Raw genomic sequence first — 51,815 nt, 5'->3', positions numbered from 1 at the left:
CCGACCCTTGACGCCCGGCTCCAGACCTTAACTACACGGCATTGGGGCTAGAATCCGGCGGCGTGTTACGTGCGCTGCGGATGGCGCTGGCCGTCGCGGTGATCGCGGCGGGCGCCGCCGCGAGCGCCACCGTACCCGGCGAAGGCGTCCTATGCACGTATGCCGGGATGGGCGAGGTCGTCGAGATGTCCTGCGGCGACCCCGAGACGGAAGCCGCCCTGGCGGCGCGGATGCTCAGCCCCGGCCAGGCCCGCGCGGCCGGCTGCACGCCCGTCGTCGTCGGCGAGGACCGCCGGGTCATGGCCACCCCGAGCCCGATGATCCAGCACTCGGACGAGCCGGCGCCCGCCCCCACGCCCAGGACGCCGGATCCGGCGCTCGCCTCCCGCGTGGGACGGGCGTGGGATCGGATCGAGCGCTGGCTGGGCGCCCACGCCTCCGTCACGCTGCGCAAGCTGCGCCATCCCGTCGACGCGGCGCGCATCACCGGCTGGGAGGAGGACAACGGCAGGCTGCCGGATGATCTGTACGCCTCGCTGCTGCGCCACGACGGAGCCGACGACGGCGCCCTGCTCTTCCCCGGCTACGCGCCCGTCGATCTGATGACGGCGGAGTCGCTGCGGTGGGGCAACTGCCACACCCTCGTGATCGAGGGCTCGATGGCCGAAGCCGACCCCGAGCGCGGCACCTGGCACGGCAGCCTGGTGCCCTTCGCGTCCGACACGCGGGGCCGCGAGCTGTTCGTCAACCCGCGCACGGGCCGGGTCGGCGAGAAAGCGTGGAACGAGCGCGTGCGCTACGACGGGCCGATGGGCTGGCCCTCCTACGTGGCGCTCCTGGAGGCGGTGGCCGGGTCGCTGCAGAGCGGGCAGGCGCTGCGCGGACGGTATCCGGCCGTGACGCCGGGCTGCGAGCTGACCTGGCAGGACGAGCCCGCCCCGGCGCCGCCGCCCGCGACCTGTGCCGGTCCCCCGCGCCCGTCCCCGACCCCGACCCCCACGGAAACCGCGGAGCCCTCGCCGAGCCCGCTGTCGCCGAAGGACGCCCGGGAGATCGGCTGCAAGCCCGCCCGCCGCCCGCCGGTCGTGAAATATCCGGATAAGGCGGTCGCGGCGCAGGTGGACGCCGCCTGGCGGCGCATCGAACGCTGGCTCGCCCGCCACGCCCCCAGGACCCTCCGCTCGCTCCGCCCGCCCGCCTCGCCCTCGGCGATCGCCCGCGCCGAGGCCAGGATGGGCCTGACCTTCCCCGACGACCTGCGCGCCTCGCTGCTGCGCCACGACGGCGGCCGCTTCGGCCCCGGCGGGCTGTGGGACTACGCCCCCGTCCGGGAGATCGCCCGGGAGTGGGCCATGATGTGCGGCCTCTACCTCGACGGCTCGATCGCGCCCGACCCGTGGTGGTGGCACGGGCGGCTGATCCCCTACGCCATGGCCGTGGACGGCGGCCACCTGTTCGTCGACGCCCAGACCGGCAAGACGGGCGAGTACTTCAACGAGGAGGGCCTGCGGCTCGACGGCGACGTCGCCTGGCCCTCCTACCTCGCCCAGCTGGCGGCCGTCGCGGACGCGCTGGAGAGCGGGCGGCCGCTGCGCCGCTGGAAGCCCGTCGTGGCCAGGGGCGAGCTGGACTGGGACCTGGACTGAGACCTGGACTGAGACATCGCCCGCGACTAGCTGCTTGGCGCGGTGGAGCTAGTCCGGGCGCGGGGACGGCTCGGCGGTCACCGAACGCAGCAGCGGACGGCTCAGCGCCCCGGCCCCGATCACCCCGCCGAAGCCCACGGCGACGCAGGCCAGCAGCGTCAGCAGGCCGTTCACGGTCATCGCGCCGATCATGAACGGCACCGCGCAGACCATGCCGGAGGCGATGGCGCCGCCGCCCATGACGGCCAGCGGGATCAGCGTCTCCTTCCTGCGGGCCCGGTCCAGCACCTCCAGCGGCGTGCCCGCCAGGCGCAGCAGCGCGTAGGTCTGGCGCCGGTCCAGCACCGAGGAGGCCGCCGTGATGCCCGCGCTGGTGATCGCCACCAGGAAGGACACCGCGAGCACGACGAGGGTGCCGGTGCCGATGTCGCGCAGCAGCACCATGCCCTCGTAGTCGTCCTCACGCTCCGTGCTGGCCGAGTGGCCCGGCGACAGCCCGTCCAGCGCGGTGCGGGCCCGGTCGAGCGTGGCCGGGCCGGCGCCGGTGCCGAGCGCCGCGACCACCACGTGGCCGCGCGCCTCGACGGTCGCCCGCACGCCGGCCGCGGCCAGCCGTTCCTTCGCCTGCTCGGCCGCCCGCGCCGCCTGGGCCTTGGGGACGGCCAGCCGCAGCTGGTGGCCGTCCGGCGAGCCCAGCAGCGAGGCGCTCGGGCTGAGCAGGCCCAGGAACCCGGCCACGAACCCGGTGAGCGCCACCCCGCTCACCGTGCGCCAGGCCGAGCGGGGATCGTCGACGAGCCGCCGGCCGGCCAGCAGCCCGGCGGGCCGCCTGGCCCTGGCGGCGACGATCCTGCCGATCAGGCCCACCACCCAGGGCCCGGCCAGGTTCACGCAGGCGAAGGCCAGCCCGATCGCCGCCACGACCACGGTGACGCTCGTGGACCTGCTCACCAGCGGCACCGCGACCAGCGCGGCCAGCAGGGCGAGCAGCCGTACGGCGCGCATGGCGGGCGGCGTCTCCCTCTTGGCCACGCCGAGCGGGCTGACCACGACCCGGCGCAGGCCCACCACCGCCGACAGGCCCACCAGCAGCGGCACGGCCACCAGGACGGCGGCGACCACCCACAGGGGCGGCCACACGTCCGCGGCGAACCACGGGCCGCCGCCGATCTCCACCCGCGTCAGCAGCGGCCCGGCCGCCGCGTACAGCGCGACGCCCGCCGCCGCGCCCGCGAACGCGACGATCACCGCCTCGGCCACGGTCATGGCCACCACCTGGCCCGGCGTCGCGCCCACCAGCCGCAGGGCGGCCAGGCGCTGGTCGCGGCGGGCCACCGTGAGCCGGGCCGCCGCCCCGCCGAACACCAGCAGCGGCACCACCATGAGGACGCTGGCGACGAGGGCCAGGATGCGGTAGCCCACCGCCGTGTCGGAGTGCGTGCCGGTGAAGCCGGCGACCTTGGTCGCGGGGGCGCCGGAGCGGCCGGGGTCCGCCAGCGACATGACCGGGTCGCCTGGGTCGTGGCCGAGGACCGCGACGAGCTCCTCCGGGTGGACCAGCGCCTCCTCGCCGAGCACGTGGATCCGGCCCGGGTAGCGCCTCGCCAGCTGGTCGGCCGGCAGCGTCCTGGCCAGCTCGGCCAGCGCGGGCGACAGCCACGCCTCGCCCGGCCGGGGGAACGGTCCATGCCGGGCGGCGCGGGCGGGCCCGCGGTGAGGGCGGCCAGGTCCACCACCGCGATCCGCTCGCCGCGGACGTGGTCGTGCCGCAGCGTCTGCAGGGCCACCGCCCCCTGTTCGGCGGCGACCGGGATGCGCCACGCCTCCCGGTCCGCGCGCGCCTCGAAGGCGAAGTTGGCCGCGACGGCGAACAGCAGCAGGGCGGTGGAGACGGCCACCGCGCCCAGCGTCAGCCAGGCGCCCAGCATGCCGCGGCGGCCGCCGCCGCGCAGCAGCCGCCAGCTCAGGGACACGACGGTCCTCACGCCGGCACCCCCTGCGCCTGACCGGTCAGGCGGCCGTCGCGCACCTCGACGACCCGGTCGCAGAAGCGCGCCACGTTCGGGTCGTGCGTGACCACCACCAGGCCGGCCCCGTTGTGCTTGGTGGCCTCCACCAGCAGGCGCATGGTGTCGTGCCCGGTGGCCTGGTCCAGCGCGCCGGTCGGCTCGTCGGCGAACACCACCGCGGGCCCGCTCACCAGCGCCCTGGCGATCGCCACGCGCTGCGCCTGGCCGCCCGACAGCTCCCCCGGCCGCCGGGCCTCCATGCCGTGCAGGCCGAGGGGGCCGAACCACTCGCGCGCCTGCCGTACCGCCCGGACCCTGTCCACCCCGCCCAGCATCAGCGGCAGGGCCACGTTCTCCTCGGCGGGCAGCTCGGGCAGCAGCTGGCCGAACTGGAAGACGAAGCCGAAGCGGGTGCGCCGCAGCGCGCTGCGCTCCCGCTCGCGCATGGTGTCGATGCGCTGCCCCATCAGCCACACCTCGCCCGAGTCCGGCCTCATGATGCCCGCCAGGCAGTGCAGCAGGGTCGACTTGCCCGAGCCGCTGGGCCCCATGATGGCCACCGCCTCGCCCCGGCGGACCGTGATGTCCACCCCGTCCAGGGCCACCGTGTGGCCGAACCGCTTCGTCAGGGCACGCCCCTGGAGTACGTCGTTCATGGCTCCCGAGCCTGGCGTGCCCGGCCTCGCCGCGGATCGGCCGCGCGACCGGGGGGCGGTCGGCCGAACGGCCGATCTTAAGCTGGGGGCTGTGATTCGCGTTCTCATCGCCGACGACCAGGAGCTGGTCCGCACCGGGTTCCAGATGATCCTGGACGCCCAGCCGGACATCGAGGTGGTCGCCGCCGTGGCCGACGGCGCGGCGGCCGTCGCCGAGGCCCGGCGGCTGCGCCCCGACGTCTGCCTTCTCGACATCCGCATGCCCAAGCTCGACGGCATCGAGGTGACCCGCCTGCTGGCCGGCCCCGGCGTGGAGAACCCGCTGCGGGTGGTGATCGTCACCACGTTCGACCTCGACGAGTACGTCTACGGGGCGCTGCGCTCGGGCGCCACCGGCTTCCTGCTCAAGGACAGCGGCCCGACGCTGCTCATCGAGGCGATCAGGGCGGCGGCGAGCGGCGAGGCGCTGGTGTCGCCGTCGGTGACCGTCCGCCTGCTGCAGCACCTGGCCAAGCCCGCGGCGGCCAAGCCGCTCCCCGAGCCGCTGACCGACCGCGAGATGGACGTCGTACGGCTGGTCGCCCGCGGCAAGACCAACCAGGAGGTGGCCGCCGAGCTGTTCGTCTCCCTGTCCACCGTCAAGACCCATCTCGGGAGCGTCCAGGCCAAGCTCGGCGCCCGCAACCGCGTGGAGATCGCGGCGTGGGCCTGGGAGTCCGGCGTGGTGAGCTGATCAGGGGTGAGCCGATTAACCGCCGTCCCGGCGGGATAAATGACAATCAGCACCTCAGCGCATGGAGCGGGGGGAGAGATTCGTGCGCTTCACGACCCTGGCCGTCTACGTGACCCTCGCCGCCCAGGTGGCCTCGCTGGCCGCGCTCGTCGTCTTCGAGGAGACGCGCGGCAGCCGGCTGGCCGCCCAGATCGCCGCCCTCCAGGGCGCCCCCCACAGCCAGGCCGCCCAGTCGGTCGCCGGCCAGGTGTCCGTCTTCGCGGTGCTGGTGATGCTCGTCGCGGGCACCGCCGTCGCCTCCGCGGTCGCGTACCTCACCTGGCTGGTGCGTGCGCGCCAGGCCAACGACCGGGCGGCCACCGCCGGACCGGTGCTGGCCGCCTGGCTCGTCCCCTTCGTCAACCTCGTCGCCCCGGTCCTCCTCCTGGACGAGGTGTGGAAGGGCTCGCGCCCGCCGTACGACCAGCGTGTCCGCTGGCTGTCGCTCGTCGCCGCGTGGTGGCTCGGCTGGCTCGGCTCGCTGGTGCTCCTCGCCGCCCGGCTGGCCGACGACTCCGAAGGCACGCTGACGGGCATCGGCGCGCGGGAGCTGGCGATCACGGGCATGGCGGCGCTGCTGTGCGCGGCCACCGTCCGCGAGGTGACGCGCCTCCAGACCGCCCGGGGGCGCGCCCGCCTGCGGTACCGCTCGCTCAGCCGCGCCGCCTGACAGGCTGCCGGCACCTTGCCACCATTGGGTGCATGGCCGGAGTCATCTATGTCCGCGATGTCGACGACGACGTCATAGAGACGTTGAAGCAGCGTGCGGCGGAAGCCGGCATGTCCCTGCCGGCCTATGCCGCACAGCGGCTGACGCTCATCGCCAGGCGTCCGGCCAACGCCGAGGTCATGCGGAAAGTGAGGCGGCTGGCGGCGGCGCGGCGGGAGCGCGGTGCGACAATGCCGACGACCGCCGACATCGTGGCCGCCGTGCGCGCCGACCGCGACCCCGTCTTTTGCCGCTAGGCGGGGCGGTCAGGCGGCGGTGGGGCCGGAGCTGCCCGGGCTGGCGTGCCAGAGCCGGCGGGGCGGGGTGACGATCGCCGGGCCGAGGTCGGAGTACGGCGAGAGCAGGAAGCCGTTGGGGTACTCGATCCGGCGGCCGCCCACGCCTCCGGCCTCCTCCGGCTCGCGGTCGAGCAGGGCGCGGACCGCGTCGGCGCCCCGCTCGCGGTACAGCCTGTCGAGGTCTGCCAGGTTCCAGCAGTCCAGGGCCCGCAGGGAGACCGCCCTCGCCCCGGTGCGCCTGATCACGCCGCGCGCGACCAGGAGCCACGAGCCGAACACCGTCGAGGCGCACCGGCCCTGCGCCGACTCGAAGAACGTCAGGTCGACCGGGCCGGTGGAGTCGTCGAGGGTGACGAAGACGACGCGCTGCCCGGAGCGCACGGCCGGCGTCTGGGTGGCCACCTTGACGCCGGCGACCAGCACCCGGGCGCCGTTGCGCCGGGCCGGCAGGTCCCTCGCGCGGACCACGCCGAGGGCGTCGAGCAGCTCGTCGTGGAAGGTGACGACGTGCCGGGTGAGGTCGATGCCGAGGACGTCGAGCTCGGCCTCGACCATCTCCGTCTCGGTCATCTCCGGCAGCTCGCCCGGCTCGATCCGCTCGGCGAAGCCTAAGGGGATCTGGGCCGCCCCCGCGCCGCCCGCCGGCCCCCGGTCCAGCGCCCCCACCCGGGCGAGGAGGTCGCGCCGCGTGAGCCGGCCCGGCCGCCAGCGCGGCCCGCCGTCGCCCGGACGCAGGCCGTGGAGCGCGTCGAAGCCGCCCACCCGCACGATCCGCTCCATGATCGGACGCGACGGCCTGGCCCTGTCCCAGAAGTCGGCCAGCGAGGTGTACGGCCGGCCGGCCACCATCCGGTCCACCTCCGCCTCGCTGATCCCCTTGACGGCCGAGAACGGGACACGCAACGCATACCCGCGCCCCATCTCCTCGGGCCTGAAGGCGCGTCTTTCCGCACCGCGCTCCGGCCCCAGGTCCGACGCCCGGACGCGGACCCGCATCGGCGGCTCGGGCGTGAGCCGTTCGACCTGCCAGTGCCTGCCCGACCTGTTGACGTCCAGCGGAAGGATCACCACGCCGCACCGCCGCGCCTCGTCGACGATCACCCGCTGCGGGTACATGCCGGGCTCGTGGGTCAGCACCCCGGCGAAGAACGCGGCCGTGTGGTGCCGCTTGAGCCAGGCCGACTGGTAGGTGGGCAGCGCGAAGGCCGCCGCGTGCGCCTTGCAGAACCCGAACGCGCCGAAGGCGTCCAGCACCTGCCAGGCCCGCTCCACCTCCTCCCTGCCGAACCCCTGCGCCCGCGCCATCGGCACGAACGTCCTGCGCACCCTCTGCCGCCCCTGCGGCGTCTCGAGGGTACGGCGGAGCTTCTCGGCGAAGGACAGGTCGCGCCCCGTCATCACCTGGATGATCTTGAGCACCTGCTCGTGGAACACCACGACCCCGTGGGTCTCCCTCAGCGCGTCGCGGAGCCGTTCGTGGGGATAGGACGGCATGCGCCAGCCGTGCCTGGCCTCCAGGTACGGCGTGACCATGTCGGAGTTGACCGGCCCCGGCCGGAACAGCGAGATGTCGACGATCAGGTCGTGCATCGTCCGCGGCTCCAGCTTGGCCACCAGCTCGCGCTGGCCGGGCGACTCGATCTGGAAGCAGCCGATGGTACGGCCGGCGCAGATCATGTCGTAGGTCTCCTGGTCGTCGTGCGGCACGTACTGGACGCCGGGGTCGTCGCCGCGCTGGGCGTCCAGCTCGACCGTGACGCCGTCCACCCGCTCGATCTCGCCCAGCGCGTGCGCCATCGCCGACTGCATGCGCACGCCGAGCACGTCCAGCTTGAGCAGCCCGGCCTCCTCGACGTCGTCCTTGTCGAACTGCGACATCGGGAAATCCAGCAGGCTGCGCTCCACCGGGGTGACGTCCCTCAGCCCCGCGTTGCCCACGAGCACGCCGCACGGGTGCAGCGCGATGTGCCTGGGCAGCCCGTCGAGCCGCTCGGCCAGCCGGAACACCCGCTCCAGCCCCGCCTCGCCCAGCCGCGACTCGCGCAGCTCCGGCAGGTCGCGCAGCGAGGCGGTGATCTGGCGGGCCCTGATGTGCGGGAACGCCTTGGCGATCGCGTCGATCTCGTGCGGCGGCAGCCCCATCGCCGCGCCCACGTCGCGGATCGCGCTGCGCGCCCGGTAGGTCTCCATCATCGACACGCAGGCCACGCGGGCCTCGCCGTACCTGTCGAAGACGGCCCTGTAGACCTCCAGCCGGCGGGCCGACTCCACGTCGAGGTCGATGTCGGGCAGGCCGATGCGGCCCTCCGACAGGAAGCGCTCCATCAGCAGGCCGTGGTCGAGCGGGTTCACCTCGCCGATGCGGATCAGGTAGTTGACCAGGCTGCCCGCCCCCGAGCCGCGGATCGCGCACCGGACGCCCATGCCGCGGATCAGGCCGGTGATGCCGGAGACAGCGACGAAGTACCCCGACAGGCGCTTCCCCTCGATGATCCGCAGTTCCTCCTCCAGCCGCCGCCTGGCCTCGGGGTCGCGGTGCAGGCCCCGCCGGCGCAGGCCCTCGTGGCAGCGGTCGCGCAGCAGCGGCACCGGGTCCTCGTCCATCTCGGGCAGGTACAGCCTCCCCGCCCTGAGCGCCAGGACCTTCCGCGGGTCCGTCGCGCACGCCTCGGCCAGGCGCCTGGTGGTGTGCAGCAGGCGGGCGACGCGGTGCTCGTCGGCACCGCAGACCTTGCGGGCGACCTGCCACATCTCCTTGGTGCTCTTGAGGTAGGCGTGGGAGGTGGCGCGGTCCAGGTGCCGGGGGTGCAGAGGGACGAGCCGGCGGGCCGCGTCCAGCACGTCGCCGACCTGGTGGTCGGCGGGGTTGAGGTACCGCACGGCGTTGGTCAGGACCGCGGGGACGCCGAGCTCGTCGGCCAGCGCGAGCATCCGCACGGCCGTCGAGGCGTCGCGGTAGCCGTACTGGTCGACCACCTCGACGACCACGGGGGCGATGGACTTCCAGCGGGCCAGCAGCGCCCTGGCGTGGTGGTCTCGCCTCTCCGCCACCGCCCGGCCGACGTCGGAGCGGGGGCCGAGCATGACCACCAGGCCGTCGTCGTCGCCGAACTCGCCCCGGCCAAGACCTGAGAGGAAGGTGGCGAGCAGGTCCGGGGTGATGCGCGGGGAGCCGCGGCCGGCGGTGAGGTGGGCGGCGGTGACCAGGCGGCACAGGCGGGCCCAGCCGCCCGAGCGGGCCAGGACGGTGACACGGTCGCGGGAGTCCGGGCCGGTGCGCGGGCGGGATGCGGCCGGGCCCGGCGTGCCCGGCCCGAGGCCGGACGTGCCTGACATGAGGCCCGGCGTGTCCAGTCCGAAGCCGGGCGTGCCCGACCCGAAGCCGGATGTGCCCGGCCCGAGGTCGGATGCGTCCAGCGCGAGGTCGACACCGAAGACGGGGCGGATGCCCGCGTCGGCGCAGGCCTGGGCGTGCTTGACGGCGCCGTAGAGGCCGTCGCGGTCGGTCAGCGCGAGGATGTCCATGCCCAGCTCCGCGGCCCGGGCGACCAGGGCGGAGGGGAAGGCGACGCCGTACCGCATCGAGTAGGCGGAGGCCACGTGGAGGTGCGGGAACGCGGTCATCAGTCCCACGCCCTCAGCAGCAGCCAGCCGCCGCCGGCGGTGTCGAACCGGAGCTCGTAGGTGCCGACCTCGCGGCCGGGGCTGGCCTCGACGCGCCAGAACCGGCGTTCGCCCGGGTCGCCCTCGCCGGTCTTCCACCACTCGCGGGTCACCACCCAGTGGTCGAGAATCCGGCGGACGAGGTAGAGCCGATCGCGCCAGACGAACTGGGTCGGTTCCCCGTCTCGGGTCCACACCTCTATCGGATCGCCGTAGAGTCTGCTCAAGGCTCCTTCTCCCCGTGGCTGGTGATCTTGCTACCGGGCCACCCGGGGGAAGACGGGCGCAGTTGGCTCACTACCTTTCGAACATACGTTCTTAATCCCCCAAACGCAAGTCGCCTGCCTGCCGGACGAGCGGGTTGGAGCCGATCGAGTTGCGGATGCTGAAGGTCACGCTTCCGGCGCGGTAGCGGTCGTCCGACCACTCCACCGGCCGCCCCTCGTAGGTGGTGGTGATGCGGCGCTGGCGCAGCAGCGGGCTGCCCCGCCGTACACCGAGCAGACGCGCGTCCGAGGCGCCGGCCGCCACCGCGTCGATGAGGTGCTCGCCGTAGGCGAAGACGAGCCCCACCGAGTCGTACAGCGCCTGGGTGACCGAGTCGCAGTCGGGCGGGAGCGCGGCGACGGCCGGGGCGATCCAGCCGGCGTAGACGGTGCGCTCGATCAGCACCGGCTCGCCCTCCAGCGTGCGCAGCCGCAGCACCTCCAGCACCTCCCCGCACGCCAGCCGCTCCGCCTCGGCGCCACGCGCGGCACGCGGGGTCTGCGAGATCACCCGGCCGCCGACCCGCAGCCCGTTGGCCTTGGCCCACTGCGCGAAGCTGTGCAGCTCGGCGAAGCTCTGGCTGGGCGTGTTGCCGAGCACCACCCGGCGGGCTCCCTGGCGGGAGCCGATCAGGCCTTCCGCGATCAGTACGGCTATCGCCTGCCGTACCGTGCCTCGGGCCGCCGAGTAGCGCGCGGCGAGCTCGGCCTCGGAGGGCAGCTGGGAGCCGACCGGGTAGGCGCCGCCGAGGATGTCGTCGCGCAGCTCAGCGGCGATTCGTTCATAGCGCGCAACCATCCCAGGCGCTCCCGGTTCATGAAATAGCAATCTTCATGCGACTAACTAGGGCTGGCTTGTTTGTACAAGTTCCCATAGGTTTCGAGCCACACCCCGAAGGAGTGGAGGCGACGTGTTCGCACCTCGCGCCGGCGCTGCAGGCGTCATAGCAGCTCTCACCGTTGTCACGGCGGCGTGCGGCGCCGCCCCGTCCACGCAGGGCCAGCCGTCCGCGGCGGGCGGCAAGAGCGCCGCCACCGCCACCTCCGCCGCCGACCTCGGCGGCATGGACAAGCTGGTCGAGGCGGCCAAGAAGGAAGGCACCCTCCACGTCATCGCCCTCCCGCCGGACTGGGCCAACTACGGGGAGATCATCTCAACTTTCGAGAAGAAGTACGGCATCAAGGTCGAAAGCGAGAACCCCGACGCCTCCAGCGCGGATGAGATCAACGCGGTGAAGACCCGCAGGGGCCAGGACCGCGCGCCCGACGTGCTGGACCTGGGCCAGTCCTTCGCCTTCAGCGGCGCCAAGGAGGGCCTGTTCGCCCCCTACAAGGTGCAGGCCTGGGACAAGATCCCCGAAGGCCAGAAGGAGCCGAGCGGCCTGTGGGTCAACGACTACGGCGGCTACGTCTCCATCGGCTGCGACGCCAAGAAGGTCGGCACCTGCCCCAAGACCTTCGCCGACCTGCTCAAACCCGAGTACAAGGGCAAGGTCTCGCTCAACGGCAACCCCAACAAGGCCGGCGCGGCCTTCGCGGGCGTGTGGGCCGCGGCGCTGGCCAACGGCGGCTCGCTCGACGACATCGCGCCCGGCGTGGAGTTCTTCAAGAAGCTCAAGGCGGCGGGCAACTTCAACCCGGTCGAGTCCACCCCGGCGACCGTGGAGAAGGGCGAGACGCCGATCAGCATCGACTGGGACTACCTCAACGCCGGCTACCGCGAGCAGTTCCTCCCCAAGGGCCTGGACTTCCAGGTCGTCGTGCCCGGCGACGGCGTCTACGCGCAGTACTACGCGCAGGCCATCAACAAGGACGCGCCGCACCCGGCCGCCGCGCGGCTGTGGATGGAGTTCCTCTACAGCCCCGAGGGGCAGAACCTGTGGCTCAAGGGCGGCGCCCGCCCGGTGCTGATGCCGGCGATGACCGCCGACGGCACCATCGACAAGGCGCTGGCCGACAAGCTGCCCGCGGTGCCGGGCGAGCCGAAGTTCCCGACCGAGGAGCAGGTCACCAAGGCCAAGGACACGCTGGCCAAGACCTGGGACGCGGCGATCGCGGGCTGATGGCTCGCGCAGCCGGAACCGGCGGCTGGCTCGGCGCCCTGCCGCTGCTCGCCTTCGTCGCGCTGGCCTTCGGCGTCCCGGCCGTGGCCATGGTCGCCGGGGCCTTCACCGTCGACGGCTCCCCCAGCGCCGGCGCCATGGCCCAGACGCTGCAGGGCGGCTACCTGACCGTGCTGGCCAACAGCGTCAAGCTGTCGGCCGTGGTCGCCGTCTGCGGCGCGGTGCTGGGCGCCTTCCTCGCCCAGGCGGTGGTGACCTCCCGTTCCGCCGCGCTGCGCGAGGCCGTGCTGACCGCCTCCGGGGTGCTGGCCAACTTCGGCGGGGTGCCGCTGGCCTTCTTCTGGGTCGCCACGCTCGGCAACTCGGGCGTGGTCAGCGGCCTGCTGGGGCTGCCGTCCGGCGCGCTGTTCAGCTTCTGGGGGCTCGCGCTGGTGTACCTGTACTTCTCGATCCCGCTCATGGTGCTGGTGATCGCCCCCGCGCTGGACGGCCTGCGGCCCCAGTGGCGCGAGGCGGCGCTCAACAACGGCGCGACCACCTGGCAATACTGGCGCTACGTCGCGCTGCCGGTGCTCACCCCCGCCCTGCTGGGCGGCGTGGTGCTGCTGTTCGGCTCGGCGTTCGCCGCCTACGCCACCGCCGCGGCCATGGGCGCGGGCACGGTGCTGCCGCTGGTGACCCTGAAGATCGCCAGCGCGCTGTCGGGCGATGTGCTGACCGGCTACGAGAACATCGGCCTGGCGCTGAGCCTCGACATGGTCCTGGTCGCCGGGCTGGTCATGGCCGTGTACCTGCCGCTGCAGAGGAGGAGCACGCGATGGCTGCGGTGATCGCCGAAGTCGCGCCCGAGCGGGCGGCGCCGCCCCGGCTGTGGCGTGGCGTCGTGCTGGCGCTCGCCGCCGTGTACTTCCTGGTCCCGCTCGGCGCCTCGGTCTGGTTCACCGTCCACAACCCCGTCACCGGCTTCTCACCGGACCCCTATCTGGAGCTGTGGACCGCCGAGGGGTTCGTGCCCAGCCTGCTGCTGTCCCTCGGCCTGGCGCTCGCGACCATCGCGCTGGCGCTGCTGCTCACCCTGCCCGCGATGCTGGCGGTACGGCTGGCCGTACCCCGCCTGCGCCCGGTCCTCGAGGTGATCTGCACGCTGCCGCTGGTCGTGCCGCCGATCACGTTCGTCGCGGGCATCACCAAGTCGCTGGCGACCGGCAACGAGGTGCTCGCGCCCACCCCGTTCTGGGCCACGCTCAACGCGATCCAGGACGACGCCTTCCCGCTGGTGCTGGTGTTCGCCTACGTCGTGCTGGCGTTGCCGTTCGTCTACCGGGCGCTGGACGCGGGCCTGCGCACGCTCGACGTGCGCACGCTCGTGGAGGCGGCGCGCAACCTGGGCGCGTCCTGGCCGCACGTGCTGTTCCGGGTGGTCGTGCCCAACCTGCGCACGGCCCTGGCCGGCGCGGCGTTCCTGACGCTGGCGCTGGTGCTGGGCGAGTACACGGTGGCCGCGATCCTCGGCTACCGGCCGTTCGCCGTCTGGATCGTCACGATCTCCGGATCCAAGGGGCAGCTGTCGGTCGCGGTCTCGGTGCTGAGCCTCGTCCTGACGTGGGTGCTGCTGCTGGCCGTGTCCGGCGTTTCACGAAAGCGAGGGATGTCGAGGTGACCGCCCGACTGGAGTTCCGTGGGCTGCGCCGTACCTTCGGCAGGACGGTGGCTCTCGACGGCCTGGACCTGGTCGTCGAGCCGGGCGAGCTTGTGGCGCTCCTGGGCCCCTCGGGCTGCGGCAAGACCACCGCCCTGCGCTGCGTGGCCGGGTTCGAGCAGCCCGACGAGGGAGCGGTGCTGCTGGACGGCAAGGACATCACGCGGGTGCCCGCCAACAAGCGCGACGCGGGGATGGTCTTCCAGGCCTACTCGCTGTTCCCCAACCTCAACGCGCTGGACAACGTCGGCTTCGGCCTGCGGGTCCGCAAGGTCCCGCGGGCGCGGCGCCACGCCCGCGCCCGGGAGCTGCTGGAGCTCGTCGGCCTGGACTCGCACGCCGAGCGCTTCCCGCACCAGCTGTCGGGCGGGCAGCAGCAGCGCGTCGCGCTGGCGCGGGCGCTGGCCCTCGAACCGCGCGTGCTGCTGCTGGACGAGCCCCTGTCCGCGCTCGACGCCAAGGTCCGCGTCGCGCTGCGCGAGGAGATCCGGCGGCTGCAGCTGGACCTCGGGATCACCACCTTGTTCGTCACGCACGACCAGGAGGAGGCGCTGTCGATCGCGGACCGGGTCGCCGTGCTGCGCGACGGCCGCGTGGAGCAGTGCGGCCCGCCCGCCGAGGTGTACGACCGCCCGGCCACGCCCTTCGTCGCCGAGTTCGTCGGGACCATGAACCACCTGCCGGGACGGGTCACGGGCGAGGAGGTGAGCGTGCTGGGCCAGGTGCTGCCGGTGGACGGCCCGGCCCCCTCCCGTGATGTCGATGTGCTGGTCCGCCCGGAGGCCGTGCAGGTGGCGCCCGACCCGGACGGCTCCGGCCAGATCGTCGCCGCCTCCTTCCGCGGCGCGTCGGTCCGCCTGCGGGTGGCCCTGGAAGGCGGCGAGGTGCTCGCCGACGTGCCGGGCCACGAGGCGGTACGGCTGGCGCCCGGCACGCGGGTGGCGGTGCGGCTGGTCGAACGGCCGGTGCTGGTGGCCGCGCGGCGCGCCGAGACCCCGGCGCCGGTCTTGCCGTCGGAGGACGCCGCCGGTGTCGCCTGAGGACCGGCCCGGCGATCGGTCCGGCGATCGGCTCGACGCCCGGTCCGGCGCCTGGTTCGATGCCGTGCTGTTCGACATGGACGGCACGTTGGTGGACACCGAGGGGCTGTGGTGGTCGGCCGTCGACGCGGTCGCCGGCGCTCTGGGCCGCCCGCTGACCCCCGGCGACGAGCCCTTCGTCCACGGCAGGACCATCGAGGACACGGCCGCCCACCTGGCGCCGAAGGGATCCGCCGCCTCGCTCGCGCGTCGGCTCACCGAGGAGTTCACGCGGCGCATCGACGAGGGTGTCCGCGTCCTGCCGGGCGCGCGGAGCCTGCTCGCCCAGCTGGCCACGGCCGGGATCCCGACCGCCCTGGTCAGCGCCTCACCCCGGTCGGTGGTGGAACGCATCCTGCCCTTGCTGGAGGGCCACCGCTTCGCCACCGTCGTCGCGGACGGCGACACGCCACGCGGCAAGCCGTACCCGGACCCCTACCTGGAAGCCGCCCGGCGCCTGGGTGTGGCGCCGTCCCGGTGCCTGGCTGTGGAGGACAGCCCCGCGGGCGTCACGGCGGCGCGTGCGGCGGGTTGCCGGGTGGTGACGGTCGAGCCCGCCTCGGGCCTGCCCTCGCTGCGGGACCTGATGCGCCTGCCCAGTGACTGATCGACAGCCTCGCGCTGTCGCGCAACGCGAAACTCACAGCACTTTCCGCCCCCTTAACGCCGGTTCCCGTCATAACTGACCTTGAAAAGGTATGCTGGAAGCAGTCCGAGGAAAGATGGATCATGCTTCTGAGGTTCCGCGTCGCCAATCACCGCTCGATCCGCGACGAGCAGACGCTCTCCCTGGTGACCGTTCCACGCCGAGGGGAGCCCAAAGACCTGTCCACCGTGCGGGTCGCCGGGATCTACGGAGCAAACGCTTCGGGGAAGTCCAACGTGCTCGACGCTCTCAGGTGGATGATCTCCGCGATCGAGTCATCCCATACCAGCTGGAATCCGACGGGCGGCGTGCCTCGCCACCCCTTCAAGCTCTCCGCCGACGGAGCCGCCACGCCTTCCTTCTTCGAAATCGACTTTCTCCACGAAGGGGCGAGATACTCATACGGTTTCGAGGTCGTCGACGACCAAGTCGTCGGCGAATGGCTCTACACCTTTCCCCACGGGAGACGGCGAAAGCTGTTCGAGCGGACCTCGCCCCATAATGTCCACTTTGGGAGGGGTTTCACCGGCCAGGCAAAGCGAATCCTCGAGCTCACTCGCCCTAATTCTCTGTACTTGTCTGCAGGCGCATCCAACAATCACACGCTCTTGAGCTCGCTCTATACGAAAATCACTCGCTTCGTCCTGTTCGCCCAGCACACCGAACAGGACGAGGAAGTACGCCTAGGCCTCACCAAGTATGCCCTCACATTGCCGAATATTCGGAAGACACTCAACAGGCTGCTCCAGGTCGCCGACCTTGGAGTGGCGGGCGCCGAACTTGTGGAGCGTACGTCCGACCCCTCCATGGACAAGCTCATCGCTGTCGATCCGGACTACTTCCAAGAGCCGGACCGGGTAGCGACCCTCAAGGCCGTGAGATCCGATGTGGTCCTCCGGAGATCGGTGGCGACCGTGCCGCTCAATCTCGAGGAGGAAAGCGCCGGCACGCGAATCTGGCTCTCCATGCTGGGCCATACCCTTTTCGTCCTTTGGACTGGGGGCGTACTAGTAGCAGATGAGATCGACTCCAGCCTCCACCCCATGTTGAGCTCGACCCTGATCCGCATGTTCAAGGACCCCGTGATCAACAGGAGTGGCTCCCAGCTGATCTTCGCCTCCCACGACACGACCCTGCTCGGCTCACTGCTCGACCAAGAGATTCTGGCACGGGACGAGGTCTGGTTCACCGAGAAGGACGAATCCGGCGCCACCAGCCTGTACTCTCTTGCCGAATTCCACCCCCGCCGCGACGAAAACGTCGAGCGCGGCTACCTGCAGGGCCGCTATGGGGGAGTTCCATATGTCAGCTTTGACCAGATCCGTCAGATCTTCACAGAACAGGCGATCACCAGATCATGAGCCCTCGGCGCAGCCCCCAGCGCCTTGACCGGCCCACTAGCCGACGCACACCCAAGAAGCTTCTGCTCATCGTCTGCGAAGGCGAAGTCACCGAAGTCGAATACTTCGAGCGAATCCGGGATCACTTCAGGTCACTACCTGTCGACATCCGCAGCTGCAAGGTCGTCGGGCTCGGCCGCGACCCGGCTTCCGTGGTGGACTATGCGATTCGCGAGAAAGACAGGAGAGCGAGAGAGGCACGGGCGAAGGGGGATGTCAATATCGCCTATGACGAGGTCTGGTGCGTGGTTGACGTGGACGAGCACACCACCCTCGACCATGCCCTCGCCTCGGCCAGACGAGCCGGTGTGAACCTCGTGGTCTCGCTGCCTTCCTTCGAGCTCTGGATTCTCTACCACTTTCAGGACTACACCACCCCCTGCGACTGCCGGACTGTCCGGCGGCAGCTCGAACGGCACATCGACGACTACGACAAGCGCTTGAGCAGGCACTTCCCGATTGATCGACACGCCCTCGCGGCTGAACGCGCCCGGCGGGCCGACCCCGACCATTGCCGACCGAACCGGCGAGGCCGCAACCCCTCGACCAACGTGTGGCTGGTCGTCGACGCGATCCGTCAAGTGGGCAAATCGCGATAGTGCGAGTCCCGTTGGTAGACCTCGACCCCCACGCGAGGAGGAGGGCGGAGGACCGAAGCACGCAAAGCACGCGAAGGCCCATGCCGTTCCGTCCCCGGTCACCCCAGGAATCCCCTCAAGGCCCGAGGGGTTGAATGGGGCATGCATGCGATCGTCGTCTCCGCCACCGGCGGCCCGGAAGTCCTGCAGTACGCCGAACGCCCCGACCCCTCCCCCGGTCCGGGCGAAGTGCTGATCGACGTCGCGGCCGCCGGCGTGAACTACATCGACGTCTACCACCGCTCCGGCGTCTACCCGCTCGACCTGCCGGCCGTGATCGGCTCGGAGGGGGCCGGGACCGTGTCGGCCGTCGGCGACGGCGTGACCGGCGTGGCGGTGGGCGACCAGGTCGGCTGGGTCAACGTGCTCGGCGGTTACGCCGAGAAGGCGGTGGTCCCCGCCGACCGGGTGGTCCCGGTGCCCGACCCCGAGCTGGGGGCCGCCGTGCTGCTCCAGGGCATCACCGCCCACTTCCTGACGCGCTCGACGCACCGGGTCGAGCCGGGCGACCGCGTGCTGGTCCACGCGGCCGCGGGCGGCGTGGGGCAGCTGCTCACCCAGCTCGCCAAGCTGCACGGCGCCACCGTCTACGCCACCGTCTCCACCGAGGAGAAGGCCAAGCTGGCCCGCGAGGCCGGGGCCGACGAGGTGCTCGGCTACGACGACTTCGCCGACGCCCTGCGCGGGCAGATGGACGTGGTGTACGACGGGGTGGGCGCGAGCACGTTCGACGGCAGCCTCGCCACGCTGCGCCCGCGCGGCCTGATGGTCCTGTACGGCGCGGCCAGCGGTCCCGTGCCGCCGCTCGACCCGCAGGTGCTCAACCGGTCGGGCTCGCTGTTCCTCACCCGGCCGACGATCACGCACCACATCGCCGACCGCGAGGAGCTGCTGTGGCGCGCCCGCGAGGTGTTCGGCTGGATCGCCTCGGGCGACCTGCGGGTCAACGTGTCGCACCGCTATCCGCTAGCCGAGGCGCGGCGGGCGCACGAGGACCTGGCGGCCCGCCGTACCACCGGGAAGCTGCTGCTCATTCCCTGACGGGCGGCCAGCCGAGCAGGCGGGCGCCGAGCACGGCGGTCTCCAGCGTGAAGCGCTGGGTGGGGTCGTCGGGCGAGAAGCCGGTGAGGCGGCGGATGCGCTCCAGGCGGTAGGTCACGGCCCGGGTGCTGATGCCGAGCCGTCGGGCGGCGGCCGCCTGGTTGCCCTGCGCGGCGAAGATCGCCTCCAGCGTCTCCAGCAGCGGCTCGGGCCCGCCCCTGGCGGTCAGCAGCGGGCTGAGCACGCTGGTGACCAGGTCCTCGATCGCCTCCCTGTCGCGCAGCAGCACCGGGAAGACCAGCAGGTCGGCGGCCTTGACGACCTGCGGGCGCAGCCCGAGCCGGCCGGCCAGGTCCAGCGCGTTGGCCGCCTCGCGGAAGGAGGTGACGACCCCGCCGGGCCCCCGGTGCGGCCGTCCCACGCCCACCCGCCAGCCGGCGGGGAAGCGGGCGCGGACGTGGTGGGTGAACTCCCCGACGGCCGCGGGCAACGTCGCGGGCGCCACGCACACCAGCAGCCCTTCGCGGACGGCGACCAGCACGTTGTGCGAGCCGAAGCGGGCCGTCAGCCCCTCCTCGATCGGCCGCGCGAGCCGCGCGAGCCGCGCGAGGTCGCGGTCCGCGCCCTGGGCGGCGGCCACGACGTAGGACTCGGCCAGCCGCAGCCCGAAGTGTTCCGCGCGCTCGGCGAGCCGGTCGGCCCTGCCCTGGAACAGGTCGTCGAGGAACTCGCGCCGCGCCTCGGCCTCCCGGCGCAGTGCCCGCGTCTGGGCCTCCTCGTAGCCGTCCAGCAGCGCGAGCAGCACCCTGCGCAGGGCCGCGTCGGCCGAGCCGTCCAGCGCGGCCTCGACGAGCGTCCTGAGCGGCACGCCGCGTTCGGCGGCCAGCGCCCCGGCGGCCCGGCAGGAGTCCAGCGCGTCCCTGCCGGGCGGCCGTCCCGTCGCGGCGGCCCGCGCCAGGGTCTCGCGCAGGCCGCCGAACAAGTCCTCCATCAGACTCCCACGTCGCGCCGGTCGAAGGAGAGCACGGCGGTCAGCAGCAGGACGGCGGTGGCCGCCGCCAGCACGAGGTAGTCCCCCCACGGCCAGCCGGTCGACAGCGGCTTGCCCTCGAGGTAGTAGTGCCACGGCGAGACCCACTTCAGCCACGCGATCGCGTCCACGTTCCTGCCGATGGTCACCACGACGTAGCCGGCGACCGCCCAGCCGCCGACCACGGCCGACGCCGGCGCCCTGCGCCCGACGGCGGCCCCGACCGCCAGCGCGACCGTGCCGAAGAACAGCGCCAGCAGCAACACGCCGGTGTGCGCGGCCAGCAGCCGGTCGAAGGGCACGCCCATCTCGATGGTCTGCGCCACGCCGTACGTGACGAGGAAGGTGACCGCGGCGGCGGCCAGCAGGCCGAGCACCAGCCCGGCGAAGCGGTCCAGCACCAGCCGCCGCCGATCGACCGGCAGCGTGACGGTCAGCTCCAGCGTGCCGGCCTCCTCCGGCTGGGCGATGGCGCGGTTGGCGACGGTCAGCGCCGCGAAGACGAACATCATGGGGACGAACAGCTGGTAGACGACCGACTGCAGGTAGCCGGTGCCGGTGGTGAAGTCCTCCAGGCCGCCCATCAGATCGCGCAGCGCGCCCGGGTACTTGGCCACGGCGGCCTGGCTGTAGGTCTCAGGGCTCTCCCTGATGCTGGCGTAGACCCCCACGTACATCGCCAGGAAGGCCGAGATGCCGACCGCCCACCCGACGAGCGCCCTGCGGTACTCCCGCAGCGTTCTGACGATCATGATGCCTCGCTGTAGTACGTCAGGAAGATCTCTTCCAGGTCGGGTTCGGCGCTCACCATGTGGACGACGGTGAACTTCGCGGCGGCCTTGACCAGGGCGTCGGGCCGGCCGTCGATCGTGCACCGCAGCGAGGCGCCCTCGATCCGCAGGTCGCGCACGCCCGGCAGGCCCTCGAACGCCTCGCGCGGCACCGGCGCGTCGAAGTGGAGCTCCACGCGCCGCACGGCCTTCTCGCGCAGCGCGGCGACGTTCTCCACGGCGACCAGGCGGCCGCCGCGCACGATGCCGACCCGGTCGGAGACGTGCTCCACCTCGGCCAGGACGTGCGAGGACATCAGCACGGTCCGCCCCGAGGCGCGCACCTCGCGCACCATGGCCAGGAACTCCTGTTGCACGAGCGGGTCCAGGCCGCTGGTCGGCTCGTCGAGGATGAGGAACTCCGGCTCGTGCATGAACGCCTGGATCAGCCCGATCTTCTGCTTGTTGCCCTTGGAGAGCTTGCGCATGGGCACGCCCAGGTCCGCGTCCAGCCGTTCGGCCAGCCCGTCGATCCTGGCGGCCGGCACGCCGCCGCGCACCTTGGCCAGGAACTCCAGGTACTCGCGCGCCTTCTCCCGCCCCTCCAGCGCCAGCTCGCCGGGTAGGTACCCGATCCGGTTGCGTACGGCGGGCGTCCGCGTGTCCTCGCCCAGCACCCGCACCAGGCCGCGCGTCGGCCGGATGACGTCGAGCAGCAGCCGGATGGTGGTCGTCTTGCCCGCGCCGTTGGGCCCCAGGTAGCCGAACACCTCGCCCGGCTGGATCTCCAGGGTCAGGTCCTCCAGGCCCCGGCGCCTGCCGTAGTACTTGGTCAGGCCCTCGGCCTGCACCACTGCTGTCATGGCTGACATCGTGCTCCCGCGGAGGCGTCCGCGTCAGCGTGCGGCTCCGGCAATCCGGCGGGCGGTTCGTTGCCGGAACCCGGCAACTTTGCTTATCCGAAATTTCGGAATATTGTGGAGGGCATGAAGACCTTGCTGAGCCTCGCGCTCACCGCTCTGCTCTCCACCGGCCTCCACGACACCGGCCTCCGCGACGCCGACGACGTCCTGGCTCACCTCAAGGCGCATCAGAAGGACGTCGCGCTGATCACCCCCGGCATCCGGCACAACGCCCACGTCCCCATGCCGTTCGCGTCGGCCATCAAGATCCTCCACCTGGAGGCCTACGCCGACGCGGTCCGCGCCGGGAGCGCACGGTCCGACGAGAAGGTCCAGGTGGCCAGGTGGAACGCCTACCATCTGCCCGGCACGGACGGCGGCGCCCACGAGGCCGCGCTCAACAGGCTGCGCCCGGGCGCCACGGTCACCCTCGACCAGCTCGTCTCCGCGATGATCGAGGAGAGCGACAACGCGGCGGCCGACCTGCTGCGCGACCGCCTCCGCCTGCACGGCCGGGTGCCCACGATCAACGGCGAGATCCTCAAGGCGTTCGGCGGCTGCCCGAGCGACCCCGACACCTGCCTGAAGAACTACGTCACCAAGGGCGAGCAGATCCGCCTCCAGCTCCCCGGCTGGGACCGGCAGGCCGCCTGGGCCGACCGCGTCACCCGGGTCAAGCCCTCCGTCATCCACCGCACCCTCACCAGGCTCACCAAGGACGAGCTGGCCAGGAAGCACCTGGAGTGGCCGATGCGCCGGCCGGGCGCCGCGCCGGACAAGCTCGTGATCGGCGCCAAGGGCGGCGCGCTCCCCGGCGTCGTCACCGAGGCGATGTACACCGTCAAGCCCGGCCGCGAGCCCGTCGTGACGGTTCTGGCGCTGCGGCGGCTGCCCGCCGCCACGTGGACGTCGGCCCTGGAGAGCTATGCTCATCAGCAGTTCATCCTCCGGATGAACACCGACCCGGCGTTCCACCGGCGCGTGCGCGCCGCGCTCAAGTGAGGTTCGTCTGTCCACTCTGGAGGAACGGCTGCGGGACCTTGAGGCCCGCGTGGCCGCGCTGGAAGGCAAGGCCGCCGCGCCCGCCGCCCTGCCCACCGACGACACCGGCCACGTCACCTACGGCGGCGAGGTACGGCTCGGCGGCCGAGGCTACGTGTGGGAGATGGTGCGCCCGCCCGGCTGGCTGGTCGAGCAGCCCGCCGCGCCGATGGCGGGCGTGCTGGCGGCGGCCGGCCACCCGGCGCGCTTCCGCATCCTCCAGCTGCTGCTCGCCGGTCCCAAACCCATCGCCGACCTGCAGGCGGAGCTGGGATTGGCCTCACAGGGGCAGCTCTACCACCACCTGAAGACGCTGTCGTCGGCCGGGCTGGTCGACCAGCCGGAGCGCGGCGTCTACCGGGTGCCGCCCAAGTGCGTCGTGCCCGTGCTGGCCCTGGCCGCGGCCGCCCTGGACGTGGCTCACCAGTCCTGATTCAGGCCCGACATGCGGCGGAAGTACTCGTCCTCGTCGATCTCCCCGGCGGCGTAGCGGCGCTTGAGGATCTCCCGCGGGTCCTCCGGCTCGGGCTTCACCGGGCGGTTCATGCGCGCCCGGATGAGCAGGATCGCCAGCGTGACCAGCGCGATCACCAGGAGGAGGACGAGCAGTCGGCTCATGACCCGATGATAGACGGGTGGAGACTGCGTTCGTGCTCGGCGGCGGCGGGGTGCTCGGCGCCTACGAGGTGGGCATGCTGCGCGCGCTCCGCGAGCACGGGATCGAGCCCGACCTGGTGCTCGGCACCTCGGTCGGGGCGCTGAACGGCGCGCTGCTGGCCGCCTCCCCCGGCGACGCCGTCGAGCGGCTGACCAAGCTGTGGCTGTCGGACGTGGTACGCACGGCCTTCGGGGGCTCGCTGGTGACGCGCCTGTCCACGCTGGCCAGGACCGGCACGCACCTGCATCCCGTCGGGCCGCTGCGCCGGCTGCTCGCCTCCGCCGTGCCGTACTCCCTGATCGAGGACCTGCCGGTGCCGTTCCAGTGCGTGGCCGCGTGCATCGAGCGGGCCTGCGCGCACTGGTTCGCGCGGGGGCCGCTGGTGGAGGCGGTGCTCGCCTCGTGCGCGGTGCCCGGCCTGCTGCCGCCGATCCAGATCGACGGGTGCCACTATCTCGACGGCGGCCTCGTGCACAGCATCCCCATCGGCCGCGCCGTCCAGCTCGGCGCCCGCCGCGTCTACGTCCTGCACGCCGGGCGCATCGAGCATCCGCTCCGGCCGCCGCGCCGGCCCTGGGAGGTGGGCCTGGTCGCCTTCGAGATCGCCCGGCGTCACCGCTTCGCCGAGGAGATGGCCCTGCTGCCGCCCGGCGTCGAGGTGCACGTGCTGCCCACCGGCTCTCCCGGGCCGGTCTCGCCGCTGCGCTACCGGGACCTCACGCGCGTGGCCGACCGCATCGACCGCGCCTACCGGGCCTCCTCCAGATACCTGGCCGCGGGCATGGTGTGAGGCGCGGCATGAGGCGCACTATGAGACTGTGCCGCCAGATGTGCCGCCGGACTGGCTGCCCCCGCGCGTCGTGCGGCGCGTGATCCTGGCCCCGCTGGTCGTGGTCCTGACCGCCGCGTTCCTGGTCACGTTGCCGCTGTGGGCGATCGTGGTCTTCGTCGCCTCGCTGCGGCTTCCGCCGCCGCGCCGCCGCGGCACGCGCTTCCTCCGCTTCGCCGTCGTCTGGCTGACCCTGGAGTCCGCCCTGCTGCTGGCCTGCCTGGGACTGTGGGTCGCGAGCGGCTTCGGCGGGCGGCTGCGGCGCGACTCCTTCCGCGAGCGGCACTACGCGCTCATCGGCTGGTTCCTGCGCAAGGTGTACGGCGCCGCGGTCAACATCTTCCAGCTCAGCGTGGAGATCGAGGAACCGCCCGCGGCCGGGCCGGCGCGCGCCGCCCGCCCCGCGCGTCCCGTCATCGTGCTGTCGCGCCACGCCGGCCCCGGCGACTCGTTCCTGCTCGTCCACCACCTCCTGGAGCGGTACGGCAGGCAGCCGCGCATCGTCATGAAGGCGGCGCTGCAGTTCGACCCGTCGATCGACGTCGTGATCAACCGGTTGCCCAACGCCTTCGTCCCGCGCGGGGCGGGCGAGGGCCGGGTCGTCGAGGAGATCCGGCGCCTGGCGTCCACCATGGACGCCGACGACGCGCTCGTGATCTTCCCGGAGGGCGGGAACTTCACGCCCCGCCGCCGGCGGCTGGCCATCCGGCGGCTGGAGCAGAGGGGCCGGATGGAGGAGGCGTAGCGGGCCAAGGGGATGGACCACCTGCTGCCGCCCCGGCCCCGCGGCGCCATCGCGGCCATCGAGGCGTGCCCGCAGGCCGACGTGGTGTTCGTCGCGCACACCGGCCTGGACCACCTCGTCAGCCTCGGCGACGTGTGGCGGCGGCTGCCGGTGCGGGCGCGGATCAAGGCCAAGTGGTGGGTGGTCCCGGCCGGCGAGGTGCCCCGGGAGGACCGCGTCGGGTGGCTGTACGACCAGTGGGAGGCGATCGACGCCTGGATCGGGGCACAGCGGTCCTCGCCGTCGCTGCCCGGGTGAGCGCCCGCGGAAAACACCCTTGCACCTCCCGTTGCGTGAGGTCCTACGGTCTCGCGCATGACCACCCAGAAGAAGGTCTCCCGGCAGGTCACGCTCGAGCTCGAGGCCGGCAACGCCGCCATGGTCGACATCGGCAAGATGCTCGGCCCCACCGGCGTCAACACCCGGCAGCTGAAGCTCGACTACGACGAGGCGACGGCTCCCCAGAGAGGGGAGATCGTGCCGGTCGTGGTCACGGTCTTCGAGGACCGCTCCTACGCGCTGCGGTACAAGACACCGCCCACGGCCCACCTGATCCGCAAGGCCGTGGGCCTGGAGAAGGGAGCCGGCCGGCCCGGGTCCCAGACGGTGGCCAAGCTGTCGCGCGAGCAGCTGCGCGAGATCGCCGAGCGCAAGCTTCCCGACCTGAACACCGACGACGTCGAGGCCGCGATGAGGCAGATAGCCGGCACCGCCCGGTCCATGGGCGTGCTGGTGGCCGACTGAGGGCGGCTCTCAGCCGGTGCCCAGGAAGCTCCTGATCACCGGCGGCCGTCCCGGGCCGCGCTCGATGAGCTCCAGCAGCGCGTCGGTGTCCACGTGCCGCTCCACCAGGTCGCCCAGCGCGTCCAGGCGCTCTTCCCGCAGGCGGGCGAAGCACGTGGCGGGATCCGGCTCGAAGTCGCGGCCCGCCAGGGCGGCCACCTCCGCCAGGAACGCCCGCCGGAACCCGTCGTTCTCCAGCGCCCCGTGCCACGTCGTCCCGAAGACGGCGCCCACGCGGCAGCCGTCGAGGAACGGCTCCCCGCCCTCGACGGCCGCCTGCCCGTGGTGGATCTCATACGCGCTCACCGGATGCCCGCGCCACTCCCCCGCCGGCCGCCCGAGCGTCTTGTCCGCTGCGAACTCCACCCGCACCGGCAGCAGCCCCAGCCCCGCGACCCGTCCCGCGCCCGACTCCACGGTGTCCACGATCTCGCGCCCGAGCATCTGGAACCCTCCGCAGACGCCCAGGATCGGCCCCCGGCGTACGGCGAGCGCGTCGGCCAGCCCCCGTTCCCGCAGCCACGCCAGATCCGCCACGGTCGCCCGCGATCCCGGCAGCACGACCAGGTCGGCGTCCTGCAGGTCCCCGGGCTCGGCGACGAAGCGGACGACCACCCCGGGCTCGGCCGCCAGGGCGTCGACGTCGGTGAAGTTGGAGATCCGCGGCAGCCGGACGACCGCGACCCGCAGGGTCTGCCTGCCGTACGGCCCGCGCACCCCGACGGCGCGGCTGTCCAGCGCGAGCGAGTCCTCCACGTCCATCCACAGCCCGTCGAGCCACGGCAGCACGCCGTACACGTCCCGGCCGGTCAGCGAGCGCAGCATGTCGAGCCCGGGTTGCAGGAGCTCGCGGGCGCCGCGGAACTTGTTCACGATGAATCCGGAGATGTGGGACTGGTCGGCCGGGTCGAGGAGCGCGACGGTGCCGTAGAAGGCCGCGAACACCCCGCCCCTGTCGATGTCCCCCACGACGACCACGGGCAGGTTCGCCGCCCTGGCCAGGCCCATGTTGGCGATGTCGCCGGCGCGCAGGTTGATCTCCGCCGGGCTGCCCGCGCCCTCGCAGACCACCACGTCGTAGGTCTCCCGCAGCCGCTCCAGCGACTCCAGCGCCTTGCCCCGCAGGAGGTCCTTGAGCCGGCCGTACTCCATGGCGTCGACGTCCGTCAGCGGCCGGCCCATCAGCACGACCTGGCTGCGGCGGTCGCTGCCGGGCTTGAGCAGGATCGGGTTCATGTCCGCCACCGGCTCCAGGCCCGCCGCCCGCGCCTGCGTCGCCTGCGCCCGGCCGATCTCGGCCCCGTCGGCGGTGACGAAGGAGTTGAGCGACATGTTCTGCGCCTTGAACGGCGCCACCTTCACGCCGCGGCGGGCCAGCCAGCGGCACAGGCCCGCGGTGACCACGCTCTTGCCCGCGTCGGAGGTGGTCCCGGCGATCAGCAGCGCACCCTTCACTCGGCCACCGTAGCCGGGTCCTGCCGCATCGTCCGCAGCGGGGACAGCCACAGCACCAGCGTGCCGAGCCCGCAGGCCAGGCCTGCGACCAGCAGCGTCGTGCGCATGCCGACCGCCTCGGCGAGCGCGCCGCCCAGCAGCGCGCCCAGCGGGGCGCAGCTCCAGGCCATCCACCGCATGGTCGCCGCGAGCCGGCCCTGCAGCTCGAGCGGGGTGACGAGCTGGCGGAAGCTGCGCTGGGTGACGTTCAGCACGATCGCGCCCGCGAGCAGGACCGTCCAGCCGAGGCCGACCAGCACCTGGCCGAGCAGGCCGGGGGAGACGAGCGGCAGGACCAGGTCGCAGACGGCGTAGACCAGGGAGGCGCCCAGCATCGTGCGGGTCATGCCGTACCGCTTGGCCAGCCGCTCGGCCACCAGGCCGCCCAGGACGCCGCCCAGGGCGCTCAGGCCGGACACCAGCCCGATGGCCAGCGGTGACCAGTGCAGCTCGCGGGCGGCGTAGACGGTGCTCAGCGCGACCGGGATCGCGATGACGAAGGAGAAGACCGCCCCGCTGATCGCGATCGGCCGGATGAGCCGGTTGCGCAGGACGTAGCGGACGCCCTCCACGATGTCGGCCCGCACCGTCGCCCCCTGCCTGGGTTCGGGCCGGGGCTCGGGGGCCCTGATGCGCCAGATCGCCGCCGCCGCGGCGAAGAACGACACCGCGTCGGCCAGCATCGCCTTCGCCGGGCCGAACGCCTGGATCAGCACGCCGCCCAGCGACGGTCCCGCGCTGGCCGCGCCGGTGGTCGACAGGCTCAGCTTGGCGTTGCCCTCCAGCAGCCGCTCCGGGCCCAGGAGCACCCTCGGGTAGGTCTGGTAGGCGGGGTTGAAGAACGTCTCGCACAGCCCGGCGACCAGGGGTAAGGCCACCAGCGTGACCTCGCTGCCCAGCATGCTGACGGTCTGGCCGCTCCACAGCAGGACGAAGTCCCGCTCCCTCCACAGTGATCGTTTCCCCGGCACCTGGGGCATCCTGCCATAGGGAGCCGCCGATCAGGCGTAGTGGCGGTAGACCGCCTGCGCCACGCACGCGGGTTTGTCGCCGCCCTCCACCTCCACCGTGAAGTCCAGGGTCATCTCCACGCCGTTTCCCTTGACCTCGGCCACGCCGGCGACGGCGCCGCGCAGCCGGATCTTGGCGCCGACCGGCACGGGGGCGGGGAAGCGGACCTTGTTGAGCCCGTAGTTGACGCTCATCTTCACGCCGCCGATCTCCAGCAGCTCGTTGAACAGCGGGATGAGCAGCGCGAGCGTGAGGTAGCCGTGCGCGATCGTGCCGCCGAAGGGGCCGCGGGCCGCCCTGTCGGGGTCGACGTGGATCCACTGGTGGTCGTGCGTGGCGTCGGCGAAGGTGTTCACCTGCTCCTGGGTGATCTCCATCCAGCCGGTGTGCCCCAGGTCCCTGCCCGCGAGGGCGAGGAGCTCGGCCAGGCCGTTCGCCTTGATCGTCATGAGGTGTCGCCTTCCTGCCCGTAGCGCGCACGCAGGGCCTTCTTGAGGATCTTGCCGGTGGGGTTGCGCGGCAGCTCGGCCACGAACACCACGGATTTCGGGATCTTGTACTTGGCGAGCCTGCCGTGCAGGAACTCGAGGAGGTCCCGCTCGGACGGCTCAGCCCCCGGCCCGGGCACGACGACGGCGCGCCCGACCTCGCCCCACCGCTCGTCGGGGACGCCGATGACGGCGCAGTCGGCCACGCCGGGGTGGTCGAGGAGCGCGGCCTCCACCTCGGCCGGGTAGATGTTCTCCCCACCCGAGATGATCATGTCCTTGACGCGGTCGACGATGGTCACGAAGCCGTCGGCGTCCACGGTGGCGACGTCGCCGGAGCGGAACCAGCCGCCCGCCATGACCCGGGCCGTCTCCTCGGGCCGCCCCCAGTAGCCCCGCATCACGTTCGGCCCGCGGACCACGACCTCGCCCTTGTCGCCCGGGCCGACGTCGCGCAGCTCGTGGTCGACGATCCGGACGTCGGTGAAGAAGTGCGGCACGCCCGCCGTGCCCGCCTTGCGCGCGCTGTCCTCCTTGGCGAGGTACAGCACGCCGGGCGACGCCTCGGTCATGCCGTACCCCTGGCTGAAGGCGAGCCCGCGCTCCAGGTAGGCGCGGATGGTGGCGGGCGGCACCGGGGAGCCGCCGCAGTTGAGGTGCCGCAGGCTGGACAGGTCGGCCGTGGGCCAGGCGGGGCAGGCGGCCATGGCGTCGTACATGACCGGCACGCCGAACATGTAGGTCACGCGGTGCGTCTGGATCGCCTCCAGCACCCTGACCGGGTCGAAGGCCGGCATCAGCACCACCGTGCCGCCCTTGAGGACGGTCGGCAGGCAGGTCATGTTGAGCCCGGCGGTGTGGAACAGCGGCGCGACGACCAGGGTGACCTCGTCGGCGGCCAGGTCGACGTCGACCAGGACGTTGACGCTGTTCCAGGTGATGTTGCCGTGGGTGAGCACGGCGCCCTTGGGCTTGCCGGTGGTGCCCGACGTGTACATGATCATGCAGGGGTCGTCGAGGCCCACCGGCTCGTCGATCGGCTCGCTCGGCGAGGCCGCCAGCAGGTCCTCGTACCCCTGATCCACCGCGATCACGTGGCGGACGGTCCCGGCCGCCACGGGCGCGTGCCGCGGGGCGTGGACGAGCACGCCGCTGCCGGAGTCGCTCAGGCAGTGGACCAGCTCGGGCTCGGCCAGGCGCATGTTCAGCGGGACGAACACCCCGCCCAGCATGCCGGTGGCGAACAGCGTCTCCAGGAACGCCGGGTGGTTCTGGCCCAGGTAGGCGACCCGGTCGCCCCGCCGTACGCCCAGGCCGCGCAGGGCGTGCGCGAGGCGGCACACCCGCCGGTGCAGCTCGGCGTAGGTCAGGCGGGTGTCCTCGTGGACGACCGCCGGCTTGCCGGGCGTCTTGCGGGCGCGGCGGGCCGTCCAGGAGCCGATGCCCTCGTTGCGCATGGCCCTATCCCTCCTTGGCGAGCCCCAGCAGGCGGGCCGCGTTGCCCTTGAGGATCTTCGGCCGCACCTCGGGCTTGACCTCCAGCCTGTCGAAGTCCGCCAGCCACCGGTCGGGCGTGATGACCGGATAGTCGGAGCCGAACAGCACCTTGTCCTGCAGCAGGGAGTTGGCGTAGCGCACCAGCTGGGGCGGGAAGTACTTGGGCGACCAGCCGGACAGGTCGATGTGGACGTGCGGCTTGTGCGTGGCCACGGCCAGCGCCTCGTCCTGCCAGGGGAAGGACGGGTGGGCGAGGATGATCCGCAGCTCGGGGAAGTCCACGGCCACGTCGTCGATCAGCATCGGGTTGGAGTACCGCAGGCGGATCCCGCCCCCGCCCGGCACGCCGGCGCCGATGCCGGTCTGGCCGGTGTGGAACAGGGCGGGCACGCCGAGCTCCTCGATAGCCTCATACAGCGGGTAGGCCATCCGGTCGTCGGGGGCGAAGCCCTGGAGGCTGGGGTGGAACTTGAAGCCGCGCACGCCGTACTCCTCGACCAGCCTGCGCGCGGCGCGGACGGCGGCCCGGCCGCGCCACGGGTCGAGGCCGGCGAACGGGATCAGCACGTCGGCGTGGCGGGCGCAGGACTCGGCGACCTCCTCGTTGGGGATGGGCGGGTGGCCGGTGGCGTGCTCGGCGTCCACGGTGAACACCACGGCCGCCATCCGGCGCTCCCGGTAGTACGCGGCCATCTCGTCGATCGTGGGCTGGCGGTGGCCGTGGGCGCCGAAGTACTTCTCCGAGGCGGCCATGAGGTCCGGCGGCAGGGAGGGGTGGCCGCCGACCGAGACCTCGGCGTGCGTGTGCACGTCGATGGCGACGAGGTCGTCGACGTTCATCGCGGGACCTCCGGCGCGGGGACGCCGTAGGTCTGCGGCTCGCGGCCGACGCCCGTCGCCCAGGTGGCGGCGATCGCGCCGGCGTCCCAGCCGCCCTCGCGGTAGGCGACCGCGACCTCCTGAGGGTGCGACCACAGCGACAGCCGGTCGCCGCCGATGCCGATGGCCTGCCCGGTCACGCCCGCCGCGGCGTCGGAGGCCAGGAACACCGGCAGCGCGGCGACGTCCTCCGGCGTGCCGAACCCCTCGGCGGCGCGCAGCCACGCAGGGAACGGCTCGCCCCGCTCCTCCCACGCCTCGACGTACGGCGCGAACGCCGGAATCGTCTTGGTCATCGCGGTGGCGGCGACGGGGATGACGGCGTTGACGGTGATGCCCGCCTTGGCGCACTCCAGCGCCCACGTGCGGACCATGCCGACGATCGCGGCCTTGGCCGCCGAGTAGTTGGTCTGGCCGAAGTTGCCGCGCTGCCCGGCGGGCGAGCCGACGACGATGATCCGCCCGCCCTCGCCCTGCTCTCTCATGCGCTGGACGGCGGCGCGCACGCAGGTGAAGGTGCCACGGAGGTGGACGTTGACGACGGCGTCGAAGTCGTCGTCCGACATCTTCCACAGCACGCGGTCGCGCAGGATCCCGGCGTTCGTCACCAGGGCGTCGAGCCTGCCGTACTCGGCGACCGCGCGGGCCACCAGCGCCTCGGCGACGGCCGTCGGCCCCACGGCGCCCGGCTCGGCGACGGCCCGGCCGCCGCGCTCGGCGATCTCCCCGGCCACCTGCTTGGCGGCGTCGGCGTCGGCGTCGTTGACGATGACGGCGGCCCCCGCCCCGGCCAGCGCGAGGGCGTAGGCCCGGCCGAGGCCCCGCCCCGCGCCGGTGACGACGGCCACCTTGGTGTTGAGATCCACTGACGTCCTTTCGTTGACTGTGGTGATGGGGATGCCCGCTCCTGGGCGGCTATCCCGCTTCGGGCTGGGTGGCCGGTGCGGCGGCGGGCTCCTTGGCGGCCCCCGGCGGCTCGGCGGCGAGGTCGGCGCGGTGGCTCTCCTTCGTGGCGAGGATGCAGGCCACGGTGACCAGGCAGCAGGCCGCGATCAGCGCGGAGATGCCGAGCGTCCCGGCGCCGCCGGTCAGCATCCCGGCGAACACCACGGGGGCGAAGCCCGCTCCGGTGGCCGCGATCTGGTAGCCGAGCGAGGCGCCCGTGTAGCGGGCCCTGGTGCCGAACATCTCCGAGTAGAGCGCGGCGAGCGGGCCGTACATCGCCGGGTGCGCCACCGACTGGCCGAGCACGACGGCGAGGGTGAGCAGGGCGACCGACCCCGAGTCGATCAGCGGGAACAGCAGGAAGCTGACGGCCGCCATCGCGACGGCCCCGGCCAGCACGACCGGGCGCCGGCCGATTCGGTCCGACAGCGCGGAGAAGCCGATGATGCCGAAGACCGCGCCCGCCGAGGACAGCGTGAGGGCGTTGAGCACCGTCTGGCGCGAAAACCCTCCGGCCTGGACCGCGTAGGTGATGACGAACGTGGTCAGCGTGGCCTGGGCGACGAACGCCCCGAACCCGACGCCCACGGCGAGCAGGAGGTTCCTGGGGTAGCGGCGGAAGACCTCCAGCAGTGGCGGGGCCTCGGCGCGCGCCGACCTGGCACCGGCGAACACCGGCGTCTCCTCGACCTTCAGCCGCACGAACAGGCCCAGCGCGAGCAGCAGGATGCTGAGCAGGAACGGGATCCGCCAGCCCCAGGAGAGGAACTGCTGGTCGGTGGTCAGCGCCCCGGTGAGGGTGAGCACGAGCGTGGAAGCCACCATGCCGGTGGGCGCGCCGGCGTTGGTGAAGCTCGCCCACAGGCCGCGCCGGGAGGTCGCGTGCTCGGCCGACATCAGCACCGCGCCGCCCCACTCCCCGCCGACCGCGACGCCCTGCAGCACCCGCATGGCGACCAGCAGGATCGGCGCCCACACGCCGATCTGCCCGTAGGTGGGCAGGAGCCCGATGATCGTGCTGGCGACGCCCATGAGCACCATGGTGATCACCAGCATCCGCTTGCGCCCGAGCCGGTCGCCGAAGTGGCCGAACAGGATGCCGCCGAGGGGGCGGGCGACGTATCCGGTGGCCAGCGTACCCAGGCTCGCGACGGTGCCGACGAGCGGATCGAGGCTGGAGAAGAAGACCTTGCCGAACACCACCGCCGAGGCCGTGGCGTACAGCAGGAAGTCGTAGTACTCGATCACGCTGCCCAGGTAGCTGGACAGCACGGCTCTGCGGAGCTGCGTCGGTGAGGGGTGTGACATCGCGGTGTCCCTGTCTCTCGGTGGCCGCTGTGTGCCCTCGAAATTAAGCAAATATATGACTGCCGTCAATATGTTGCCCACTATCAGGTTGGCTACCCTGGGAACGTGACAGAGGATCTCCACGCTCCGGACGACCTGACCGAGCCCGCCGGCGCGCCCCGCCCGCAGACGCTGCTGCTGACCTTCTTCGGCGGCTACGTCCTCGGCCGCCACGTCCACGTGGCCACCTCCAGCGTGCTCGACGTGCTGGGCAGGGTCGGGGTCTCCGAGGAGGCCACGCGGTCCACCCTGAGCCGGATGGCGCGCCGCGGCCTGCTCCACCGGGTACGGCGGGGCCGCAACGTCTACGTGGGGCTCACCCCGCGCTCCCGGGAGATCCTGCACGACGGGGAGTTCCGCATCTGGCGGATCGGCGCGGTCAACACGCACTGGGACGGCACGTGGACGCTGCTGGGCTTCTCGCTGCCGGAGTCGTGGCAGCGGCAGCGGCACGTGCTGCGCTCGCGCCTGCTGTGGGCGGGCTTCGGCGCACTCCAGGGCGGCCTGTGGATCGCCCCCTCGCCCGTGGACGTCAAGCCGCTGCTCGACGGCCTGGAGGCGGCCGAGCACGTCAAGGTCTTCCAGGCCCGCGCCGTGCCGCCGACGGACGTCGGGGAGCTGGTGCGCGACGCCTGGGACCTGCGCGAGGCGGCCGCCCGCTACCGCCGCTTCCTCGACCGCTGGGACACTCCCTCACCGCCCGCCGAGCCGTCCGACAGCCTGGCCCGCCAGTTGCTGCTGCAGACGGAGTGGCTGCAGGTCATCCGGCAGGATCCCCGGCTGCCGCAGGAGCACCTGCCGGAGGACTGGCCGGCGGAGCGGGCGCAGCGGGTGTTCCGCGCGCAGTACGCGGAGCTGGACCCGGCGGCCAGGGCGATCGCGGCGCAGGTGCTGGACACGATTCCGGACGAGCAGGCGGACGGCCCGGGCTGAGCCGGGTTCACCCGGCCAGGGCGCGGGCGCCGTCGCGGATGAGCTCCAGGGCGGCGCGGAGCTCGGCCTCGTGGGTGCGGTGGCCGGTGGGGTTGAGCCGCAGGAAGTAGCGCCCCTCGACGGTCGTGCTGGACAGGAAGATCCGTCCCGTGGCGTTGACGCGGTCCAGCAGCCGGCGGCCGGCCTCGTCGCCGTCGCGCGGCCGGAACACCACGACGGTCAGGTCCGGCTCCCAGGGCACCTCGAAGAGCGGATCGGCGGCCAGCTCCCGGTAGGCGAGCCAGGCCAGGTCGAGCTTCTCGTCCAGGGCCGCGCGGAAGGCGGCCACGCCGTGCAGGTGCAGCGGGAGCCACAGCCGCAGGCCGCGGAACTCCCTGGTCAGCTCCGGGCCGTCGTGCCCGAAGTCCGGCAGCCCGCCCACGGTCCGCAGGTCCTGGAGGTAGTCGCCGCCGCCGGCGTGGGCCGCGCGCAGCGTCACGGGGTCCCGGACGAGGAGCACGCCCGTGCCGTACGACAGGAACAGGCTCTTGTGCGGGTCGACGACGATCGAGTCGGCGCGCTCGACCCCGGCCAGCCGGGCCCGGCCGCGGGCGGTCAGGCGCAGCCCTCCGCCGTAGGCGGCGTCCACGTGGAACCACAGACCCTCGCGCGCGGCCAGCTCGCCCAGCTCCGGCAGCGGATCGACGGTCCCGGTGCTGGTCGTGCCGGCCGTGCCCGCCAGCAGGAACGGCCGCAGGCCCCGGGCCCGGTCCTCCTCGATCATCCGGGCCGCCGCCACCGGGTCCATGCGCAGCCGCCGGGTCGGCACGACCCGCACGGCCGACGCCGGCAGGCCGGCGATGCGGGCCGCCTTGGCCACGCAGAAGTGGGTGTGCTCGGTGACGTACAGCCGGGCGCCGGCCAGGTCCTCGCCGAGCCGGTCGTGGCGGGCGGCGACGACGGCCGCCAGGGTCGCCAGGGACCCGCCCGTGGTCACCAGCCCGCCCGCGCCCTCCGGCAGGCCGAACAGGCCGGCCAGCCAGCGCAGCACCCCGTGCTCCATCGCCACCAGCGCGGGAGCCAGGTCGGCCACGGTGGTGAACCGGTTGTGGACCTGGGCGAAGGCGTCGGCGAGCGCCGAGGAGACCAGCCCGCCGGCCGGGAAGTAGGCCAGGTAGCCGGGACTCGACGGGTCCAGTCCGTGGGCGGCGGCCTCCTGGAAGGCGTCCAGCAGCCGGTCGAACCCGCCGCCCTCCTCGGGAGGGGGCTGCAGCATGCGCGCCACGGCGTCGGCGGCCTCGCCGAACCGGCTGGCGGGCGCCTGGGGCAGGCCGTCGAGGTAGTCGGCGATACGGGAGACGATCTCCCGGCCCATCGCCTCGACGGTCTGCCGGTCCGGTTCCAGGCTCTGGCCGGTTCTCTGGCTGGTGCGGTGCATGACGGCGCCTCCTGACGTGCGGGGTTTCCCGTCACGCTAGGGAGGGCGGGTACGGCGGGGCTTGTACGAAATCGCCGCCACGCCGGTAGGCCCCGGGCGTCACGCCGACGATCCGGTGGAAGTGGCGGGTCAGGTGCGCCTGGTCGAAGAAGCCGACGGCCGCGGCCACCTCCGCCGGCGGCAGCCCGCGCTCCAGCAGCCGGCGCGCCCGGCGCACCCGCAGCTGGACGAGGTAGGCGTGCGGCGGCAGCCCGTAGGCCTCGCGGAATGACCGCAGCAGCGTGGAGGGCCGCGTGCCGGCCGCGGCGGCCAGCTCCTCCAGGCCGGGCGGATCGACGAGCCGCTCGTGCAGCAGGTCCCGCGCCCGTGCGACATGGCCGCCGCGCGCCTGCTCCTCGGGGGCGGCCGGGGACGATGAGCCGTGCGCGGCCAGCACCGACCTCAGCGCGACGCGCAGCCGCGACTCCGCGGTGAGCGCGTCCTCGGTCTCGGCCGCGGCGTGCGCCCACACCAGCAGCCGCGCGGCCCGGGCGTCGTAGACGATCCGCCGGGGGAAGGACGGCGTGCCCCGGCCGCCCCCGATCTCGGCCAGGACCTCCGCCCGCGGATACAGCACCCGGTACCGCCAGCCGCCCTCCAGCGCCGCCCCGGTGTGCACCACCTCGGGGTTGATGAACACCACGGCCCCCGGGCCGGCCCGCTCGACGCCGTCCGCGAACCTGATCTCCTCGTGCCCGTCCTCGACCACGCCCAGCGCGAACGTCTCGTGCCCGTGGCGGGCGAACGCGTGCCGGACGAACCGCGCTCGCATGAGCTGGAGGCCGCCGAGCCCGTGCAGCCGCCACAGCCGTACTTCGGATCGGGCGCTCATGAAGGCCGATTATGGGGCAAACCCGGAGTCATGCCCCGCCTGGCCGTGCTCGTCGCGTTCGTCGCGCTCGTCGCGCTCGTCGTGCTCGTCGTGCTCGGCTGCCTCGGCCATGCGCTTGATGCGCGCCAAGCGCCGATCCCACTCGGCGGCCAGCGCGGCCATCCACCGCGCCGTCGCATCCAGCGCCGCCGGCCGTACGGCGTAGCGCACCTCGCGGCCGGCCCGGCCGCCCGCCACCAGCCCGGCGGCCTCCAAGACGGCCAGGTGCTTGACCACCGCCTGCCGCGAGACGGGAAGTCCTTCGGCCAGCCGCGTCGCGCTGGCCTCGCCGTACGTGGCGAGCAGGTCGAGCAGCCGCCGCCGCGTCGGGTCGGCCAGCGCGGCCAGCACGCTGTCGACCGCCCCGGCCGATCCGGCCACCTCGCCGACCCCGGCGGAACCTGCCACTTCGCCGGTTCCGCCGGTCCTGCCGGTCCCGCCCGTCCCGTCGGCGTCGGGGCGGGCGGCGCCGCGGCGTTCGCCCATCACGCGGACGGCTGTCCAGCCGACTGCTCGGCGCGCTTCTTGAACTCGTCGAGCACCTGAGGCCAGCCGGTGGTGTTGTCCCGCAACGCCCGGCGGCGCAGCTCGTCGGACCCGGCCAGCGCCGCGAACCCGCTCTCCACCACGCGCAGCCGCGTCTTGTCGCCCTCCTGGGTCAGTGTGAACTCCACCAGCGTGCTGTTGTCCTCGCGCAACTCCTCCCCGGGGAACGCGCTGGCCCAGCGGTAGGCCACATAGGTCGGCGGCTCGACCTTCTCCACGCGCACCGGGAAGTCGCCGTACTCGGCGTTGCGCGCCACCATCGACACTCCTTCCACGGCCACGGTGCCGGGCAGGCTCCCCTCGTCGGCCACCCAGAACCCGGGCTGGGCCACCAGCGGCCACACCCGCTCCAGGGGCGCCGCGATCAGGGTCTCGCGCTCGATCCGGTCCTCCATCATGAGGGTTCCCTTCGCTGTCGCCATTGAGTGCAACCTCAGAGTTGCACATCAACTCCTCAAAGCGCAACCCTGGAGTTGCACTTCGATCCCGGCTCGGGCGGAGTCATCATGGTTCTCGTACGGCCCGCACCTCCCGGGCTCCGGCGCATGAGGATGTGAGGACGCGAGGCGGCGATGGGACCGATCTACGTGCAGCGTGTCTACGACCACCACCCCGCCCGGGGAGCGGCCTTCCTGGTGGACCGCATGTGGCCGCGCGGCGTCGCCAAACAGGACCTGCGCTGCGACGGCTGGCTGAGGGACGTCGCGCCGTCGACCGAGCTGCGCCGGTGGTTCGGTCACCGGCCCGAGCGCTTCGCCGAGTTCGCCAGGCGCTACAGGGCCGAGCTCGACGCCCGCCCCGAAGCCGTCCGGCCCCTCCGCGAGGCCGCCGCCCGGGGTCCGGTGACCCTGCTGTACTCGGCCAGGGACACCGAGCACAACCAGGCCGTGGTGCTCCGCGACTACCTTCTCGAGGATCGCTCCTAGGCCACGCCGCGCGCCGGGCGGTCGACGCGGTAAATGTAGTGAGCCCGGTCGTCGGCGGGATTGTCGGGCTCCAGCTCGCCCTCGGCCACCCGCCGCAGACCCGCCTTCTCCAGCGCCCGCCACGAGGCGCGGTTGGCCGCCTGCACGGGGACGACGACGCAGGTGGCGTCCGGCATCTCCGGCCAGGTGTGCTCGACGATCGTGCGAATCATGCGCGTGCCGATGCCGTGACCGGTCTGCTCGGCGTCGCCGATGAGGTAGTCGATCGTCACCGCGCCCTCGGGAACGGGGGTGATGGCGGCGATCTCGGCCAGGTAGTCCGGATAGTCACCGAGCCGCGACCGCTGCACCAGGCCCAGGGGCCGTCCGTCGAGCAGGACGAGCAGGTCCTCCGACGGCTCCTCGCCTCGGGCGGCCGGGCCGAAGTCGCGCGTCACGGCCTCCAGGGAGGTCTCGTGGTGCCACCACCGGGCCACATGAGGCTGCTGGAGCCACGTCCGCAGCAGCGGGAAGTCGTCCTCGCGAAGACGACGCCATGTGATCATGCGGGTTCCTTCCGGCGACGGCGGCCACGAGAGTGAACCATGCCTCGGTCTGGGCGGCGTCGGCAACGGCTTTCTGTCGGTCCTCCTTGCCAGACTGCGGGGCATGGCAAGGTGGGAACAGTTCGAGAGCGAGGCCGGGGAGCTCGCGTCGGCGGTGAAGGCCCGCTTCCAGGCGGCCGAGACGCACATCCTGGCCACGCTGCGCAAAGACGGCTCCCCGCGCGTGAGCGGCACCGAGGTCGACTTCCTGGGCCCCGACCTGTCGTTCGGCTCGATGCTCAACGCGGTCAAGGCCCGCGACCTGCGGCGCGACGGCCGGTGCGCGATCCACGCCCATCCGAGCAAAGACGGCGACGCCAAGGTCGCCGGGGTGGCCGTCGAGGTGACCGGCCCGGAGAAGGGCGCCTACACCACCGGCTCCGAGCCGCCGGGCGACTTCCACGCCTTCCGTCTCGACCTCCGTGAGGCCGTCATCACCGGGGTCGAAGGCGACGAGCTGGTCATCCGGCTGTGGCGCCCCGGCGAGGGGGTGAGGACGTTCCGCCGCAAATGACGCAAACGGCCCGTCCCGCCCGGAAGCCCTCGCGAGCCGGCGCAGGCCGTGCGGGCGGGCTCAGCGGCCCGTTCTGGGGCCTTTGAGGCGGGCGCCGCGCGGGGAGACGCGCAACGGGGAAGGGCATGAGCGCGTCCGGGATCCTCGCTGCGCCCTCACACATACGGAGAGACGCGGAAGGGCGGGGAGTCGGCGGGCCGCTCACGGGGATCCGGCGCCGGGTCGGCGCCGGGCGGGCGCGGGTCCGGGGCAGGGCCGGTCCGCGGCGGTGCGGCAGGGCCGGTGGGCGGCGTCGCGGCCGCCCTGTTCGCCGCCGCCTTCGGCACGGCCGCCACGCGGCTGCGGCCTCCGGCCTCGTAGCGCATGCGGTAGCGCGGCACGCCCATGGCGTCCAGGACCCGCACGGTGGCGGCGGCCATCTCCGGCGGGCCGCAGATGAACACCTCGGCGTCCAGCCCCACCCCGTAGGCGGCCAGCGCCTCGGAGACGGTCTCCGACACGCCGTGCTCCCGCGCCTCCTCGGAGATCGACGTCACCACCCGCATCCGGCCGTGCCGTTCGGCCAGGTCCCGCAGGCCGGGCAGGTCGTAGGCGTCGGCCCGGCGGCGGACCCCGTGGAACAGGTCGACCTGCGGGTGGTGCGGCAGCCGCATGGTCTCCTCGGCGATCGCCTTGAGCGGGGCCAGGCCGGTGCCGCCGGCCACGCAGACCAGCCGGGAGGCGTCGCAGTCCTCGACGGTCAGCGAACCCTGCGGCGGCCCCAGCCACAGCACGTCCCCGGGGCGGGTGTGGTAGGCCAGCGCGGTGCTCACCCACCCGCCGGGCACCACGCGCACGTGGAAGGAGAGCAGGTTGTCCGCCCGCGGCGCGTTCGCGATCGAGTACGGCCGCCACACCCGCGGCCAGCGCGGGGTCTGCAGCGAGGCGTACTGGCCGGCCCGGTACGGGTAGGGCTGGTCGGGCTCGACGGTGAACACCACGATGTCGCGGGTGCGCAGCTCGTGGGAGACGACCCTGGCGCTCCAGTACGGCGGCGCGGTCTCGGCCTCCGCGGCGGCGATCATCACCTGGGCGATGGCGTCGTAGGCGTCGGTCCAGGCCTGGTCGTAGGCGGGCAGCCAGGCGCCGCCGGCGTTCGCCCGCATGGCCGCGACCAGGCAGCGCCCGACCATGGGGTAGTGCTCGGGGCGCACGCCGTACTTGCGGTGGTCGCGCGCCAGCCGGGCCAGGTACCCGTGCAGCGCCTCGGTCTGCTCCAGGCCGAGCACGATCTGGGTGAGGGCGCGCAGCAGCCGGTCCCGCTGGAGGTCCATGGCCGGCGGGAACATCTCGCGCACCTCGGGATGGCGGGAGAACAGCAAGGCGTAGAAGTGCGCCGCGACCTTGTCCTGCACGCCCTCGACCAGCCGCCAGCTCTCGCGGATCGAAGCGATGTCGACACCCATGCTCGCGAGCGCCTCAGCGGGAGATCTGCTCTACCGCACCGGCGCGCGTCTCCTGGACCCCGAAGTAGTCGCCGGTGGCCGGGCGGCTCAGCCGCCGATCGGACCTGGCCAGCCGGGGGATGTGCTTGGAGCAGTGGATGTAGGCCTCCTCGACCTCCACCGTCACCCATCGCTCGGCGCGGCGCCCGGAGGTCTGGTCCGCGCCGTCCAGGCCGTAGCGGCGCTGCACTTCGTTCGCGGTGACGATCATGGCGCGGCCGTTCACGTGCAGCCCGACCAGGTCCTCGAAGAAGTCGACGAACAGCAGGCTGATGTGGGGGTTCTCCAGGATGTTGCCCAGGCTGGCGAGCACGCCGTTGCCGCGGTACTCGGGGTAGGCCAGCAGCCGGTCGTCGATCACCCGCACGAACCCGGGCGGGCCGGCGCGGAAGGTGGTGTCGCAGTTGCCCGAGGCGTCCGCGGTGCCGACGAAGGCCATCTCCTGCCGGGCGATGAACTCCTTCATGTGCGGCGTCAGCCGGTCCAGGACCTGTTGCTCGTAGAAGCGCGTGGCGCGCTCCTCGGTGGCGAACAGGCGCTGGAGCACGTGCTCCCCATGAGATCCCGGCCGCCCCCCGCCGTGCGGCGGCGTGTCCTCTCCGGCACCGGGATAGGCGCAGAAACCGTCCAACATCGCTCCCCTGCTAGGTCCGGACCGCGGAAACCGGCCTCACGCCCCACAGGCGTGCCGGAGCCATCCCATCTGGTAAGAACCGCTCCGTTTCCGGTCTGTCGCAACGAGTGTTGGATCTTATGGCATTAAACCTCATTTGTCAGAGTTATTGACAAGATTCACAGTAGTTTCGCCGGCAGTGCCATCGCCTGACCATGCTCGCCGGCCGGGACCGGGCGCGGCCGGCCTCCCCTGGTCTAGCCGGGCCTCGTGCCGAGGAGGACGCCCTCGATGTGGCCGGCGGCGGCCAGCAGGTCCCGGTCGCGTCCCGCCGGAGCCGACACCAGGAACCCGGCGCGGCCGCTCTCCGGGGTGCCGACGGGCAGCGTCACCCCCGGCATGCCCAGGTAGCTGAGCAGCATCGTGGTCCGCAGGGTCCAGCGGTTGACCTCGTCGTAGCGGCCACGGACGGCGAAGCGGGCCGGCCGCCGCAGGACACCGGGATCCACCTGCGCGCGCTCGCCGCTGTCCAGCAGCCGGCCGTACCGCTGGAAGGCCTCCGCCTCGACGATCGTGGCGTGCTCGTCCAGGAGCGCCTGCGCCCGTGCCAGCACGGGCACGTCCCGGGTCTCCACCCGCAGGCCCTCGCTTGACAGCCGCGCCAGGCAGTCCTCGAAGCGGCGCCGTACCGCGGGCGTGCAGTCGTCGAGGAGCTCGCCGGCCGGGACGACGAGACGGGGCGGCCGGTCGGCCGGCGCCTGAGGCGGGGCGTCCAGGAGGACGGCGTCCGTCGCGACGATGTCGCGCACGGCGGCGGCCAGCACGCCGACGCTGTCGAGCGTGGGCGCGAGCGGCAGCATGCCGCGCGAGCCGTACCGGCCCTCGCTGGCCTTGTACCCGACCACCCCGCAGAAGGCGGCGGGCACGCGCACCGAGCCGGAGGTGTCGGTCCCGATCGCGACGGGCACGACGCCGAGGGCCACGGCGACCGCGGATCCGGACGACGATCCCCCGGGGATCAGCGGCTCGCCGCCGCCCGGGTTGGCGGGGGTGCCGAAGTGCGGGTTGACGCCCAGCCCGGAGAACGCGAACTCGCTGAGGTTGGTCTTGCCCACGCAGACCATGCCGGCCGCGGCCAGCCGCCGGACGACCGAGGCGTCCCGCCCGGCCGGCGGGCCGGAGGCCAGCAGGCGCGAGCCCGCCGTGGTGACCGTGCCCGCGACGTCGAACAGGTCCTTCACGGCGACCGGCACGCCGTCGAGGGGGCTCAGGGGCCGGCCGGCGGCGAGACGGGTACGGGCCGACCCGGCCTCGCGCTCGGCCCTGCCGGCTGTCAGTGCGGTGAAGACGGCGACGGCCTCGGGCCGACGCGCCAGGCGCAGGGCCTGCGCGCACAGCTCGGCGGCGTCGAGGTCCCCGGCCGCCAGCCGCTCCCCGATGGCGACGGCGTCGAGGTTTCCGGCCGCCGGCCGTTCCCCGATGGCGTCGCCCGGATAGGGCCGGCACGTCGGCATGTGTCCTCCTGGCGGCGGGCTCCTGGGTCCCAGGAAAGCACGACCGCGGATCCCGCAGTGATGGAGAAAAGCACAGCAAAACTCAGAAACGCTAGATGATCATCTATAGCTCGCGCGTCGGACCCGATGGTTTCCTGGCCGCCATGGAACCCATGACCGCCCGAGGACGAACCGTGGTGCCCGCCCGCGAAGGGCGTGCCCTGAGACTCTCCGCCGGTCAGCGCGTCAGCATCGTCGACCTGGAAGGCGGGCAGGTCGGTGACGTCTTCGCCTTCGCCGCCGACGACGTGACCGAGCACCTCAGCGCCTCGCACACGCGCGCCGCGACGAACCGGCTCTTCCCGGCGGTGGGCCAGCAGTTCGTCACCGACCGCCGGCGCCCGATCCTCACGCTGGTGTCCGACACCTCCCCCGGATGGCACGACATGCTGATCGCCGCCTGCGATCCGGCGCGCTATGCCGCGCTCGGGGCCGAGGGCTTCCACGCCTCCTGCGCGGAGAACCTGCGCCTCGCCCTGGCGTCGCTGGGCCTGGCCGTCCCTGTCACGCCGCAGCCGGTCAACGTGTTCATGCGGATCCCGGTCGACGGCCAGGAGCTGCGCTGGCTGCCCGCGGCGAGCCGCCCGGGGGACGCCGTCACCTTCCAGGCGGCCATGGACTGCGTGCTCGTGGTCTCCGCCTGCCCCCAGGACCTGGTGGGGATCAACGGCGGCCGGCCCACGCCGCTGGCCGTCGACCTGCTGCCCGACCTGAACTGACCACAAGGAGCCTCATATGACCGCATCCCACGCCTCCCCTGCGCACCCGGCGCTCCAGCCGGAGCGGATCGGCCGGCTGGACCTCGCCAACCGGCTCGCGGTCGCCCCGATGACGAGGGTCTCGGCCGCTCCCGACGGCACGCCGACACCCGAGATGGCCGACTACTACGCCGAGTTCGCCGGGGGCGGGTTCGGCCTGGTGATCACCGAGGGGACCTACACCGACACCGCCTACAGCCAGGGCTATCTCAACCAGCCCGGGATCGTCACCGAGGGGCACGCCGCCGCCTGGCGCGAGATCGCCGAGCGCGTGCACGCCGCGGGCGCCAGGATCGTCCTGCAGCTCATGCACGCCGGCGCCCTGTCGCAGGGCAACCGCTACCGCGACGGCACCGCGGGCCCGTCGGCCGTGCCGCCCGTGGGCGAGATGATGCCCGAGTACGGCGGGCGCGGCCCCTGGCCGATCCCCAAGGAGATGAGCCGGGACGACATCGACGCGGCGGTGCGCGGCTTCGTGGCCTCCGCGGCGCGCGCCCGCGAGGCCGGGTTCGACGGCGTGGAGGTGCACGCCGCCAACGGCTACCTGCTGGACCAGTTCCTGACCGAGTACACCAACCGGCGGGCCGACGAGTACGGCGGCCCGGTCGCGTGCCGCGTGCGGCTCACCGCCGAGGTCGTGGCCGCCATCAGGGCCGAGCTGGGCGCCGATTTCTGCGTCGGCGTACGGCTGTCGCAGGGCAAGGTCAACGACTTCGCCTACCGCTGGCCGGGAGGCGCGCACGACGCGCGGATCATCTTCACCGCGCTGGCCGAGGCCGGGGCTACCTACCTGCACATCGCGAGCGAGGGGCGGGACTGGGTCGAGACCGCGCGCCTGGACGGCGAGGTGACGATCACCGGTCTGGCGCGGCGCGTGACCGGCCTGCCCGTCATCGCCAACGGCGGCATGCACGACCCGCGGCAGGCGGCCCAGGTCCTGGCCGACGGCCACGCGGACGTGGTGTCGATCGCCCGGGGCGCGCTGGCCAATCCCGACCTGCCCCGGCGGCTGGCCGAGGGCCTGCCGCCGGAGCCGTTCGACCATGGGATGCTGGAGCCCATGGCGACGCTGGCCAACGCCCGGCAGTGGCGCCAGGCCGCCGAGGCCGGCGTCTGACGTCGCGGGAAAGCGGGAAGCGGGAAGGGGGCACGGACGTGAACGGGAGCTGGCACCACGGCGCCGCCGCCGTCGTGACGTTGACCTTCGACGTGGACGCGGAGACGCCGATCCTCGCCCAGGGGCGGAAGTACGCGCGGCACGCGAGCACCATGTCGCACCAGGCGTACGGGCCCGACGTCGGCCTGCCCCGCATCCTCGATCTGCTGGACGAGCTCGGCGTGCCGGCCACCTTCTTCGTCCCCGGGTGGGTGGCCGAGCACCGGCCGGGCCTGGCCAAGTCGATCGCCGACCGGGGGCACGAGGTGGCGCACCACTCCTACAGCCACCGGCCGCCCACGTCGATGACGCCCGAGGAGGAGCGGGCCGACTTCGAACGGGCCCTGGAGGTGTTCGCCGCCCAGGGGATCGAGATCGCCGGGCATCGCGCCGCGCTGTGGGAGGCCAGCTGGCACACCGCCGGGCTCGTCGCGGAGTACGGCCTGCTCTACGACTCCTCGCTCATGGGCGACGACCGGCCGTACAAGGTGGCGACGGACGCCGGGCAGGTCGTCGAGCTGCCGGTCCACTGGTCGCTGGACGACTGGGAGCAGTACGCCTTCCTGCCCGCCCCGCACGTGGGCGCGGTCATCGAGTCGCCGGCCAAGGTGCTGGAGCTGTGGCGTGCCGAGCTGGACGGGATGCGCCACTACCGGTGCCTGTTCAACCTCTGCGTCCATCCGTTCCTGTCCGGCCGGCCGGGCCGGGCCATGGCGCTGCGCCGGTTCGTCGAGTACGCGCTGGAGTGCGGGGACGTGCGCTTCGCCCAGTGCCGCGACGTGGCGGCGGACGCCAAGGCCGACCCCGCCCTGCCGGTCCGCCGGCCCCAGGCGCCGCCCGCCGACCCGGCGGTCTACCCCCACTAGGGGGTCATCCGGCCCCTTCGACGGTTTCGACGGCTTCGGCGGCGAAGGCCAGGAACAGGTCCACGCGGTCCTCCGTGCGCCCGACGTCCCGCCCGGTGAGCTCGGCGATCCGGGCCAGGCGGTTGCGCAGCGTGTTGACGTGCACGTGGAGGGCGGCCGCCGTCGCCGCCCAATGCCCGTCGTGGTCGAGGAACGTGCGCAGCGTCAGCTCCAGGTCGGTGCCGCGGCGCGCGTCGTGCTCCCGGACGGGCGCGAGCAGGTCGCGCGAGAAGCCGCCGAGCACCTCGGGGTCCACCAGGCCCAGCAGCAGCCGGTGGGTGCCGAGCTCGAGGAAGCCGCGCACGGCGGGTCCTCCCCGGGTACGGCGCAGCACGCGGCAGGCCTCTCTCGACTGCAGCAGCGGGCGGCGCAGCTCGGCGGAGTGCGCCGCGACGCCCCCGAGCCCGGCGACCAGGCGCCGCCCGGGAAACCGCCTGTCGACGCTGGCGACCAGGCGCTCGGCCAGCGCGGGCAGCGCGTCCTCGGGCCGGCGCCAGGCGAGCACGGCCACGACGTCCTGGGTACCTCCCGCGACGACGGCCGGCACGCCGTCGGCCGCCAGCAGCTCGGCGACGATCTCGGCGAGGCCGTGCAGCGTGGCGGCCTCCTCTCCGGCGAAGGCGAGCGTGCAGACCGCCAGCGGCCCGCCGGGGTCCACCCCGAACGCCCTGAGCCGCCCCGCCACCTCCGCCGCCCGCCGGCCGCCCGACAGGATCATCTCCAGCAGCTCGCCGGCGAAGCGCATCTCGATGGCCTGCACCGCCTGCTGCTTGGCCACCTCCAGGCTGAGGAACCTGGCCGCCTGCTCCAGCGCGTCCCGCTCGGCGGGATCCAGCCCGGCCAGGGGGCGCAGGCAGATGAGCGCGGCGTCGGTGTCGCCGACCGCCCCCACGGGGAACAGCGCCGCGTGGCCGGACCCCATGTCGATCTCCAGGGCGGGCGGGCGGCGCGACAGCCCGGCCACGACGGCGCGGACCTGCTGCTCCTCCAGCGCCACCCCGACCGCCGCCAGCACCCGGCCCATGCGGTCGATCACCGCCAACGGCAGGTCGTGATCCCTGGTGAGCACGCGCAGCACGCCGGAGGCGCCCGCTCCCCGCGAGATGGCCGTGGCCAGCGCGTCTCCCCTGCGCACCATGCCGATGAGGTCGCGCTGCCGCTCGTCGGCGTACATCGCCGAGACCGCCTCCGAGACGGCGGTGAACGGCACGGCCGGGGAGATCTCCAGCAGCGGCAGCCCCGCCTCCCGGCAGGCCGCGACGAGCTCGCCGGGGGTGCGCGGGGTCTCCGCGCGCAGGCCGTACACGATGCCCGCCGCCTTGGCGCGCTTGACGTTCGCGACGAACTCGGCCGGGCTCGCCTGCTCGGCCCACAGGCCGTTGGTCAGCACGAGCTCGCGTTCCCTGAGATACCGCGAGGGGTCGGGAAGCTCGGTGTTGTGCACCCAGGCCACGGGCTCGTCCAGGGCGCCGGGCGGCCCGGGAACGAGGATCCGGAGTTCGAGCGAGGCGTTCCGGGCGAGGGAAGCCAGCGTGAACATGCTGTGAATATAAACATCAAGACGGTCGAGTGCTAGAGCTTCCTCCACTCCTCAGCGCCGGGTGACGGTGCTTTTGTGGTGCCAGTCACACGAGGAGGGATCCATGACCGCGAGCACCACCGGCCAAGCCGAGGCTGTGCGGTTCGACGCCCACGGCGTCGAGCCCATCCCCGCGCAGGCCCGCGACTCCACCCCCTGGCAGCAGTTCTGGATCTGGTCGGGAGCCAACATCGCCCCCATCAACTGGGTCCTCGGCGCCCTGGGCATCACGCTCGGCCTGAGCCTGCTGGAGACCGTCGTCGTGGTGGCGGCCGGCAACCTGGTCGGCTGCGCCGTTTTCGGGCTGTTCAACCTGATGGGGCACCGGACGGGCGTCAACCAGATGGTGCTCGGCCGGGCGGCCTTCGGCCGCAGGGGCGCGATCGTGCCCGGCCTGGTCCAGGGCCTGCTGGCGATGGGCTGGGTCGGCGTCAACACCTGGGTCGTGCTCGACCTGGTCCTGGCGATCCTCGCCCGCATGGGCGTGCACGGCGGGACGGGCCTGAAGTACCTGGTGGCGGCGATCATCATGGCCACCCAGCTCGGCCTGGCGCTGTACGGCTTCTACGCCATCCGCACGTTCGAGAAGTACACCGTCCCCGCCACCGTGGCGCTCATGGCGATCATGACCGTCCTGGCCGTCGTCCAGGTCGACCCCGACTGGACGGCCGCCACGGCGACGACGGCCGGCTCCAAGCTCACGGCGGTCACGCAGCTGCTCACGGCGATCGGCATCGGGTGGGGCATCAGCTGGCTGCCGTACTCGGCGGACTACAGCCGGTTCGTCAAGGTCGGCACGTCCGGCCGCGCCGTGTTCTGGTCCACCGCGCTCGGCATGTACGTGCCCACGGTGTGGCTGGCCACGCTGGGCGCCTACCTGGCCAGCACCGGCACGGAAAGCGACCCGTCCAGCCTGGTCACGAGTGCCTTCGGGGTGATGGCGGTCCCGGTCCTGCTGCTGATCATGCACGGGCCGGTGGCGACCAACATCCTCAACCTCTACTCCTGCTCGCTGGCCGCCCTGTCCGTCGGCATCAGGATCGCCCGGTGGAAGCTCACGCTGATCGCGGGCACGGTGGCCTCCGCCGTGCTGGCCGTCTTCGTCCAGGCCGACAGCTTCGCCAGGGCGTTCGACCACTGGATGGTGTCGATCCTGGTCTGGATCAGCCCGTGGGCGAGCATCGTGCTGGTCGACTTCTTCGTCCTGCGCAGGGGCCGGGTCGAGGTGGCCTCCCTGTACGGCGAGGCGGCCTCGCCGTACGGGCCGGTGAACCGGAAGGCGATGATCAGCCTGGTGCTCGGGCTGGTCGCGGCCTGGAGCTGGGAATACGGGATGGTGCCCGCCACGCAGGGGCCCATCGCGCGGGCCATGGACAACACCGACTTCTCGTGGCTGTCGGGGAGCCTGGTGGCGGGCGGCCTGTACTACCTGCTCAGCGTGCGTGCCGCGGCCCGGCGGCGCCACCGGGTGCGGCGGGCCGCCCCCGCGCCGGCGGCGAGCAGCCCGCGCGAGTAGACCCGCCGTCAGCGGGTCCTGGCCACCTCCGCCGCCACGGCGCGGAAGGCCGTGAGGGCCTCCTCCTGGTCGGGACGACCCCCGGAGACGGTCGACTTGACGATGACCACGCCGTGCCGCGGCGAGACGTAGACGTACTGGCCGCCGAACCCGGCCGCCATGAAGTCCCCGTCCCCGCCGAGCCACCAGTGCAGGCCGTAGCGCGGGTTGGCCGGGGACGGCGTGGTGGAGGCCCTGACCCAGGAGGCCGGGACGACCTGGCGGCCGCCCGCCTTGCCGCCGCGCAGATAGAGCAGGCCGAAGCGGGCGAAGTCACGGTCGGTGGCGTGGTAACAGCAGTAGCCCAGGCTGTCGCCGTGGGAGTCGCCGTCCACCCTGGCCGTGGACTCCATGCCGGCGGGCCGCCAGATCTTGCGCTCCACGTAGTCGTGGTACGGCACGCCCGTCGCCTTGGTGACGAGGCGGGCCAGGACGAAGGAGTTCATGCTGGTGTACTCGAACCGGCTACCCGGCTCCCAGCCGCGTTCCTGACGGGCGGCCATCTTCCTGATCGGGTAGCCCTTGCCGGCGGCGGCATGGAGGCGGGGCACGTCGCGGGCCTCGTCCCAGGCGATGCCGGACGACATGTGCAGCAGCTCCCGGATGGACACCCCGGCGTAGCCCGAGCGAGCCAGCTCGGGCAGGTACCGGTCCACCGGGTCGTCGATCGAGCGGATCTTGCCCTCGCCGAGCGCGATGCCGACGGCGGCCGAGGTGAACGACTTGGCCACCGACCAGGACTGGAACCGCGTGGTACGGCGCGCGCCGGTGTAACGCTCGACGACGATGTCCTGACCGTCGAGGACGAGGAAGCCGTTGGTCTTGGTACGGGCGAGGAAGTCGTCCAGGGTGTGCTCCCGGCCCTGGTAGGTGTAGGTCACCGAGAGCTTTCTGGGGGCGCTGCGCAGTTCGACCGGGTGTGTCGACGGCCGCAGTATGTCGGCGGTTGCGGTCGAGGCCGAGGCCGAGGCCGCCGAGGCCGCGGTCACGGTCGCGCCCGTCATGACCGGCGCCAGCGCCAGCGCGATGGCGTAATGGGTGATGCGCATTGTCATCTCCTCCGAAGGGTTGCTCCGGCGGGATGGTGACGCGGCTTTCTGGCATTTCTCTGGCAAAGCGGCTATGTCACCCATGACTGCACGGAGTACGGGGGTTCGCAGCCGACCAGCGGCAGGCGTACCTCGGCACGCGCACCGGCGCCCTCGAGGGAGGCGCCCAGCGTGGCGGTGCCGCCGTGCAGGGCCGCCTGCTGCCGGACCAGCGTGAGCCCGAGCCCCGAGCCGGGGCTGCCGGGGCGGCGGCGGAAGCGGGCGAACATCTCCTCCCGCTCCCCTGGCGCGATCCCGGGGCCTGCGTCCTGCACGGCCAGGACGATCTCCTCGCCCGCGTCCAGGGTCACGACGATCGCGGCCCGGCCGGAGCCGTCGGCACCGTGCACGGCGGCGTTGTCGAGCAGGTTGTCGGCCACCAGGCGCAGGCCCTCAGCCCAGCCCCGCACCAGCACGCCGTCCGCCACGCGGGCGGTGATCACGGCGTGCGGGTGGCGGCGCCGCGCCTCCTCGACCGCCTCACTGACGATCTCGGTCAGGTCGGTCTCGGCGAAGGCGGAGGGATCGAGCAGCTCACCGCGCGCGAGCCTGTGCAGCATCGTGATGAGCCGCTGGACGCGGCCGTGCTCGGCGACCAGGTCGGCGATGATCTCGGCGCGATCCTCCGGGTGGAGCTCGGGGTGGTCCAGCAGCGTGAGGTTGGCGCCCATGCTGGTGAGCGGGGTGCGCAGCTCGTGCGCGGCCGTGGCCGCGAACGCACGAGCGGTCTGCAGGGCCTCCTCGGTACGGGTCACGGCCGCGTCGCGCCGGTCGAGGAGGTCGTTCAGCAGGCGCGCCAGTTCGTCGATCTCCGTGACGCCGGCCGTGGTCACCAGGCGGGTCTGCGTGCGGGAAGGCGTGTCGATCGAACGTGCCTGCCTGCTCAGCCGCGACAGCGGCCGCACCGCGAACCTGCCCAGCCCCAGCCCCGAGACCACGCCCACACCGGCCGCGACCAGCGTGACGGACACCAGCCGCTGCCCCAGCAGAGCGATCTGGCCGGAAAGCCGCTCCTCCGGCTCGAACAGGATCAGCCGTGCAGCTCCCTGCCGCCCCAGCGGGGCCGCCGCGAACCGCCAGCGCCGCTGCCCCTCGGCGTGGTCGCCGGGGCCGGAACCGGCCGGAAGGGTGCCCGGCACATCCCCCATGACGAGGAGCTTCTCGCCGTCCGCGGCCGCCACGCAGACCCCGCCGGTGCCGGCGGCCGCGGCCAGCCGCTGCTGGAGGAAGTCCGGCGGTACGGCGGGCAGCACGCGGGGCCGCCAAGCATACGAGGCCGCCATCGGGGCCAGCGCTCGCAGCCGCACGGCCAGCTGGTCGTCGCGCTGGGCGCGCAGGTCCCGCGAGGCCAGCCCCAGCACGACCAGCCCGGCCAGCCCGACCAGCAGCGGGACGGCGACGGCCAGGCACAGCGCGAAGCGTGTGGACAGCTTCATGGCTCCCGCAGCACGAACCCGACACCGCGCACCGTGTGCAGCATGCGCGGCTCGCCGTCCGCCTCCAGCTTGCGCCGCAGGTACCCGACGAAGGTGTCCACGGCGTTGTCCGTCACCTCGAAGTCGTAACCCCAGACCCGCTCCAGCAGCACGGACCGGGACAGCACGATGCCGGCGTTGCGGGCCAGCACTTCCAGCAGGTCGAACTCACGGCGCGTCAGCTCCACCTCGCGGCCGCGCACGGTCACCCGGCGCGCGTCCGGCTCGACGAGCAGCGGCCCCACGCGCACCGCCGTGCCCGGGGCACGCCCGGCGCGGCGTAACAGGGCCCGCAGACGCAACACCAGCTCCCCGAGGTCGAACGGCTTGACGACGTAGTCGTCGGCGCCCGCCGCCAGCCCGGCCCTGCGGTCGGCCACCTCGTCCATGGCCGACAACATCAGCACCGGCACCTGCGACCCGGCTTCCCGCAATCGGCCGCACACCTCGATACCCGAGATCCCCGGCATGGAGACGTCGAGGATGATCGCGTCAGGCCGCTCCGCCGCCCGCTCCAGCGCCTGCCGCCCGGAGCCGGCGGTGTCCACGGCGAAACCCTCAAGCCGCAGGCCGCGCTGGAGCGAACGCAGGATGGCCGGATCGTCGTCCACGGCCAGGATCCGGTACCCGGTCATCGCCGCAGTTTATGCCGGTCCAGGCACGGCCGGCGGGTCACGAGGACCTCCGCCCCTCGGGCGCCGCCGCCGTACCCGTCCACCGGCATGCCGCTAGAAGTCCATGTCGCCGCCGCCGGGGACGGCCGGGGCCTTCTCCT

General features: G+C 73.0%; 53 protein-coding genes. 25 read left to right on the top strand and 28 right to left on the bottom strand.

Annotated elements, in window-relative coordinates:
• Positions 1 to 62 precede the first annotated feature (62 nt).
• The gene (locus BSB02_RS34670; protein WP_143591543.1) at positions 63 to 1,646 is read left to right on the top strand and encodes an SMI1/KNR4 family protein; all 1,584 of its coding nucleotides are present in this window, start codon (positions 63 to 65) and stop codon (positions 1,644 to 1,646) included.
• 48 nt (positions 1,647 to 1,694) lie between these two features.
• Here BSB02_RS34670 and BSB02_RS41175 read toward each other — a convergent pair whose 3' ends face one another.
• Positions 1,695 to 3,224, bottom strand: coding sequence for an FtsX-like permease family protein (locus tag BSB02_RS41175; protein WP_169729467.1), 1,530 nt, complete (start codon positions 3,222 to 3,224; stop codon positions 1,695 to 1,697).
• A 403-nt stretch (positions 3,225 to 3,627) separates the two neighbouring features.
• Positions 3,628 to 4,311 (bottom strand): ABC transporter ATP-binding protein, encoded by a 684-nt coding sequence (locus BSB02_RS34660; RefSeq protein ID WP_084965226.1) that lies wholly within the window; start codon positions 4,309 to 4,311, stop codon positions 3,628 to 3,630.
• A 91-nt stretch (positions 4,312 to 4,402) separates the two neighbouring features.
• On the opposite strand from BSB02_RS34660, the gene BSB02_RS34655 reads away from it, so the two are divergent.
• The 3 genes from BSB02_RS34655 (at position 4,403) to BSB02_RS34645 (ending at position 6,049) form a co-directional block, all read left to right on the top strand.
• The gene (locus BSB02_RS34655) at positions 4,403 to 5,044 is read left to right on the top strand and encodes a response regulator (protein WP_276206383.1); all 642 of its coding nucleotides are present in this window, start codon (positions 4,403 to 4,405) and stop codon (positions 5,042 to 5,044) included.
• 82 nt (positions 5,045 to 5,126) lie between these two features.
• Entirely contained in the window at positions 5,127 to 5,753 is a 627-nt protein-coding gene (locus tag BSB02_RS34650; protein WP_240506934.1) for a DUF4328 domain-containing protein, read from the top strand.
• A gap of 32 nt (positions 5,754 to 5,785) precedes the next feature.
• Positions 5,786 to 6,049, top strand: a complete 264-nt coding sequence (locus tag BSB02_RS34645) for a FitA-like ribbon-helix-helix domain-containing protein (protein WP_084965224.1) — start codon at positions 5,786 to 5,788, stop codon at positions 6,047 to 6,049.
• A gap of 9 nt (positions 6,050 to 6,058) precedes the next feature.
• Here BSB02_RS34645 and BSB02_RS34640 read toward each other — a convergent pair whose 3' ends face one another.
• The 3 genes from BSB02_RS34640 to BSB02_RS34630 all read right to left on the bottom strand — a co-directional run bounded on the left by BSB02_RS34640 (position 6,059) and on the right by BSB02_RS34630 (position 10,819).
• The gene (locus BSB02_RS34640) at positions 6,059 to 9,715 is read right to left on the bottom strand and encodes a DNA polymerase III subunit alpha (RefSeq protein ID WP_084965223.1); all 3,657 of its coding nucleotides are present in this window, start codon (positions 9,713 to 9,715) and stop codon (positions 6,059 to 6,061) included.
• Positions 9,715 to 9,981 (bottom strand): DUF6504 family protein, encoded by a 267-nt coding sequence (locus BSB02_RS34635; protein WP_084965222.1) that lies wholly within the window; start codon positions 9,979 to 9,981, stop codon positions 9,715 to 9,717. The genes BSB02_RS34640 and BSB02_RS34635 overlap by 1 nt, the downstream gene beginning before the upstream one ends.
• A 91-nt stretch (positions 9,982 to 10,072) precedes the next feature.
• Entirely contained in the window at positions 10,073 to 10,819 is a 747-nt protein-coding gene (locus BSB02_RS34630; RefSeq protein WP_084965221.1) for a GntR family transcriptional regulator, read from the bottom strand.
• 112 nt (positions 10,820 to 10,931) lie between these two features.
• On the opposite strand from BSB02_RS34630, the gene BSB02_RS34625 reads away from it, so the two are divergent.
• The 8 genes from BSB02_RS34625 (at position 10,932) to BSB02_RS34590 (ending at position 18,586) form a co-directional block, all read left to right on the top strand.
• Positions 10,932 to 12,083 carry an ABC transporter substrate-binding protein gene (locus tag BSB02_RS34625; protein ID WP_084965220.1) on the top strand — a complete coding sequence of 384 codons (1,152 nt, stop codon included), beginning with the start codon at positions 10,932 to 10,934 and terminating at the stop codon, positions 12,081 to 12,083.
• Positions 12,083 to 12,913 carry an ABC transporter permease gene (locus tag BSB02_RS34620; protein ID WP_084965219.1) on the top strand — a complete coding sequence of 277 codons (831 nt, stop codon included), beginning with the start codon at positions 12,083 to 12,085 and terminating at the stop codon, positions 12,911 to 12,913. The genes BSB02_RS34625 and BSB02_RS34620 overlap by 1 nt, the downstream gene beginning before the upstream one ends.
• Positions 12,901 to 13,743: an ABC transporter permease gene (locus BSB02_RS34615; RefSeq protein WP_084965218.1), complete on the top strand. Its 843-nt coding sequence runs from the start codon at positions 12,901 to 12,903 to the stop codon at positions 13,741 to 13,743. The genes BSB02_RS34620 and BSB02_RS34615 overlap by 13 nt, the downstream gene beginning before the upstream one ends.
• Positions 13,740 to 14,822, top strand: a complete 1,083-nt coding sequence (locus BSB02_RS34610; protein WP_084965217.1) for an ABC transporter ATP-binding protein — start codon at positions 13,740 to 13,742, stop codon at positions 14,820 to 14,822. Before BSB02_RS34615 ends, BSB02_RS34610 begins: the two co-directional genes overlap by 4 nt.
• A complete protein-coding gene (locus BSB02_RS34605; RefSeq protein ID WP_084965216.1) occupies positions 14,812 to 15,468 on the top strand; it encodes an HAD family hydrolase in 657 nt (218 codons plus the stop codon). The genes BSB02_RS34610 and BSB02_RS34605 overlap by 11 nt, the downstream gene beginning before the upstream one ends.
• 122 nt (positions 15,469 to 15,590) lie before the next feature.
• Positions 15,591 to 16,868: an AAA family ATPase gene (locus BSB02_RS34600; protein ID WP_084965215.1), complete on the top strand. Its 1,278-nt coding sequence runs from the start codon at positions 15,591 to 15,593 to the stop codon at positions 16,866 to 16,868.
• On the top strand, positions 16,865 to 17,506 hold the full coding sequence (locus BSB02_RS34595) for an RloB family protein (protein ID WP_084965214.1): 642 nt from the start codon (positions 16,865 to 16,867) through the stop codon (positions 17,504 to 17,506). Before BSB02_RS34600 ends, BSB02_RS34595 begins: the two co-directional genes overlap by 4 nt.
• A gap of 141 nt (positions 17,507 to 17,647) precedes the next feature.
• The gene (locus BSB02_RS34590) at positions 17,648 to 18,586 is read left to right on the top strand and encodes a quinone oxidoreductase family protein (protein ID WP_084965213.1); all 939 of its coding nucleotides are present in this window, start codon (positions 17,648 to 17,650) and stop codon (positions 18,584 to 18,586) included.
• On the opposite strand, the gene BSB02_RS34585 is transcribed toward BSB02_RS34590, so the two are convergent.
• Genes BSB02_RS34585 through BSB02_RS34575 form a run of 3 tightly spaced genes read right to left on the bottom strand, consistent with a single transcriptional unit; the run spans position 18,576 to position 21,249 of the window.
• Entirely contained in the window at positions 18,576 to 19,577 is a 1,002-nt protein-coding gene (locus BSB02_RS34585; protein WP_084965212.1) for a PucR family transcriptional regulator, read from the bottom strand. The two genes, BSB02_RS34590 and BSB02_RS34585, sit on opposite strands and share 11 nt — an antisense overlap.
• A complete protein-coding gene (locus BSB02_RS34580) occupies positions 19,577 to 20,368 on the bottom strand; it encodes an ABC transporter permease subunit (RefSeq protein ID WP_084965211.1) in 792 nt (263 codons plus the stop codon). Before BSB02_RS34580 ends, BSB02_RS34585 begins: the two co-directional genes overlap by 1 nt.
• Positions 20,365 to 21,249, bottom strand: coding sequence for an ABC transporter ATP-binding protein (locus tag BSB02_RS34575; protein ID WP_084965210.1), 885 nt, complete (start codon positions 21,247 to 21,249; stop codon positions 20,365 to 20,367). The genes BSB02_RS34580 and BSB02_RS34575 overlap by 4 nt, the downstream gene beginning before the upstream one ends.
• 123 nt (positions 21,250 to 21,372) lie before the next feature.
• Here BSB02_RS34575 and BSB02_RS34570 point away from each other — a divergent pair, with 123 nt between their 5' ends.
• Positions 21,373 to 22,290 carry a serine hydrolase gene (locus tag BSB02_RS34570; RefSeq protein ID WP_084965209.1) on the top strand — a complete coding sequence of 306 codons (918 nt, stop codon included), beginning with the start codon at positions 21,373 to 21,375 and terminating at the stop codon, positions 22,288 to 22,290.
• A 49-nt stretch (positions 22,291 to 22,339) separates the two neighbouring features.
• Positions 22,340 to 22,762 carry an ArsR/SmtB family transcription factor gene (locus BSB02_RS34565; protein ID WP_206185043.1) on the top strand — a complete coding sequence of 141 codons (423 nt, stop codon included), beginning with the start codon at positions 22,340 to 22,342 and terminating at the stop codon, positions 22,760 to 22,762.
• Here BSB02_RS34565 and BSB02_RS34560 read toward each other — a convergent pair.
• A complete protein-coding gene (locus BSB02_RS34560) occupies positions 22,750 to 22,947 on the bottom strand; it encodes an SHOCT domain-containing protein (protein WP_084965207.1) in 198 nt (65 codons plus the stop codon). The two genes, BSB02_RS34565 and BSB02_RS34560, sit on opposite strands and share 13 nt — an antisense overlap.
• Before the next feature lie 17 nt (positions 22,948 to 22,964).
• Between BSB02_RS34560 and BSB02_RS34555 the strand changes: the two genes are divergently transcribed.
• From BSB02_RS34555 to rplK, 4 genes are read left to right on the top strand one after another with little or no spacing between them, the layout of a single operon-like run.
• Positions 22,965 to 23,777: a patatin-like phospholipase family protein gene (locus tag BSB02_RS34555; protein ID WP_084965206.1), complete on the top strand. Its 813-nt coding sequence runs from the start codon at positions 22,965 to 22,967 to the stop codon at positions 23,775 to 23,777.
• 28 nt (positions 23,778 to 23,805) lie between these two features.
• Positions 23,806 to 24,561 (top strand): 1-acyl-sn-glycerol-3-phosphate acyltransferase, encoded by a 756-nt coding sequence (locus tag BSB02_RS34550; RefSeq protein ID WP_240506932.1) that lies wholly within the window; start codon positions 23,806 to 23,808, stop codon positions 24,559 to 24,561.
• A 12-nt stretch (positions 24,562 to 24,573) separates the two neighbouring features.
• Positions 24,574 to 24,858 carry a hypothetical protein gene (locus BSB02_RS42710; RefSeq protein WP_240506930.1) on the top strand — a complete coding sequence of 95 codons (285 nt, stop codon included), beginning with the start codon at positions 24,574 to 24,576 and terminating at the stop codon, positions 24,856 to 24,858.
• 57 nt (positions 24,859 to 24,915) lie between these two features.
• The gene (gene rplK / locus BSB02_RS34545; RefSeq protein WP_084965205.1) at positions 24,916 to 25,344 is read left to right on the top strand and encodes a 50S ribosomal protein L11; all 429 of its coding nucleotides are present in this window, start codon (positions 24,916 to 24,918) and stop codon (positions 25,342 to 25,344) included.
• Positions 25,345 to 25,353: 9 nt separating this feature from the next.
• Here the strand turns inward: rplK and BSB02_RS34540 are convergent, their stop codons facing one another.
• Genes BSB02_RS34540 through BSB02_RS34510 form a run of 7 tightly spaced genes read right to left on the bottom strand, consistent with a single transcriptional unit; the run spans position 25,354 to position 33,005 of the window.
• A complete protein-coding gene (locus tag BSB02_RS34540) occupies positions 25,354 to 26,838 on the bottom strand; it encodes a cobyric acid synthase (RefSeq protein WP_084965204.1) in 1,485 nt (494 codons plus the stop codon).
• The gene (locus tag BSB02_RS34535) at positions 26,835 to 27,848 is read right to left on the bottom strand and encodes an MFS transporter (protein WP_158088810.1); all 1,014 of its coding nucleotides are present in this window, start codon (positions 27,846 to 27,848) and stop codon (positions 26,835 to 26,837) included. The genes BSB02_RS34540 and BSB02_RS34535 overlap by 4 nt, the downstream gene beginning before the upstream one ends.
• A gap of 30 nt (positions 27,849 to 27,878) precedes the next feature.
• Positions 27,879 to 28,337: a MaoC family dehydratase gene (locus BSB02_RS34530; RefSeq protein WP_084965202.1), complete on the bottom strand. Its 459-nt coding sequence runs from the start codon at positions 28,335 to 28,337 to the stop codon at positions 27,879 to 27,881.
• A complete protein-coding gene (locus BSB02_RS34525) occupies positions 28,334 to 29,833 on the bottom strand; it encodes an acyl-CoA synthetase (RefSeq protein WP_084965201.1) in 1,500 nt (499 codons plus the stop codon). The genes BSB02_RS34530 and BSB02_RS34525 overlap by 4 nt, the downstream gene beginning before the upstream one ends.
• Before the next feature lie 4 nt (positions 29,834 to 29,837).
• Positions 29,838 to 30,713, bottom strand: a complete 876-nt coding sequence (locus BSB02_RS34520; protein ID WP_084965200.1) for an amidohydrolase family protein — start codon at positions 30,711 to 30,713, stop codon at positions 29,838 to 29,840.
• Positions 30,710 to 31,618 (bottom strand): SDR family oxidoreductase, encoded by a 909-nt coding sequence (locus BSB02_RS34515; protein WP_084965199.1) that lies wholly within the window; start codon positions 31,616 to 31,618, stop codon positions 30,710 to 30,712. Before BSB02_RS34515 ends, BSB02_RS34520 begins: the two co-directional genes overlap by 4 nt.
• Before the next feature lie 49 nt (positions 31,619 to 31,667).
• Positions 31,668 to 33,005, bottom strand: a complete 1,338-nt coding sequence (locus BSB02_RS34510; protein WP_084965198.1) for an MFS transporter — start codon at positions 33,003 to 33,005, stop codon at positions 31,668 to 31,670.
• A gap of 105 nt (positions 33,006 to 33,110) precedes the next feature.
• Here BSB02_RS34510 and BSB02_RS34505 point away from each other — a divergent pair, with 105 nt between their 5' ends.
• On the top strand, positions 33,111 to 33,977 hold the full coding sequence (locus BSB02_RS34505; RefSeq protein ID WP_084965197.1) for a PaaX family transcriptional regulator: 867 nt from the start codon (positions 33,111 to 33,113) through the stop codon (positions 33,975 to 33,977).
• Positions 33,978 to 33,984: 7 nt separating this feature from the next.
• On the opposite strand, the gene BSB02_RS34500 is transcribed toward BSB02_RS34505, so the two are convergent.
• From BSB02_RS34500 to BSB02_RS34485, 4 genes are read right to left on the bottom strand one after another with little or no spacing between them, the layout of a single operon-like run.
• Positions 33,985 to 35,394, bottom strand: coding sequence for a pyridoxal phosphate-dependent decarboxylase family protein (locus BSB02_RS34500; RefSeq protein ID WP_206185042.1), 1,410 nt, complete (start codon positions 35,392 to 35,394; stop codon positions 33,985 to 33,987).
• Positions 35,395 to 35,425: 31 nt separating this feature from the next.
• Positions 35,426 to 36,265, bottom strand: coding sequence for an AraC family transcriptional regulator (locus tag BSB02_RS34495; RefSeq protein ID WP_084965196.1), 840 nt, complete (start codon positions 36,263 to 36,265; stop codon positions 35,426 to 35,428).
• Positions 36,266 to 36,274: 9 nt separating this feature from the next.
• On the bottom strand, positions 36,275 to 36,790 hold the full coding sequence (locus BSB02_RS34490) for a metalloregulator ArsR/SmtB family transcription factor (RefSeq protein WP_084965195.1): 516 nt from the start codon (positions 36,788 to 36,790) through the stop codon (positions 36,275 to 36,277).
• Positions 36,790 to 37,272, bottom strand: coding sequence for an SRPBCC domain-containing protein (locus BSB02_RS34485; protein WP_240506928.1), 483 nt, complete (start codon positions 37,270 to 37,272; stop codon positions 36,790 to 36,792). Before BSB02_RS34485 ends, BSB02_RS34490 begins: the two co-directional genes overlap by 1 nt.
• 150 nt (positions 37,273 to 37,422) lie before the next feature.
• Between BSB02_RS34485 and BSB02_RS34480 the strand changes: the two genes are divergently transcribed.
• Positions 37,423 to 37,776 carry a DUF488 domain-containing protein gene (locus BSB02_RS34480; protein ID WP_084965193.1) on the top strand — a complete coding sequence of 118 codons (354 nt, stop codon included), beginning with the start codon at positions 37,423 to 37,425 and terminating at the stop codon, positions 37,774 to 37,776.
• Here the strand turns inward: BSB02_RS34480 and BSB02_RS34475 are convergent.
• Complete coding sequence (locus BSB02_RS34475; RefSeq protein ID WP_084965192.1) at positions 37,773 to 38,321, bottom strand: GNAT family N-acetyltransferase; 549 nt, start codon at positions 38,319 to 38,321, stop codon at positions 37,773 to 37,775. The genes BSB02_RS34480 and BSB02_RS34475 overlap by 4 nt on opposite strands.
• A gap of 103 nt (positions 38,322 to 38,424) precedes the next feature.
• Between BSB02_RS34475 and BSB02_RS34470 the strand changes: the two genes are divergently transcribed.
• Positions 38,425 to 38,874: a pyridoxamine 5'-phosphate oxidase family protein gene (locus BSB02_RS34470; protein WP_084965230.1), complete on the top strand. Its 450-nt coding sequence runs from the start codon at positions 38,425 to 38,427 to the stop codon at positions 38,872 to 38,874.
• Between the two features lie 155 nt (positions 38,875 to 39,029).
• Here BSB02_RS34470 and BSB02_RS34465 read toward each other — a convergent pair whose 3' ends face one another.
• The 3 genes from BSB02_RS34465 to BSB02_RS34455 form a co-directional block, all read right to left on the bottom strand.
• The gene (locus BSB02_RS34465) at positions 39,030 to 40,319 is read right to left on the bottom strand and encodes a globin domain-containing protein (protein ID WP_084965191.1); all 1,290 of its coding nucleotides are present in this window, start codon (positions 40,317 to 40,319) and stop codon (positions 39,030 to 39,032) included.
• Between the two features lie 13 nt (positions 40,320 to 40,332).
• Positions 40,333 to 40,905, bottom strand: a complete 573-nt coding sequence (locus BSB02_RS34460; protein ID WP_240506926.1) for a pyridoxamine 5'-phosphate oxidase family protein — start codon at positions 40,903 to 40,905, stop codon at positions 40,333 to 40,335.
• Positions 40,906 to 41,228: 323 nt separating this feature from the next.
• Positions 41,229 to 42,485 (bottom strand): amidase family protein, encoded by a 1,257-nt coding sequence (locus BSB02_RS34455; protein ID WP_206185041.1) that lies wholly within the window; start codon positions 42,483 to 42,485, stop codon positions 41,229 to 41,231.
• Positions 42,486 to 42,628: 143 nt separating this feature from the next.
• On the opposite strand from BSB02_RS34455, the gene BSB02_RS34450 reads away from it, so the two are divergent.
• From BSB02_RS34450 to BSB02_RS34440, 3 genes are read left to right on the top strand one after another with little or no spacing between them, the layout of a single operon-like run.
• Positions 42,629 to 43,243 (top strand): DUF1989 domain-containing protein, encoded by a 615-nt coding sequence (locus BSB02_RS34450; protein WP_084965228.1) that lies wholly within the window; start codon positions 42,629 to 42,631, stop codon positions 43,241 to 43,243.
• A 16-nt stretch (positions 43,244 to 43,259) separates the two neighbouring features.
• Entirely contained in the window at positions 43,260 to 44,399 is a 1,140-nt protein-coding gene (locus BSB02_RS34445; protein WP_084965189.1) for an oxidoreductase, read from the top strand.
• Between the two features lie 38 nt (positions 44,400 to 44,437).
• Positions 44,438 to 45,304, top strand: coding sequence for a polysaccharide deacetylase family protein (locus BSB02_RS34440; protein WP_084965188.1), 867 nt, complete (start codon positions 44,438 to 44,440; stop codon positions 45,302 to 45,304).
• 4 nt (positions 45,305 to 45,308) lie between these two features.
• Here BSB02_RS34440 and BSB02_RS34435 read toward each other — a convergent pair whose 3' ends face one another.
• Positions 45,309 to 46,883, bottom strand: coding sequence for a PucR family transcriptional regulator (locus BSB02_RS34435; protein ID WP_084965187.1), 1,575 nt, complete (start codon positions 46,881 to 46,883; stop codon positions 45,309 to 45,311).
• A gap of 103 nt (positions 46,884 to 46,986) precedes the next feature.
• Between BSB02_RS34435 and BSB02_RS34430 the strand changes: the two genes are divergently transcribed.
• Positions 46,987 to 48,438, top strand: a complete 1,452-nt coding sequence (locus tag BSB02_RS34430; protein WP_084965186.1) for a purine-cytosine permease family protein — start codon at positions 46,987 to 46,989, stop codon at positions 48,436 to 48,438.
• An 8-nt stretch (positions 48,439 to 48,446) separates the two neighbouring features.
• Here BSB02_RS34430 and BSB02_RS34425 read toward each other — a convergent pair whose 3' ends face one another.
• The 3 genes from BSB02_RS34425 to BSB02_RS34415 form a co-directional block, all read right to left on the bottom strand.
• Positions 48,447 to 49,526, bottom strand: a complete 1,080-nt coding sequence (locus BSB02_RS34425) for a serine hydrolase domain-containing protein (protein WP_084965185.1) — start codon at positions 49,524 to 49,526, stop codon at positions 48,447 to 48,449.
• Positions 49,527 to 49,597: 71 nt separating this feature from the next.
• The gene (locus BSB02_RS34420) at positions 49,598 to 51,001 is read right to left on the bottom strand and encodes a sensor histidine kinase (protein ID WP_084965184.1); all 1,404 of its coding nucleotides are present in this window, start codon (positions 50,999 to 51,001) and stop codon (positions 49,598 to 49,600) included.
• On the bottom strand, positions 50,998 to 51,675 hold the full coding sequence (locus BSB02_RS34415) for a response regulator transcription factor (RefSeq protein ID WP_084965183.1): 678 nt from the start codon (positions 51,673 to 51,675) through the stop codon (positions 50,998 to 51,000). The genes BSB02_RS34420 and BSB02_RS34415 overlap by 4 nt, the downstream gene beginning before the upstream one ends.
• Positions 51,676 to 51,815: the final 140 nt, after the last annotated feature.

The organism is Thermoactinospora rubra (genome assembly GCF_002093975.1).
GTDB lineage: Bacteria > Actinomycetota > Actinomycetes > Streptosporangiales > Streptosporangiaceae > Nonomuraea > Nonomuraea rubra_A.
This window is presented reverse-complemented; position numbering and strand designations above follow the sequence as displayed.

What these genes read in the sequence shown, in the direction of transcription:
- BSB02_RS34575 (WP_084965210.1), bottom strand. Translation starts at nt 21,249, where the DNA reads ATGACAGCAGTGGTGCAGGCCGAGGGCCTGACCAAGTACTACGGCAGG.
- BSB02_RS34490 (WP_084965195.1), bottom strand. Translation starts at nt 36,790, where the DNA reads ATGGGCGAACGCCGCGGCGCCGCCCGCCCCGACGCCGACGGGACGGGC.
- BSB02_RS34455 (WP_206185041.1), bottom strand. Translation starts at nt 42,485, where the DNA reads ATGCCGACGTGCCGGCCCTATCCGGGCGACGCCATCGGGGAACGGCCG.
- rplK (WP_084965205.1), top strand. Translation starts at nt 24,916, where the DNA reads ATGACCACCCAGAAGAAGGTCTCCCGGCAGGTCACGCTCGAGCTCGAG.
- BSB02_RS34480 (WP_084965193.1), top strand. Translation starts at nt 37,423, where the DNA reads ATGGGACCGATCTACGTGCAGCGTGTCTACGACCACCACCCCGCCCGG.
- BSB02_RS34470 (WP_084965230.1), top strand. Translation starts at nt 38,425, where the DNA reads ATGGCAAGGTGGGAACAGTTCGAGAGCGAGGCCGGGGAGCTCGCGTCG.
- BSB02_RS34620 (WP_084965219.1), top strand. Translation starts at nt 12,083, where the DNA reads ATGGCTCGCGCAGCCGGAACCGGCGGCTGGCTCGGCGCCCTGCCGCTG.
- BSB02_RS34450 (WP_084965228.1), top strand. Translation starts at nt 42,629, where the DNA reads ATGGAACCCATGACCGCCCGAGGACGAACCGTGGTGCCCGCCCGCGAA.
- BSB02_RS34445 (WP_084965189.1), top strand. Translation starts at nt 43,260, where the DNA reads ATGACCGCATCCCACGCCTCCCCTGCGCACCCGGCGCTCCAGCCGGAG.
- BSB02_RS34465 (WP_084965191.1), bottom strand. Translation starts at nt 40,319, where the DNA reads ATGGGTGTCGACATCGCTTCGATCCGCGAGAGCTGGCGGCTGGTCGAG.
- BSB02_RS34580 (WP_084965211.1), bottom strand. Translation starts at nt 20,368, where the DNA reads ATGATCGTCAGAACGCTGCGGGAGTACCGCAGGGCGCTCGTCGGGTGG.
- BSB02_RS34590 (WP_084965213.1), top strand. Translation starts at nt 17,648, where the DNA reads ATGCATGCGATCGTCGTCTCCGCCACCGGCGGCCCGGAAGTCCTGCAG.
- BSB02_RS34615 (WP_084965218.1), top strand. Translation starts at nt 12,901, where the DNA reads ATGGCTGCGGTGATCGCCGAAGTCGCGCCCGAGCGGGCGGCGCCGCCC.
- BSB02_RS34630 (WP_084965221.1), bottom strand. Translation starts at nt 10,819, where the DNA reads ATGGTTGCGCGCTATGAACGAATCGCCGCTGAGCTGCGCGACGACATC.
- BSB02_RS34560 (WP_084965207.1), bottom strand. Translation starts at nt 22,947, where the DNA reads ATGAGCCGACTGCTCGTCCTCCTCCTGGTGATCGCGCTGGTCACGCTG.
- BSB02_RS34495 (WP_084965196.1), bottom strand. Translation starts at nt 36,265, where the DNA reads ATGAGCGCCCGATCCGAAGTACGGCTGTGGCGGCTGCACGGGCTCGGC.
- BSB02_RS34425 (WP_084965185.1), bottom strand. Translation starts at nt 49,526, where the DNA reads ATGCGCATCACCCATTACGCCATCGCGCTGGCGCTGGCGCCGGTCATG.
- BSB02_RS34435 (WP_084965187.1), bottom strand. Translation starts at nt 46,883, where the DNA reads ATGTTCACGCTGGCTTCCCTCGCCCGGAACGCCTCGCTCGAACTCCGG.
- BSB02_RS34595 (WP_084965214.1), top strand. Translation starts at nt 16,865, where the DNA reads ATGAGCCCTCGGCGCAGCCCCCAGCGCCTTGACCGGCCCACTAGCCGA.
- BSB02_RS34585 (WP_084965212.1), bottom strand. Translation starts at nt 19,577, where the DNA reads ATGGAGGACTTGTTCGGCGGCCTGCGCGAGACCCTGGCGCGGGCCGCC.
- BSB02_RS34415 (WP_084965183.1), bottom strand. Translation starts at nt 51,675, where the DNA reads ATGACCGGGTACCGGATCCTGGCCGTGGACGACGATCCGGCCATCCTG.
- BSB02_RS34500 (WP_206185042.1), bottom strand. Translation starts at nt 35,394, where the DNA reads ATGCACCGCACCAGCCAGAGAACCGGCCAGAGCCTGGAACCGGACCGG.
- BSB02_RS34570 (WP_084965209.1), top strand. Translation starts at nt 21,373, where the DNA reads ATGAAGACCTTGCTGAGCCTCGCGCTCACCGCTCTGCTCTCCACCGGC.
- BSB02_RS34640 (WP_084965223.1), bottom strand. Translation starts at nt 9,715, where the DNA reads ATGACCGCGTTCCCGCACCTCCACGTGGCCTCCGCCTACTCGATGCGG.
- BSB02_RS34420 (WP_084965184.1), bottom strand. Translation starts at nt 51,001, where the DNA reads ATGAAGCTGTCCACACGCTTCGCGCTGTGCCTGGCCGTCGCCGTCCCG.
- BSB02_RS34510 (WP_084965198.1), bottom strand. Translation starts at nt 33,005, where the DNA reads ATGTCACACCCCTCACCGACGCAGCTCCGCAGAGCCGTGCTGTCCAGC.
- BSB02_RS34485 (WP_240506928.1), bottom strand. Translation starts at nt 37,272, where the DNA reads ATGGCGACAGCGAAGGGAACCCTCATGATGGAGGACCGGATCGAGCGC.
- BSB02_RS34660 (WP_084965226.1), bottom strand. Translation starts at nt 4,311, where the DNA reads ATGAACGACGTACTCCAGGGGCGTGCCCTGACGAAGCGGTTCGGCCAC.
- BSB02_RS34600 (WP_084965215.1), top strand. Translation starts at nt 15,591, where the DNA reads ATGCTTCTGAGGTTCCGCGTCGCCAATCACCGCTCGATCCGCGACGAG.
- BSB02_RS34645 (WP_084965224.1), top strand. Translation starts at nt 5,786, where the DNA reads ATGGCCGGAGTCATCTATGTCCGCGATGTCGACGACGACGTCATAGAG.
- BSB02_RS42710 (WP_240506930.1), top strand. Translation starts at nt 24,574, where the DNA reads ATGGACCACCTGCTGCCGCCCCGGCCCCGCGGCGCCATCGCGGCCATC.
- BSB02_RS34430 (WP_084965186.1), top strand. Translation starts at nt 46,987, where the DNA reads ATGACCGCGAGCACCACCGGCCAAGCCGAGGCTGTGCGGTTCGACGCC.
- BSB02_RS34525 (WP_084965201.1), bottom strand. Translation starts at nt 29,833, where the DNA reads ATGCGCAACGAGGGCATCGGCTCCTGGACGGCCCGCCGCGCCCGCAAG.
- BSB02_RS34475 (WP_084965192.1), bottom strand. Translation starts at nt 38,321, where the DNA reads ATGATCACATGGCGTCGTCTTCGCGAGGACGACTTCCCGCTGCTGCGG.
- BSB02_RS34520 (WP_084965200.1), bottom strand. Translation starts at nt 30,713, where the DNA reads ATGAACGTCGACGACCTCGTCGCCATCGACGTGCACACGCACGCCGAG.
- BSB02_RS34530 (WP_084965202.1), bottom strand. Translation starts at nt 28,337, where the DNA reads ATGACGATCAAGGCGAACGGCCTGGCCGAGCTCCTCGCCCTCGCGGGC.